The organism is Streptomyces sp. NPDC016459 (assembly GCF_040632845.1).
Lineage (GTDB): Bacteria > Actinomycetota > Actinomycetes > Streptomycetales > Streptomycetaceae > Streptomyces.
This window is the reverse complement of record NZ_JBEYCR010000020.1, coordinates 1-55,553: the sequence shown is the minus strand read 5'-3', so window position 1 is coordinate 55,553 and position 55,553 is coordinate 1. Positions and strand designations below refer to the sequence as shown.

Sequence of the window (55,553 nt, the reverse complement as noted above, 5' to 3'; positions counted from 1 at the left end):
GTGCGACGTTGACGCGGCCCGTACGGAAGCTCGCCGGGCAGCTCGTACGGAAGCTCGCACGGAATCTCGCACGGAACCGAGGAGAGGTGGGCGGATGACAGCCGCCGGGAGAAGGACCACTGCCCAGAGGAAGACGCTCGCAGCCGGCGCCCTCGCCGTCGCCCTGATCACCGGCCTCGCCGGCTGTTCGGGCTCCGACGGCGCCGCCACGGAGGGCACGCAGGGAGGCGCGGGCACCAAGAAGGGGCCGGCCGCCGCCCCGCCGAACACGGTCCGCCTGATCGGCGACGGCTCCACGGCCTTCACCGGAGCCCAGCCCCACCAGCCGGTCTGGCAGCGCCTCAAGCCGGGCGAGACCCCGCCGCAGTTCGTCGTCTTCTCCTGGGACGGCGCCGGCGAGGACAGCCAGAAGCTCTTCTCGCACTTCCGCTCCGTGGGCAGGAAGTACGACGCCACCATGACGTACTTCCTCAGCGGGGTGTACCTGCTGCCGGAGGAGAAGCGGAAGCTGTACGACCCGCCGCAGCACAGCCCCGGGCGCTCCGACATCGGTTTCAACGACACCGAGGGCATCCGCGCCACCGTCCGCGAACTGCGTGCGGCGTGGCAGGAGGGCAACGAGATCGGCACCCACTTCAACGGGCACTTCTGCGGGAAGGAGGGGGGCGTCGGCAACTGGTCGGTCGAGGAGTGGAAGAGCGAGATCAACCAGGCCAAGTCCTTCGTCAAGAACTGGAAGACCAACGCGGGCCTGCGCGCGGAGCAGCCGCTGCCGTTCGACTACGACAAGGAACTCGTCGGCGCCCGCACCCCCTGCCTCGAAGGCCGGAAGAACTTCGTCCGGGCGGCGGCGCAGATGGGCTTCCGTTACGACACGAGCGGTGTGAACGACCAGATCTGGCCCAAGAAGGACCTGGGCCTGTGGGACCTGTCGATGCACCTCGTGCCCGTCCCCGGCCGCGCCTTCCAGACGCTGGCCATGGACTACAACTTCCTCGTCAACCAGTCACCCGGCACCACCCAGGGCGACCCGTCCCAGCACAGGTACTGGGGCGACCAGATGCGGGACGGCCTGGTGGAGGCCTTCGAGCGCTCCTACCGGGGCAACCGGGCGCCGGTCATCATCGGCAACCACTTCGAGTCCTGGAACGGCGGCACGTACATGCGGGCCATCGAGGAGACCATCGCCACGGTGTGCGTGCAGAAGGACGTCAAGTGCGTGTCCTTCCGCCAGCTCGCCGACTGGCTCGACGCCCAGGACCCCGACGTCATCGCCAAGATGCGCACCCTGAAGGTCGGTGAGGCACCGCCGGGCGGCTGGAAGGCCTTCCTCGCCCCCCAGCCGGCGGCCCCCGCGGCCCCGCCCGCTCCCGCTAAGCAGGCTGCACGGCACTGAGGTCCTCGGTCAGCACGAACCCGGGGTCGACCTGCGCCGCGAGGTCGGCCCCGGTCTTGGCGTTGCCCCAGCTCTCCGCGTTGCGCAGGTGGAAGTGGACCATCTGGCGGGTGTAGCGCTCCCAGTCCCGGTCGGCGTACGAGTCGTCCGCCGCGTCCTGGAGGGCCTGGAGGGACATCCGGTTCTCCGCCTCCAGGAGCTCGAAGCGCGGCGGGCGGCCCTTCTCCATCGCGCGGACCCAGTCCGAGTGGCCCACCGTCACGAGCAGGTCGTCGCCGACCTCCGCCCGCAGGAAGTCGAGGTCGTCCTCCCCCTGCACCTTGTTGCCGACGACCTTGAGCGCGACGCCGAAGTCCCGGGCGTACTCCTTGTACTGGCGGTAGACCGAGACGCCCTTGCGGGTCGGCTCGGCGACCAGGAACGTCATGTCGAAGCGGGTGAAGAGGCCGGAGGCGAACGAGTCCGAGCCCGCCGTCATGTCGACGACCACGTACTCGTCGACGCCGTCGACCATGTGGTTGAGGCAGAGCTCCACCGCGCCGACCTTCGAGTGGTAGCAGGAGACCCCGAGGTCCGACTCCGTGAAGGAGCCGGTCGCCATCAGACGGATCTCGCCGTCGTCGAGCATGACCGGCCGGGCGCAGGCCTCGTACACCGGGTTCTCCTCGCGGACCCGCAGCAGCCGCGAACCCTCCCCGGGCGGCGTCGTCTTGATCATCGTGTCGGCGGAGACGATCCGCTGGTTGCTGCCCCGCAGGTACTCCTTGATGAGCGGCAGATGCGCCCCCATCGCGGGGAGCGCGGCGGCCTCCGGTTCGGGCAGGCCGAGCGCGACCCCCAGGTGCTGGTTGATGTCGGCGTCGACGGCGACGACCGGGGCTTCGTTGGCGGCGAGGTGGCGGATGAAGAGCGAGGACAGCGTGGTCTTGCCGCTGCCGCCCTTCCCCACGAAAGCGATCTTCATGTTCACCTAGCGTAGTGGCATGAGCGCTCCTCGTGGTCAAGGTGCGTGAAGAAGACCACTCCATCGTGGGGCGGACCCCGGGGGCGCGTAGCCTCCCTACTTATGAGTACGCACGCCTCTGACCCCTTGGCCGCCCTCGGCTCCCTGCCGGGCGTCGCCGACGCGGTGGACTCCGTACGCAAGGCCGTCGACCGGGTCTACGGCCACCGCGTGATGCGCCGCCGCAGCAACGAGATCTCGTCCGAGGCGGCCCTGCGCGGCGCCCGCGGCTCGGCCGCCCTGTCCGGCGCCGACTGGGCCCTGGAAGAGGTCCGACGGCGCACCGACTTCGGGGCCGACCCCGAGGCCCGCACGGTCGGAGCGGCCCTGAGGCTCGGCGCCGAGGCGGGACAGCTGCTCTCCATCTGGCGCCAGTCGCCGCTGCGGGTGCTCGCCCGGCTCCACCTGGTCGCCGCGGGCGAGCCGGGCGCATCGGTGGGGCGGCCCCGGCTGGACGGCGAGGCGGTCGACGAGCCGCTGATCGCGGCTCCGGCGCCGTCCCCCGCCGAGGTCGCGGGCCGACTCGACGGCCTCGCGGAGCTGATCGTCGCGGGCGGCGAGGCCCCGGCGCTGGTGACGGCGGCCGTGGTGCACGGTGAACTGCTCGCGCTGCGGCCGTTCACCTCTTGCAACGGTCTGGTGGCGCGGGCGGCCGAGCGGATCGTCCTCGTCGGCAGCGGTCTCGACCCCAAGGCGATCTGTCCGGCTGAGGTCGGCCACGCCGAACAGGGCCGGGACGCGTACCTGGCCGCGTTCGAGGGCTACCTGTCGGGGACCGCGGACGGCGTCGGCGGCTGGATCGCGCACTGCGGCCGCTCGGTCGAGCTGGGAGTCCGGGAGTCGACCGCCGTCTGCGAGGCGCTCCAGCGCGGCGCGGCCTGACAGAGCCCGTCCGAGCGAAGGTGTCCTGGGGGTCGTCTGGGCGCAGGAGCGATCCCGAGGGCAGGTCTGGGCGAAGAGTCGCCCCGCGGGCCAGGCTGGGCGAAAGGGCGGCTTCGCGAGGACCGGCTGGGCGAAGGGTTGCGGCGGTACCAAGTTCTGGTACCGCCGCTGGCACGTCCACCCAGTTACCAAGCGTCCTCGATATGTGCCCATCAGGCCGGGAACTTTGCCCGTGGCCTGGTGCGGCTGGCCCGTAATCGACGGGTCGACGTCGCGTGGGTGCCCGGTTTCCGTGCTAGGTCCGTGGGGCCTTCATGCTCAACAGGTGATCCTATCGGATGTCCTTGGTCTCGCGGGCCTGATTCCTTTCTACTCCTCTCGGAGTAGAAGCGAAAGTGCTGGCTCCACTTCTCTGCTCACTGCTCAAATTCGGGCAAAGTCATCCGCCACCCGATGAGCGAGGGCGGCCTGTCGACGCCGGGACGCGTACCAGACGAGTCCCGCGCCCACGGCGGCCGCACCGACGGCCGCTGCCGCGACGAGCGTGGGCCGTGGCGGCATCCGGAACTCGGGCAGTCGCTGCTTGAGCCGTACCGGCTTCTCGAAGGCGAGAACCGGCCAGGCGCGGGCCGCTGCCTCACGGCGCAGCGTCCGGTCGGGATTGACCGCGTACGGGTGACCGACGGCCTCCAGCATGGGGATGTCGGTCCCTGAGTCGCTGTAGGCGTAGCAGCGCGAGAGGTCGTAGCCCTCCGACTCCGCCAGCTCCCGCACCGCGTCGGCCTTGGTCGGCCCGTAGGCGTAGTACTCCACCTCGCCGGTGAAGCAGCCGTCCTCGCCGACCACCATCCGGGTGGCCACGACCCGGTCGGCCCCGAGCATCTCGCCGATCGGTTCGACCACCTCGGCGCCGGAGGTCGAGACGATCACGACGTCGCGGCCGGCGGCGTGATGCTCCTCGATGAGGGACGCCGCCTCGTCGTAGATGATCGGGTCGATCAGGTCGTGAAGGGTCTCGGCGACGAGCTCCTTCACCTGGGCCACGTTCCAGCCTTTGCAGAGCGCGGAAAGATATTCGCGCATCCGCTCCATCTGGTCGTGATCGGCTCCACCCGCCAGGAAGACGAACTGGATGTAGGCCGTCCGCAGGGCGGCGCGGCGGCTGATCAGTCCGCCACGGTAGAAGGACTTGCTGAAGGTGAGCGTCGAGGACTTCGCAATGACCGTCTTGTCCAGGTCAAAGAAGGCGGCTGTGCGCGGCAAGGAGTGGTTTTCCACAAGGCTGAGCATAGGTGCCCGCCATTCGGCGTACGCTGGGGCGCGTGGGTTTGCCTGAGAAGGCTCTCGGGTACACCATGGAAGTCACGGATCGTTCGCGACCGTGCTAACCCGGCCCGGCTCCTCCCCCCCCGAGTCGGCCGGAAAGACGACCCCCGCTCTCCCCCCCGGCGGGGGTCGTCGCATGTCCGGAGCCGTTTCGGCGCTGTATGACATCGTCTGCTCCCTTCCTTCCGGCCATCGGCCGCGATACGGTCCCCGCCCGAGCGGACCCTCGATTCATCACTCACAGTAATCGGCGAGCTGCGTTCCGGGTAGTCCCTGGGCGGGTGACGAAGTTATTCACAGGCCTTCGGATATCCCCAGTTTTTCGGGGAGATCCCCAAGATTCTCGGCACGGCCCCACGGTGATTCCTGTCGCGAAGTTCGCGAACGGCAGGAATCACGAGAGGGCGTGGGTCATGGAGACCACCAGGACTTCCGGCGCCGGACGGAGGGCGCGGACTTCGCCGCCGAGCGGGACGGAGGCGTCCGCCGCCGACGAGCCGCGTCGGACGGGGCCGCTGATCGTCACGGAGGACCTCGGGTTGCTCGACGACCTCCTCCGGCTGTGCGCCGCCGCGGGGGTCGAGCCCGAGGTGCACCACAGGGTGCCTGAGCGGCGGACGAGCTGGACCGATCCACCGCTCGTCCTGATCGGCGACGACGCCGCGGCCCGCTGCCGGGGAGCGGCGCGCCGCCCGGGGACCGTCCTCGTCGGCCACGACCGGGACGACCCGGCAGTGTGGCGGCTGGCCGTCGAGATCGGGGCGGAGTGCGTGCTGCGGCTGCCGGAAGCCGAAGGCGTCCTCGTCGACCGCATCGCCGACGCGGCCGAGGGCGTGGGACGGCAGGCGCTGACCGTGGGCGTCGTCGGCGGGCGCGGCGGCGCGGGCGCCTCCACCCTGGCCTGCGGGCTCGCGCTCGCCGCCGCCCGGACCGGACGACGGACCCTGCTCGTCGACGGCGACCCGCTCGGTGGGGGACTCGACGTGTTGCTCGGCGGCGAGCGCGAGGAGGGCAGACGATGGCCCGACTTCACCGCGTCCAAGGGCCGCCTCGCCGGCGGCGCCCTGGAGGAGTCCCTGCCGTCCGTGCGGGGGGTCCGGGTGCTCAGCTGGGGCAGGGAGCCCGCGGTGCCGGTGCCGCCCGAAGCCGTCCGGTCCGTGCTCGCCGCGGCCCGCCGCCGTGGTGGGGTCGTGGTGGTCGACCTGCCGCGCGGCGCCGACGAGGCGGCCACCGAGGCCCTCGCTCAGCTCGACCTCGGACTCATCGTCGTGCCCGGCGAGTTGCGGGCCGTCGCGGCGGCCCACCGGGTGGCTTCGACGCTCTCCATGAGCGTGCGCGACCTCCGGGCCGTGGTCCGTGGTCCGTACGCCGCGGGGCTCGACGAGCGATGGGTCGCCGACGCGCTGCGGCTGCCGCTCGCCGGTGAACTCCCCTACGACCCGGGGATCGTGGCCGACCAGGACGCGGGCCTGCCGCCGGGCGCCGAGCCACGCGGTCCGCTCGGCCGGTTCTGCGACGCCTTCTGGGCGTGCGCCCTCGGCCCCGGCGGTGCGGCATGACCGGAGAGGGAGGCGTGGGACTGCTCGACGCGGTACGGCAGCGCCTCGCGGCCAGCGGGTCCGAGCCCACGCCGGCCCGGGTCGCGGCGGCACTGCGGGCCCAGGGACGGCTGCTCGGTGACGCGGAAGTCCTGGGCGTGGCGGAGGAATTGCGGTGCGAGCTGATCGGCACCGGCCCTCTCGAACCGCTGCTCGCCGACCCGGCCGTCACCGACGTCCTGGTCTCGGCGCCCGACCGGGTGTGGGTGGACCGCGGCGCCGGACTCGAGCGGGCTCCGGTGTCCTTTCCCGACGCCGCGGCGGTGCGCAGGCTCGCCCAGCGGCTCGCGGCGGTGGCCGGACGCCGGCTCGACGACGCCCGGCCCTGGGTGGACGCGCGGCTGCCCGACGGCACCCGGATGCACGCCGTACTCCCGCCGGTGGCGGTCGGCTCGACGTGCCTGTCGCTACGGGTGGTGCGGCCGCGCGCCTTCACCCTGGAGGAGCTGGCGGCGGCGGGCACCGTTCCGCCGGGCGGCGCGTCGATCCTGCGCGCCCTGATCGACGCCCGGGTGTCGTACCTGGTCAGCGGTGGCACGGGGACAGGGAAGACGACGCTGCTCGCCTCCCTGCTCGGACTGGTGGGGGAGCGGGAGCGGATCGTGCTCGCGGAGGACTCCGCGGAGCTGAGGCCTGACCACCCGCATGTGGTGCGTCTTGAGGCGCGGCCGGCGAACCAGGAGGGCGCCGGACTCGTGACCCTCCGGGACCTGGTTCGTCAGGCGCTGCGGATGCGGCCCGACCGGCTGGTCGTCGGTGAGGTCCGGGGCGGCGAGGCCGTGGATCTCCTCGCTGCCCTCAACACGGGCCATGAAGGCGGCTCGGGAACGGTCCATGCCAACACCGCGGCGGACGTGCCGGCCCGGCTCGAAGCCCTGGGGACGGCCGCGGGGCTCGACCGGGCCGCTCTGCACAGCCAGTTGGGAGCCGGTCTGTCGGTCGTGCTGCACCTGGCCCGGGACCGGCTCGGGCGGCGGCGGATCGCGGAGGTGCACGTCCTGGAGCGGGACAGGGACGGCCTCGTGCGGACGGTTCCGGCGCTGCGGTGGGGCGCGTCCGGGTTCGAGCGGGACCGGGGCTGGGAGCGGCTGCGGTCGCTGATCGGAGGGGGAGCGTGATGACGACCGAACCGGTGGCGGTAAGGGTGCTGGCCCAGGGGATGGCGGCGCTCTGCGTGGGTCTCGCCCTGTGGGGGGTGATCGCGCGGCGACGCTGTGTGAACAGGGCGACGGCCGTTCTCTTACGGGGCGGACCTGGTGCGCCCGACGCTCCGGGCGGTCCCGGGGTGGCGGGGCGGGCGTTGGTCGCGCGCTGGTGGACGGTGGCCCGCGGACGGCGTGCGTGGCTGTGCCTGCCTGTGGCGGGGATCCTCGCGCTGCTCGGCGAGTCACCGCTGCCGCTCGTGGCGGGGGCGGTCGCGGTGCCGCTGGTGGGGCGGCGGCTGCGGGCGGCCGAGCGCCGCAAGGGACGTGAGGCGCGGGCCGAGCGAGTGGCAGCGCTGTGCGGGGCGGTCGTCGGAGAGCTGAGGGCCGGATGGCAGCCCGCGCATGCCCTGGCCTTCGCGGCCCGGGAGACGGGCGCGCTGGGGGGTGAGGAGGCGGCGGTGCTCGCGGCGGCCCGCTTCGGCGGGGACGTGCCGGACGCCCTGCGGAAGGCCGCGGGACAGGACGGCGCCGAGGGCCTCGCGGGCATGGCGGCCTGCTGGCAGGTGGCCGTGAACGGTGGCGCGGGCCTGGCCGCCGGCCTCGACCGGCTCGAAACCGCTCTGCGGGACCACCACGAGCAGCGGGAGCGGCTGCGGGCCGAACTGGCGGGCGCCTGGGCCACGGTGGCGGTGCTCGCGCTGCTTCCGGTGGCTGGAATCGCCCTGGGTGCCGCGCTCGGTGCCGAGCCGCTGCGGGTGCTGCTGCACACACCGGCGGGCCTGGGCTGCCTCGTCGTGGGCGGGGCTCTCGAAGCCGTCGGCCTGTGGTGGGCCGCGCGGGTCGTACGAGGAGGGGAGCGGGCGTGATCGGGGCGTTCCACCCGGCGGGGGCCGTGGTCCTGGCGTTGATCTGCTGCGCGCAGGTCGCGCGGGAGGTGATCGGCGAGCGCCGGGCGAGAGGGATGCGACGACGTTTGGAAAGCCTCCTTGAGGCGCCGGAACCACGGCCCCTGAAGGGGCGGCCGGGGCTGCCGGTGTGGGTGGTGCGGTGGGGAGCGTCGCTCGTGGCGGTCGGCCTCGGCTGGGAGTTGTTCGGGGGGTTCGGCGGCCTGTTCGCGGGCGTCCTGGTCATGGCCGGGCTCAGGCGGGAAGCGGCGAGGAGAGCCTCACCGCAGGTCGACGACGAGGAGACGACACGCCATCTTCCGCTCGCCGCCGATCTGTTGGCGGCCTGCGCCTCGGCGGGAGCGGGGCCCGGGGAGGCGGCGGAGGCCGTCGGCCGGTCCCTCGGCGGCCCGCTGGGCGAGCGGCTGACCCGTACGGCGGCCGAGCTGCGGCTCGGCGGCGAACCGGCCGAGGTGTGGCGGAGGTTCGGCGCGATAGCGGGCGCCGCGGGGCTGGCCCGCTGCATGGAACGGGCCGGTTCCTCGGGAGCGCCCGCGGCGGAGGCAGTCGCGCGGCACGCGGCGGCGTTGCGGTCGGCCCGCGCCCGTGCGGCGGAGGCCAGGGCGCGCCGCGCGCAGGTGCTGATCAGCGCCCCCGTGGGGCTCTGCTTCCTGCCCGCCTTCCTGGCGGTGGGGGTGGCCCCGGTGGTCATCGGACTCGCGACGGGGCTCCTGGACGGATGAACGGCGAGGCCGGAGTGACACACGACGACACACGACACACGACGAGACACGACGAGACGACGATTCGAGGAGGTCGGCATGGCAGGCAGGGCGACGGTGTGCGGTTGGTGGCGGACGCGAAGGGCGGCCGCCCGTGGCGACGAGGGGATGACGACGTCCGAGTACGCGGTGGGAACGATCGCGGCGGCGGGGTTCGCCGCGGTCCTGTACAAGATCGTGACCAGTGGGGCGGTCTCCGGCGCGTTGGAGTCGGTGATCGGGAAGGCCCTCGATGCGCCGTTCTGACCGGGGGTTCGTGACCGTGGAGGCGGCGATGGTGTTGCCCGTCCTCGCGCTGTTCACGGTGACGCTGCTCTGGGCGCTGGCGGCCGCCGCCGCGCAGATCCGCTGCGTGGACGCGGCACGGGCCGGGGCACGAGCCGCGGCCCGCTCCGAGCCCGCACCCGCCGCCGAGGCGGCCGCACGGTCCGCCGCGCCCGAGGGCGCCCGGGTGTCGGTGACGCGGTCGGGGGAGCTGTGGCGGGTGACGGTGGAGGCCGCCGCCCCTGGCCCCGGGGGCATGGGGCTCACCCTGAGAGCGGACGCGGCGGCCCTCGCCGAGGACGCGACACTCGCCGGTGTGGCGACCGGCACGGCGGCGACCAGCGGCGCGGCGACCAGCGGCGCGGCAACCCGGGGCGCGGCGACTGGGGGTGCGGAGACCAGCGGAGCGGCAACCGGAGGCGGGGGGACCGGCGGCGGTGCGGAGTCAGGAGGCGGCCCGGTGTCAGAGGGCCCGGCGACCGGCGCTGCGGCCATCGGCGGCGCGGGGTCCGGGGGCCCGCCGTGACTGCCGAAGCTGCCGGGAGCCGCTGCGGGCGCCGGGTTCGTGGCGGGGTCCGCGGCCGGGTCCGGCACCTGGGTCGGCGCCTTGGCCGGGTCCGGCACTTGGGTCGGCGCCTTGGCCGGGTCCGGCACTTGGGTCGGCGCCTTGGCCGGGGCTGGCGCCGGGTCCGGGGTCGGGCCGCAGTGCCGGGCCCGGGTCCGCGGGACCGGCGCACCGGCTCCCGGTCCGACCGGGGTGCGGCGACCGTGTGGGTGGCGTTCGCGGCCTGTGCGCTCTGCGTGGTGTTCGGGGTCGTGCTCGCGCTGGGGCAGGCCGTGGCGGCCCGGCACCGGGCCGGTGGGGCCGCAGACCTGGCCGCCCTCGCCGCCGCCGACCGTGCCCTGTGGGGCGAGGCGGAGGCGTGCGCCGTCGCCTCCCGGGTGGCCGCGGCGCAGCGCGCCGAGGTGGTGCGGTGCGCGGTGCGGGGGGACATCGCGGAGGTGACCGCCCGCGTCGCCTCCGGTCCCTACCAACCCGAGATCAGGTCGCGGGCGGGGCCCCCGGGCCCTCAGGGCCCCCCGGGGCTTCCCGCAGGATCTCCGTGAGGAGGCGTACCGCGCCCCGCTTGTGGAGCGGATCGTTGCCGTTGCCGCACTTCGGGGACTGGATGCAGGACGGGCAGCCCGCCTCGCACTCGCAGGAGGCGATGGCCTCCCTGGTGGCCGTCAGCCAGGCGCGGGCCGTGTGGAAGGCCCGCTCGGCGAAGCCCGCGCCGCCGGGATGGCCGTCGTACACGAAGACGGTGGGCAGCAGGGTGTCCGGGTGGAGCGGTACGGAGACACCGCCGATGTCCCACCGGTCACAGGTGGCGAACAGCGGCAGCATGCCGATGGAGGCGTGCTCGGCGGCGTGCAGGGCGCCGCCGAGGATCTCCGGGCTGATCCGGGCGGCGTCGAGCTGGTCCTCGGTGACCGTCCACCAGACGGCCCGGGTGCGCAGGGTGCGGGGCGGCAGATCGAGCTTGGTCTCGCCGAGCACCTCGCCCGTGATCAGGCGGCGGCGCAGGAAGGAGACGACCTGGTTGGTGACCTCGACGGAGCCGAAGCAGAGGCGGCCGGCTCCCCAGGGGATCTCGGTCTCGGTGTCGAGGACGGTGATGGAGGTGGTGTCGCGGGCGGTGGTGGAGTACGGCGGGACGGCCTCCTCCACGAGGGCCACGGAGTCCTCGAGGTCGAGCTCCCGCACCAGATAGGTGCGGCCCTGGTGGAGGTGGACGGCGCCCTCGTGGACGGCGGTGTGGGAGGCGGCCTCGTCCACGGTGCCGAGCAGTCGTCCGGTGCCGGCCTCGACGATCCGGACGGGGCTGCCGCCGCCGCCCCGGATGTCGGTGAGGTCGGCGGCCCGCTCGCGCCGGGTCCAGTACCAGCCGGCGGAGCGGCGGCGCAGCAGACCGGCGCCCTCGAGCTGCGGCAGCAGTCCGGGGACGGCCGGGCCGAAGAGGGCCAGGTCCGGCTCGGTCAGCGGGAGTTCGGCCGCGGCGGCGCACAGATGGGGGGCGAGGACGTAGGGGTTGTCGGGGTCGAGGACGGTCGACTCGACCGGCTGGTCGAAGATCGCCTCCGGGTGGTGGACCAGGAAGGTGTCCAGCGGGTCGTCACGGGCGATCAGGATTGCGAGGGAGCCCTCGCCCCCGCGGCCGGCCCGGCCCGCCTGCTGCCACAGGGACGCCCGGGTGCCCGGATACCCGGCGATCAGGACCGCGTCCAGGCCCGAGACGTCCACGCCCAGCTCGAGAGCGGTCGTGGCGGCCAGACCGAGGAGCTCCCCGGAGTGCAGGGCCCGCTCCAGGGCGCGGCGCTCCTCGGGCAGGTAGCCGCCGCGATAGGCGGCGACACGCCGGGCGAGGGAGCGGTCGGTCTCGGCGAGCCGTTCCTGGGCGATCACCGAGATCAGCTCGGCGCCGCGCCGGGAGCGGACGAAGGCGACCGAGCGGACGCCCTGCCGGGTCAGGTCCGTCAGCAGGTCCGCGGTCTCGGCGGTGGCGGTACGGCGCACGGGAGCGCCGCGTTCGCCGTGCAGCTCGGTCAGCGGCGGCTCCCACAGGGCGAAGACCAGCTCACCACGGGGCGAGGCGTCGTCGGAGACCTCGGTGACCGGGAGGCCCGTGAGGCGGCCGGCGGCCAGGGCGGGCTCGGCGGAGGTGGCGGAGGCGAGGAGGAAGACCGGCTCGGAGCCGTACCGGGCGCAGATCCGGCGCAGTCGCCGCAGCACCTGGGCGACGTGGGAGCCGAAGACGCCCCGGTAGGTGTGGCACTCGTCGATCACGACGTAGCGCAGGGAGCGCAGGAAGGAGGACCACCGGGGGTGGGACGGGAGGATGCCCCGGTGCAGCATGTCGGGGTTGGTCAGCACGTAGTTCGCGTACTGCCGGACCCATTCCCGTTCCTCGACGGGGGTGTCGCCGTCGTAGACGGCGGGGCGGATCCGGGTGCCGAGGGGGGCGGCCAGCTCCCGCACGGCCCGCCGCTGGTCGGCGGCGAGGGCCTTGGTGGGCGAGAGGTACAGGGCGGTGGCGCCGCGCCCGTTGGGGGCCTCGGCGCCGTCCAGGAGGGTGCTGAGGACCGGGGCGAGGTAGGCCAGCGACTTGCCCGAGGCGGTGCCGGTGGCGATCACCACGGACTCGCCGTCCAGGGCGTGCTCGGCGGCCTGCGCCTGATGCGCCCAGGGGTGCGTGATTCCGGCCGCCTCGATCGCCGCGATCACCTCCGCACGGATGCGGTGCGGCCAGACTGCATGACGGCCCTCCCGGGCGGGCATGTGCTCCGTATGAGTGATGCGCGCGGCCCGGCTCTCGCCCGAGGAGAGCCGGTCGAGGACCATGCCGGGGGAGGGTCGGTTGCCCATGTCCCCGGCTGGACGACTGGGGTGGTGTTTCTTGGCCATCGGCACCGAGTGTGTCACTGCCATGACGGACAATGCTTCCAAGGCGTCGTGCATGGCTGCTGGTAAGTGATTGAATGCCATCGCGGCTGACGATCAGTTCTCTGACTCCGTCCGGGAGACCCCGGGGAACGATCGTTCGATAGCAAGGTGCTGGAGGATCCGTGGACCTGTCCCTGTCGACTCGCAATGTGTCCGGCGCTGGTGGCGACCGTACGGTCGTCGAGGTCGGTGGCGAGATTGATGTGTATACCGCGCCCAAGCTGCGCGAGCAGTTGGTCGAGTTGGTGAACGACGGCAGCTACCACCTGGTCGTCGACATGGAGGGCGTGGACTTCCTCGACTCCACCGGCCTCGGTGTGCTCGTCGGTGGCCTGAAGCGCGTCCGTGCCCATGAGGGCTCGCTGCGTCTCGTCTGCAACCAGGAGCGCATTCTCAAGATTTTCCGGATCACGGGTCTCACCAAGGTGTTCCCGATCCACACCTCGGTCGACGAGGCCGTCAACGCCGTCGACTGAGCCCAGGGGGTTCGCATGGCCACCGTTGAACTCCGTTTCAGCGCTCAGCCCGAGCACGTCCGCACGGCCCGCCTGGTGGCGGCCGCGGTGGCGCGCCGGGCCGGTGTCGACGAGGCGGTCCTCGACGAGGTGCGCCTCGCCGTGGGTGAGGCCTGTACCCGCGCGGTCGGGCTGCACCGCAGCAACGACGTCACGACGCCCATCCGGGTCGTGCTGACCGAGGAGGAGAAGTCGTTCTCCATCGAGGTCGGCGACGAGGTGCCCGGTGCGGGGGTGGCGGCGGCCGATGCCGCCGGTGTCCCCGGCGCGCGGTCCTCGGCCCCGGCCGAGGACTTCGACGACGCCGACGGTGAGGACGAGATGGGCCTCGCGGTGATCCGCGGGCTCGTCGACGACGTCGAGGTGAGCGCCGGCGCAGACGGCGGCACGATCCGGATGACCTGGCCGGTGAGTTCGGCGGACGTCCTGTCCTGACCCGTACGCGGCGCACGGCGACGTGAAGCTCTACGAGAAGAGGCCCTGCCCGCAGGGCCTCTTCTCGTTGCGCCTCCGCCTCCGCCTCCGCGGCCCCCCGCACTCGCACTGCCGCCCGTACCCGCGCCGCCGCCCCCGTACCGCCTGCGCTCCGGATTGGTGCATCCGCGCGGGTGAGCCTTCGGCATCCCCGTATGTGCCGTTTCCTCTCCCTATGATCCGTCTCCATGTACGCCACTTCTCTCGCCGCGGCGGTGCTCACGAGCGGGAACCGGACGATCGTGATCGTCGTGGGCGCCGTCGCCCTGGCCGCGCTGGTCGTCGCCCGGATCCTCGTCCGCCAGGTGCTCAGAGCGGGTGAGGGCACCGAGAAGATGAGGGAGATCGCCGCGGCCGTGCAGGAGGGGGCCAACGCCTACCTCGCGCGGCAGCTGCGGACCCTCGCCGTCTTCGCGGCCGCCGTGTTCTTCCTGCTGATGCTGCTGCCCGCGGACAACTGGTCGCAGCGCGCGGGACGCTCCCTGTTCTTCCTGGTCGGAGCGCTCTTCTCGGCGCTCACCGGGTACATCGGCATGCGGCTCGCCGTACGGGCCAACGTAAGGGTCGCCGCGGCGGCCAGGGAGGCCACCCCGGGGCCGGGCGAACCGGAGAGGGGTCTGACGGAGGTCGCGCACCGGGCCATGCGGATCGCGTTCCGTACCGGCGGTGTCGTCGGCATGTGCACGGTCGGCCTGGGACTCCTCGGTGTCGCCTGTGTCGTCCTCGTCTACGCCGCCGACGCGCCCAAGGTCCTGGAAGGATTCGGCCTCGGTGCCGCGCTCATCGCCATGTTCATGCGAGTGGGCGGCGGCATCTTCACCAAGGCCGCCGACGTCGGCGCCGACCTCGTCGGCAAGGTCGAGCAGGGAATCCCGGAGGACGACCCGCGCAACGCGGCCACGATCGCCGACAACGTGGGCGACAACGTCGGGGACTGCGCGGGCATGGCCGCCGACCTCTTCGAGTCGTACGCCGTGACCCTCGTCGCCGCGCTCATCCTCGGCAAGGCGGCCTTCGGCGACCACGGGCTCGCGTTCCCCCTGATCGTGCCGGCGATCGGCGTGGTCACCGCGGTCATCGGCATCTTCGCGGTCTCCCCGCGGCGCACCGACCGCGGCGGGATGACCGCGATCAACCGCGGCTTCCTCGTCTCGGCGGTCATCTCCCTCGTCGGGGTCGCCGTCGCCGCCTTCGCGTACCTGCCGTCCTCGTACGCCGAGCTCCGGGGTGTCACCGAGCCGGGCATCGGCGACCACGCCGGCGACCCCCGGGTCCTCGCCCTGGTCGCCGTCGCCCTCGGCATCGTCCTCGCGGCCCTCATCCAGCAGCTCACCGGCTACTTCACGGAGACGAGCCGGCGGCCGGTCCGGGACATCGGGAAGTCCTCGCTCACCGGTCCCGCGACCGTCGTCCTGGCGGGTGTGGCCCTCGGCATGGAGTCCGCCGTCTACACGGCCCTCCTGATCGGGCTCACCGTGTACGGGGCGTTCCTCCTCGGCGGGGGCTCGATCATGCTGGCGCTGTTCGCGGTCGCCCTCGCCGGTACCGGCCTCCTGACCACCGTCGGGGTGATCGTCGCCATGGATACCTTCGGCCCGGTCGCCGACAACGCCCAGGGCATCGCGGAGATGTCCGGGGACGTCCAGGGCTCCGGAGCCCGCGTCCTCACCGATCTGGACGCGGTCGGCAACACGACGAAGGCCATCACCAAGGGCATCGCCATCGCCACCGCCGTCCTCGCGGCCGCGGCGCTGTTCGGCTCGTACCGGGACGCCATCGCGACCTCGGTCGCCGAGGTCGGCGCGAGAGCGGGCGAGTTGACACTCTCGATGGACATCTCGCAGCCCAACAACCTCTTCGGGCTGATCCTCGGCTCGGCGGTCGTCTTCCTCTTCTCGGGGCTCGCGATCAGCGCCGTCTCCCGGTCGGCGGGTGCGGTGGTGTACGAGGTGCGGCGGCAGTTCCGCGAGCATCCCGGGATCATGAACTACACGGAGAAACCGGAGTACGGACGGGTCGTCGACATCTGCACCAAGGACGCGCTGCGGGAACTCGCCACGCCCGGGCTGCTCGCCGTGATGGCCCCGATCGCCGTCGGCTTCGCGCTCGGCGTCGGCGCCCTCGGCGCGTACCTCGCCGGAGCGATCGGCACGGGCGCGCTGATGGCGGTCTTCCTCGCCAACTCCGGTGGTGCCTGGGACAACGCGAAGAAGCTGGTCGAGGACGGGAACCACGGCGGCAAGGGCAGCGAGGCGCACGAGGCGACCGTCATCGGGGACACGGTCGGAGATCCGTTCAAGGACACCGCGGGCCCGGCGATCAACCCCCTCCTGAAGGTGATGAACCTGGTGGCGCTGCTCATCGCCCCGGCGGTCGTCCGGTTCAGCTACGGGGGTGACGCCAGTGCCGGGCTGCGGGCGGCGGTCGCCGGGGTCGCGCTGCTCGTGGTCATCGCCGCGGTGAGCGTCTCCAAGAGGCGCTCGGTGAGCGTGTCCTGACGCGCGTTCTCCTGACGTGCCGTCCGTCGATCCTTACGGCCGGTCGTCGGCCGGCTCTTCTGACGTGTTATCCGTCTCATGGCCGCGCGTTTCCGAGGGGAGTGAGAGGTGTCTCCCTTGGTTCAAAAGGCTGCAATCCGGGGTGAATCGGTCGTACGATAGGTGGAAGTAGCCCGTTCGGCGTGTATGTTCCGGGGCCGAGAGCCTTGGAAGGGACCGATCCGGTGAACAAGAAGCTTGCGGCCGCACTGTCCGGCGGCGCGGTACTGGTGCTCGCGCTGTCCGGTTGCAGCGACGACGAGGGCGACAAGGTGGGCGACTGGGCGAAGACGTTCTGCGACCAGGCGAAGCCCCAGATCCAGAAGCGGGCCGACGCCCACCAGATCATCATTTCGACGGCCGCGGACAGCAAGCCCGCCGAGATCCAGGCCGCCGACTCGAAGGCGTTCCAGGACATCGCCAACGCCGACCGGGCGCTGGCCAAGGCCGTCGAGAGCGCCGGGGCCCCGCCCGTCGAGAACGGCCAGAAGATCCAGCAGGACGCGATCAAGGAGCTCAACGCCACCGCGGTGGCGTACGAGGGACTCAAGAAGCAGGTCGACGCGCTGGACCCGACGAACCAGCAGAAGTTCGCGGACGGCCTCCAGGGCGTCGCCGACGGTCTGACGAAGATCGAGAAGATGGACCAGAACGCCCTGTCCAAGCTGGAGGACGGCGAGCTGGGCCAGGCGATGGCCAAGCAGCCCGGCTGCCAGAAGCCCACGGCCTCGGTCCCGCCGAAGGCCTCCGGTTCCCCCTCCCCGCAGCCCGGCTCCACCTCCTCGGACTCGGACTCGGACTCGGACAAGGGGTCGGACACCGCGCCCACGGGCAAGCCCTCCGCCAAGCCGAGCCAGAAGGCCCCGGCGACCAAGCGCGCGGAGTAGCGGCGCGGAACAAGGTCGGGGCGCGGACGGGGCCGTCAGCCCGGTTCGCGCCCTGCTGTCGCTCCACCGGCGCCCGCCCCGCCGTCACCGGCGTCCCCCCGCACCACGCCCGCGCACCGTCACCAGGCCCGCGCACCGTCACCAGGCCCGCGCGCCGTCACCACGCCCGCGCACCGTCACCACGCCCCCCGCCGTCATCACCACGTCGGCCCGGCACATGACGGCGGGCGCCGTAGTCGCGGTGGGCGGACCCACGGCGTGGGCGGGGCAGCGGTGTCGTCGATCCGGCGCCGTCGACGGGTCGGCCGCCCCGATGTCGGTGGCGGCGGTCACAATGGAGCGGTGAGTACGACCAGCCTGCCTCCCCGCCTCCCGGTGCCCGCGCACGCCACCCGTCTGCGCGAGGCCCTGCTCGCCGCCGACTTCACCGCCGACGGGCTGCTCGACCTGCTCGGCGCCCCGGCCTACGCGGCCCTCGCCCGCAGCGAGACCGTGCCCGCCCTGCGCGCCACCCGCGGCGACTCCCCGTTGGAGATCCTCGTCCGGCTCTTCCTGCTCCAGGAGGCCGTCGCGTACGACCGGGCCGCCGCCACGCTCCCGATCGAAGAGGCCCTCGCCGACGGCTGGGTGGTCCGTGAGGACGACACCGTGTCCGCGACGGTCGACATCCGGCCGTACGGCGGGCCGGACGGCGAGGACTGGTTCATCGTCTCCGACCTCGGCTGCGCCGTCGGCGGGGCCGGGGGCATCGGCACGAAGGAGGAGGGTGTCGTCCTCGGCGTCGGCGGGGCGTCCACGACGCTCGCCGGCATCACGGTCCGTACGCCGGTCTCCTCCGCGCTCGACCTCGGCACCGGATCCGGCATCCAGGCGCTGCACGCCGCCCAGCACGCCACCCGGGTCACCGCGACCGACCTCAACCCGCGCGCCCTGGACTTCACCCGGCTGACGCTCGCTCTCTCCGGGGCCCAGGAGGCCGAGTTGGTCCCGGGCTCGCTGTTCGAGCCGGTCGGAAGCGACACGTACGACCTGATCGTCTCGAACCCGCCGTTCGTGATCTCCCCCGGCGCCCGGCTCACCTACCGGGACGGCGGGATGGGCGGTGACGACCTGTGCCGGACGCTCGTGCAGGAGGCGGGCGAGCGGCTCAACGACGGCGGATACGCCCAGTTCCTCGCCAACTGGCAGCATGTCGAGGGCGAGGAGTGGCAGGAGCGGCTGCGGTCCTGGGTGCCGCGCGGCTGCGACGCCTGGATCGTGCAGCGGGAGGTCCAGGACGTCGCCCAGTACGCGGAGCTGTGGCTGCGGGACAGCGGCGACCACCGCGGTGACCCGGACGCGTACCGGCTGGCGTACGAGGCGTGGCTCGACGAGTTCGAGGCCCGCAAGACCCGCGCGGTGGGCTTCGGCTGGATCACGGTCCGGCGGAACGAGGCCGTGGCCTCGGGGTCCGTCGAGCCGTCGATCGTCATCGAGGAGTGGCCGCACCCCGTCGAGCAGCCCCTCGGGCCCACCGTCCTCGCCCACTTCGAGCGTCAGGACTACCTGCGCGGTCACGACGACGCCGCCCTCCTCGCCGACCGGTTCACGCTCGCGCCCGAGGTGGTGCAGGAGCAGGTCGGGCTGCCGGGAGCCGAGGACCCCGAGCACGTCGTGCTCCGGCAGAACAGGGGCATGCGCCGCGCCACCAAGGTGGACCACGTCGGCGCCGGGTTCGCCGGGGTGTGCGACGGCACGCTCAGCGCGGGCCGCATCCTCGACGCGATCGGTCAGCTGATGGGCGAGGACCCGGTGATACTGCGGGACCGCACCCCGCAGGCGATCCGGCTGCTCGTGGAGGAGGGCTTCCTGCTTCCCGCGGACTGAACCCGGGCCGGGGGCGGGCAGCCGCGTTCCGTTTCCGGGCGCGGCTCGGCTCCTCGGCCTCGGCGGGTTGGCCCCCTGACGGGGCCCTGCCGGTCCGGGCCGCCCCGCCCCGTACGCCGGACTTCTGCTGGTGACGCCACCTGCCCGGGTTCTCCGCCCCGCCTGCCCGGACGGAGAGCCGGGCGTCGCCATCAGCCACGGCCCCCGCGTCGGGAACGCCGCCATGCGGCTTCCGCCTCCCGCGACGAAGCGTTTCATCGCCTCGCGAGAACCCCGCTCACCGCCCCGCGAGAACCCCGCGAGGAGGCGTCGGGCGGATCACTACCGGCCATCTTCGTGAAACCGTACGGGACGCTCCGCGTCGTTCACCCGGAATTCGCACCTTCGACGCCCGGAGGTGTCAGCCTCGGCACCGGGAGACGAACACCGCACAGGGACGGAACGGGGTACGGCATGGAGAGCGGGCCGGCGATTTTCGCGGGGACGGCGTTCACGCTGTTCGGAGGCGCGCTGCTGCTGTGGACCACCGTGCGGACGCTGCACCGTGAGCCCGTCGCGTACGGGGTCGCCCCCCGTGCCGCCGTCGCGCTGACGAGCCTCTTCGGCGCCGGCTTCCTCGTCCTCGGCGTCTGGTGCTTCGCCAGGCTCTGATCTTCTCCCGGACCGCTCACGGACCTTCGTGATCTTTCACCGGCAGCCTCCGGCTCCGACGCCCCGCCCCGCCCGACCGGGAGTCCGGGCGGCAGGAATGCCAGGACTCGGGTTACCGTTCGAGTGGCCGTTGCGGGCTTTCGCCGTTTGACACGGGGGCGGGTTGTACCGTCACACTCCGCAGCGACGGGAGCGTCACCGTCCGTGCCGCTGCCGTGCGTGCCAGAGCTACGTGCCAGAGAGTGCCGATCCGGAGAGAAGAGCGAAGTTGTCCCCGACCAGCGAGACCGCACACGGCGGCCGCCGACTCGTCATCGTCGAGTCGCCTGCCAAGGCGAAGACGATCAAGGGCTACCTCGGCCCCGGCTACGTGGTCGAGGCGAGCGTCGGGCACATCCGTGACCTTCCCAGCGGCGCCGCCGAGGTGCCCGAGAAGTACACCGGAGAGGTGCGCCGCCTCGGGGTCGACGTCGAGCATGACTTCCAGCCCATCTATGTCGTCAACGCTGACAAGAAGGCGCAGGTCAGGAAGCTCAAGGAGCTGCTCGCCGAGTCCGACGAGCTCTACCTCGCCACCGATGAGGACCGCGAGGGCGAAGCCATCGCGTGGCACCTCCAGGAAGTCCTGAAGCCCAAGGTCCCGGTCCACCGGATGGTCTTCCACGAGATCACCAAGGACGCGATCCGCGAGGCCGTCGCCAACCCGCGCGAGCTGAACCAGCGCATGGTCGACGCCCAGGAGACCCGCCGTATCCTCGACCGGCTCTACGGCTACGAGGTCTCGCCGGTCCTGTGGAAGAAGGTCATGCCGCGGCTGTCCGCCGGCCGCGTGCAGTCCGTCGCCACCCGGCTCGTCGTCGAGCGGGAGCGCGAGCGCATCGCCTTCCGCTCCGCCGAGTACTGGGACCTCACCGGCACCTTCGGCACCGGCCGCACCGGTGACGCGTCCGACCCGTCCCAGCTGGTCGCACGCCTCGCGGCGGTCGACGGCAAGCGGGTAGCGCAGGGCCGTGACTTCGGCGCCGACGGGCGGCTGAAGAGCGACGCCGTGCTGCACCTGGACGAGGCGAACGCCCGGACCCTGGCCGCCGCGCTCACCGACACCGCGTTCGCGGTGCGCTCGGTCGAGTCGAAGCCGTACCGCCGCTCCCCGTACGCTCCCTTCCGCACCACCACCCTCCAGCAGGAGGCGAGCCGCAAGCTGGGCTTCGGCGCGAAGGCGACCATGCAGGTGGCGCAGAAGCTGTACGAGAACGGCTTCATCACCTACATGCGTACGGACTCCACGATCCTGTCCGACACCGCCGTCTCGGCGGCGCGGGCGCAGGTCACGCAGCTGTACGGCGCCGACTACCTGCCGGAGAAGCCGCGTGTCTACGCGGGCAAGGTCAAGAACGCCCAGGAGGCGCACGAGGCGATTCGACCGTCGGGTGATCGTTTCCGCACCCCGGCGGAGACCGGCCTCACCGGCGACCAGTTCCGCCTCTACGAGCTGATCTGGAAGCGGACCGTCGCCTCCCAGATGAAGGACGCGACCGGGAACTCCGTCACCGTCAAGATCGGCGGCCGGGCGTCCGACGGCCGTGACGCCGAATTCAGCGCGTCCGGCAAGACGATCACCTTCCACGGCTTCATGAAGGCCTACGTCGAAGGCGCCGACGACCCGAACGCGGAGCTCGACGACCGGGAGCGGCGCCTGCCGCAGGTCGCCGAGGGCGACGCGCTGACCGCCGACGGGATCACCGTCGACGGCCACGCGACCAAGCCGCCGGCCCGCTACACCGAGGCCTCGCTGGTCAAGGAGCTGGAGGAGCGCGAGATCGGCCGCCCGTCGACGTACGCGTCGATCATCGGCACGATCCTCGACCGCGGCTACGTCTTCAAGAAGGGCACGGCGCTCGTGCCGTCCTTCCTGAGCTTCGCCGTCGTCAACCTCCTGGAGAAGCACTTCGGGCGGCTCGTCGACTACGACTTCACGGCCAGGATGGAGGACGACCTCGACCGCATCGCCCGCGGCGAGGCCAAGTCCGTGCCGTGGCTGAAGCGCTTCTACTTCGGTGCCACCCAGGGCGGTAAGGCCGCCTCCGGCGGTGCCGCCGACGCCGGGAACGGCGACGGCGACCACCTCGGCGGCCTCAAGGAACTCGTCACCGACCTCGGGGCGATCGACGCCCGCGAGATCTCCTCCTTCCCCGTCGGCAACGACATCGTGCTGCGCGTCGGCCGCTACGGCCCCTACGTCGAGCGCGGCGAGAAGGAGGCCGAGGGCCACCAGCGTGCCGACGTCCCCGAGGACCTCGCGCCCGACGAGCTGACCGTCGAGCTCGCCGAGGAGCTGCTCGCCAAGCCGAGCGGCGACTTCGAGCTGGGCGCCGACCCGGTCAGCGGCAACCAGATCGTCGCGAAGGACGGCCGCTACGGCCCGTACGTCACGGAGATCCTGCCCGAGGGCACCCCGAAGACCGGCAAGAACGCGGTGAAGCCGCGCACGGCCTCCCTCTTCAAGTCGATGACCCTCGACACCGTCACCCTGGACGACGCGCTCCGGCTGATGTCCCTGCCGCGGGTCGTCGGCGCCGACGCCGAGGGCGTCGAGATCACCGCGCAGAACGGCCGCTACGGCCCGTACCTGAAGAAGGGCACGGACTCGCGGTCGCTCACCGACGAGGAGCAGCTCTTCACGATCACCCTCGAAGAGGCGCTCGCGATCTACGCCCAGCCGAAGCAGCGGGGCCGGGCCGCGGCCAAGCCGCCGCTGAAGGAGCTGGGCACCGACCCGGTCAGCGAGAAGCCCGTGGTCGTCAAGGACGGGCGTTTCGGCCCGTACGTGACGGACGGCGAGACCAACGCCACCCTGCGGACCGACGACAGCGTGGAGACGATCACGCCGGAGCGCGGTTACGAACTGCTCGCGGAGAAGCGCGCCAAGGGACCGGCGAAGAAGACCGCCAAGAAGGCCCCGGCGAAGAAGACGACCACCGCGAAGAAGGCGGCCACGAAGACGGCGGCGAAGAAGACCACCGCCACCAAGACGACGGCCGCGAAGACGACGGCCGCCAAGAAGACCGCCGCGAAGAAGACGACCGCCGCGAAGAAGACGACCGCCGCCAAGAAGACGGCGGCGGCGAAGCCGGAGTAGGCGCACGAGCGGCGGACGCGGCTCGCACGAGCGGCGGACGCGGCTCGCACGAGCGGCGGGGGCGGCTCGTGAGAGGGCGGGGGCGGGGGTGAGCACCCCCGCCCCCGCCTTCGTCACAGGCTCGTCCTGATGTTCGGGCGCGGGCCGCGGGGAGCAAGACCGTCCGGATAGGGTGGACGGATGACGCGAGCAGAGCAGCCAGACCGCCTCGGCGATTCCGACGCCGCACTCGTCGCGGATTCCAGGGAGCGTGCCGTACGCGCCCTGTTGCGCCATCAGCCACTGCGCAGACTGTGGAGCGCCCACGTCGCGGGCAGTACGGGAGACGCCCTCGCCCTCCTGGTCCTCGTCCTCCTCGGCCTCCAGGCCGCCGTGACCGAGGGCGCGTTCGGCGGGGGCGAGCGGGGCGCCGCCTTCGCCGTGGCCGCCGTCGTCGGCGTGCGCCTGCTGGCCTCGGTCCTCTTCGGGGCAGTCCTCCTCGGCCCGCTGACCGCGCTCACCGGGCCGGGCGGCGCGCTCGACCGGCGCTGGACCATGCTCGGCGCCGACGGCGTCCGGATCGCGCTGCTCGTCATCGCACCCCTGTGGATCGACTGGACCCCCGGCAGCGCCCTCTGGTACCTCCTCGGCACCGTCTTCGTCACCGGCGCCGCCGAGCGGCTCTGGACGATCAGCCGCGAGGGCGCCGCTCCGGCGCTGCTGCCCGCCCCGCCGATCGAGGGCGGCGCCGTACGACCGCTGCCCGACCACCTCGCCGCGCTGCGGCGGCTCTCCCAGCGCACCGGCTTCCTCGCCGTCCCGGCCGCCGCCGCCGTGCTGCTCGTCGCCACACTCGTCGGCAACGCGCTCGGCGCCGGCATCGACTGGTTCTCGCTCCACCAGGCCGCCCTCGGCTCGTACGTCGCCGCCGGGCTCTTCGCCGCCTCCGTCACCGTCCTGTACGCGATGGCGCTGCCCGGCGGGGAGACGCCCCGGCCCCGTTCGCCCCTGGAGGGCCTGCGTCGCCCGGCCGCCGAGAAGGGCCGTACGGGTGCGCTCAAGCCCCTGGTCCTGACCTGCGCCACGGTCGCCGGCGCCATCGCCGCGGCCGCGTCCGTCGCCGTCCTCCACGCGTACGACCTGGGCGGCGGCCCCGTCACGTACGCCCTTCTGATCCTGGTGCTCAGTGGCGCCACCGCCGTCGGCATCCGCACCGCGGGCTCCGTCCTGCCCATGCTCTCCCGGCGCCGACTGCTCGCGCTCGTGACCGCCGTCACCGGCGTCGCCCTGATCGCGATGGGCCTGGTGCCGGACACGGCGACCGTGCTGTTCCTCGCCGTCCTCGCCGGATACGCCGCCGGTGTCGCCGCGAACACCGGCCACGTCCTCGTCGACCAGGAGACCGAGGAGCCCCGCAGGGCCCGGATGACCGAGCACCTCCAGGCCTCCGCCCGCGTCGGCATGGGCATCGGCGCGCTCGCCGCGCCGCTGCTCGCCGCCGCGATCGGCCCGCACCGCCTCGCCGCCGGCGATCTCGTCCTCGCCCACGGCGGCGCGGCCTTCACCCTCGCCCTCGTCGGCGCCCTGCTGCTGCCCGTCGCCGCGCTCGTCCTCGCGAAGACCGACGACCGGGCGGGCGTCCCGCTCCGTCGCGACCTGCGGGACGCGCTGCGCGGCTCCGATCCGGCGCAGGCGCCCTCCCCGACCGGCTTCTTCATCGCCCTGGAGGGCGGCGACGGCGCCGGCAAGTCCACCCAGGTCGAGGCGCTCGCCGAGTGGATCAGGGCCAAGGGCCACGAGGTCGTCGTCACCCGCGAGCCCGGCGCCACCCCGATCGGCAAGCGGCTCCGCTCGATCCTCCTCGACGTGTCGTCGGCGGGGCTGTCGAACCGCGCCGAGGCCCTGCTGTACGCGGCCGACCGCGCCGAGCACGTCGACTCCCTGGTCCGGCCCGCCCTGGAGCGGGGCGCGATCGTCCTCTCCGACCGGTACATCGACTCGTCCGTCGCCTACCAGGGCGCGGGCCGTGACCTGTCCCCGACCGAGATCTCCCGCATCTCGCGCTGGGCGACGGACGGCCTCGTACCCCATCTGACCGTGGTCCTCGACGTCTCGCCCGAGACCGCCCGGGAACGCTTCACCGAGGCGCCCGACCGTCTGGAGTCGGAGCCGCCGGAGTTCCACGCGCGCGTACGGGCCGGATTCCTCGCCCTCGCCGCCGCCGACCCCGGCCGCTACCTCGTGGTCGACGCCGGGCAGGAGCCCGAGGCCGTCACCACCGTCGTACGCCACCGGCTCGACCGGATGCTGCCGCTCTCCGAGGCCGAGGTGAAGGCCGTCGAGGAGGCCCGCCGGAAGGCCGAGGAGGAAGCGCGCAGGAAGGCGGAGGAGGAAGCGGCACGCAAGGCCGAGGAGGAGCGCCTGGAGCGCGAGCGCCAGGCGCAGCTCGCCAGGCTCCGCGCCGAGGAGGAGGAGCGCAAGCGGCGCGAGGAGGAAGAGGCGCGCCGCCTGGAGGCCGAACGGCAGGCCGAGGAGGCCCGGCGGAAGGCCGAGGAGGCCCGTCTCGCCGCCGAGGAGGAGCGGAAGCGGCTCGCGGCCGAGGAGAAGGCCCGCAAGGAGGAGCAGGAACGACTCCGCAAGGAGGCCGAGGAAGAGGCCCGGCTGCGGGCCGAGGCCGAGGAACGCCGCCTGGAGAAGCAGCGCAAGGCGGAGGAGGCCCTGCTCCGGGCCGAGGAGGCCCGCCGGACGGCCGAGGCCGCCGCCGCCGCGAAGGCGGCGGAGGAGGCAGCGGCGAAGGCCGCCGCGGAGAAGGCAGCGGCCGAGGCCGCCGCCAAGGCCGCGGCGGAGCGCGCGGCGGCCGAGCGGGACGCGGCGGAAAAGGCCGCGGCTCAGCGGGCCGAGGTGGAGAAGGCCGCCAGGGAACGGGCCGCGGCCGAGAAGAAGGCGGCCGAGAAGGCGGCTGCGGCGAAGGCCGCGGCGGAGGAGAAGGCGGCGGCCGAGCGGGACGCGGCGAGGAAGGCCGCGGAGACGGCGGCGGCCGAGCGCGCCGCCGAGCAGGCCGCCCGCGCCGCGCGCGCCGCCGAGGTGTCCGCGAACGAGGTCACCGTGGCGACCCCGATCGTGAGGATGGACGCACCCGCGGACCGTGCGCCGGACCCGAGGGTGGACGGCACGTCGGACCCGCGGGCCGACGGGGTGTCCGACCCGCGCGTGGACCGTGCGTCGGACCCGAGGGCGGATCGTGTCTCGGACCGGGGCGCGGGCCGTTCGCCGGCCCCGCGCGCGGGCCGGGCGCGGGGAGCGGCGGCGGACGCGGCGGCCGTCTCGCCCGACGAGGTCACCGTGGCCACCCCGATCGTGGAGATCGCGAAGCCGGAGGCCGAGACGGCCGCTCTGCCCCGTGTCCGGGAGACCCGCGGCGCCGACGAGACCGCGGTCCTGCGTCCCGTACGGGACGCGGAGGAGACCGCGGTGCTCCCGCCCGTAAGGGACGCCGAGGAGACCGCCGTCCTCCCACCCGTGCGGGACGCCGAGGACTCCGCGGTGTCCCCGCCCGTGCGGGACGCGGAGGAGACCGCGGTGCTCCCGCCCGTACGGAACCCCCGGGGGGCCGATCCCGTCGACCGGGTGCCGCAGGGCATCTTCCGGGACGCGCGGGAGGAGCCGCAGGGCTCCAACGACCGGACCCGTGAGCTGCCCCAGCTCGACGAGAACGGCCGGCCGCGCCGCTCCGACTGGGCCGAGGACACCCCGCTGGACGATCTGCCGACCCTGGCGGACGAGCTGTTCGGCCCGCACGACGACGAGGGCGACGGCCCCCGGCACCGCTGAGTCCACCGTTGAGTCCGGCGCTGATTCCCGGTGGGGGTGGAGCTCGCTCCACCCCCACCCCCGCAGCCAGCCCCATGCCGTCGTGACCTGAGCTTTCGGCAACGCCTACGTCCACACCTTCGCCGACCGCACCGGCGCCGCCCACGTCACGGCGGCCGTCAGCACGGGCGTCGCGGTGCTCGGCTCCTCGGTCGGGCTCCGGCTCGCCCGCACCCGCGCGCGTGGTGAGGCCCGGGAGCGCCGCAGGCACGAACTCCGGCGGGGCGTGTCAGAGGGCTGCCCCACAATGGAGGACGTACCTGAGGAGGGGCAGACATGTCCGTATGGGACGACCTGGTCGGACAGACACGGGTCGAGGAGCAGCTCGCCGCCGCCGCGCGGGACGCCGACGCGCGCGTGACCGCCCATGCCGCAGGAGAGCCCGACCCCGAGGCGTCGAGGATGACCCATGCCTGGCTCTTCACCGGTCCGCCGGGATCGGGCCGGGCGACGGCGGCGCGGGCGTTCGCCGCCGCGCTGCAGTGCGTGAGCCCCGACCGGGCGCTCGGCGGGGCACCGGGCTGTGGATTCTGCGACGGCTGCCACACCACCCTCGTCGGCACCCACGCGGACGTGGAGATCATCCGCACGGACCTGCTGTCCATCGGCGTGAAGGAGACCCGCGAGCTCGTCCGCCGCGCGCAGCTCTCCCCGGCCGGCGGGCGCTGGCAGGTCATCGTCCTTGAGGACGCCGACCGGCTCACCGAGGGCGCGGGCAACGTCCTCCTGAAGGCCGTGGAGGAACCCGCCCCGCGCACGGTCTGGCTGCTCTGCGCACCCTCCCTCGAAGACGTGCTGCCCACGATCCGCTCCCGCTGCCGGCACCTGACCCTGCGCACCCCGCCCGTGGAGGCGGTCGCGGACGTGCTCGTGCGGCGCGACGGCATCGAGCCGGAGATGGCGCAGGCCGTGGCCCGTGCCACCCAGGGACACATCGACCGGGCCCGGCGGCTCGCGACGGACGAGCGGGCCCGCGCGCGCCGGTCCGTCGTCCTCAAGCTGCCGCTGCGCGTCGACGACATCGGCGGCTGCCTCAGGGCGGCCCAGGAGCTGGTGGACGCGGCGGCGGAGGACGCGAAGCAGGCCGCGGAGGAGGTCGACGTCAAGGAGACCGACGAGCTGAAGACGGCGCTCGGCGCGTCCCAGGGCGGACGGATGCCGCGCGGCACGGCCGGCGCGATGAAGGAGCTGGAGGAGCGGCAGAAGCGGCGCAGGACGCGTACGCAGCGCGACAGCCTGGACCTCGCGCTCACCGACCTGACCGGCTTCTACCGCGATGTCCTCGCCCTCCAGCTGCGCTCGCGTTCGGCCCTCGCGAACACGGACGTGCGGGACGCGATCGAGCGGATCGCCCGCGCCACCACTCCCGAGCGCACCCTCCGCCGTATCGAGGCCGTCCTGGCGTGCCGCCAGGCCCTCGACCGGAACGTGGCACCGCTGCTCGCGGTGGAGGCGATGACGATGGAGCTGCGCGGCTGATCTGCGGGGCGGGCGGGGGCTGACGGGGCCGGCCGACCGGACGGGTAGGTGAGGGCTGACCGGGCGGGCAGTTGGGGGAGAGGGCACGATTGGACACGGTACGTACCGGTCCGGATACGCTCCGGGGATGGACTCCAGGCGTTTGCTCCGTACGTCCGCCACGGCCCTCGCGGCCGCCGGGCTGATCCTCTCCGGCTGCACGGGCGGCAGCGACGCGGCGCCGTCCCGCACCACGGCGGCCCGCCCGGCCGCCCCCTCCTCCCCGCCGGAGGCCCTGAAGGCGTTCTACTCCCAGAAGCTGATGTGGCGTGACTGCGGAGTCGCCGGTTTCCAGTGCGCGACCCTGCGCGCGCCCCTCGACTACGCGAAGCCGGACGGGCCCTCGGTGAAGCTGGCCGTCTCCCGGGTCCGGGCGACCGGCCCGGGCAAGCGGCTCGGTTCGCTCCTGGTCAACCCGGGCGGCCCCGGCGGCTCCGCCGTCGGCTACCTCCAGGGGTACGCGGGCATCGGGTACCCCGCACCCGTCCGGGCCCGCTACGACATGGTGGCCGTCGACCCCCGCGGAGTGGCCCGCAGCGAGCCGGTCGAGTGTCTGACGGGCCCGCGGATGGACACGTACACGCAGGTCGACCAGACCCCCGACGACCGTGCGGAGACGGACGCGCTCAGCGCCGCCTTCAAGGACTTCGCGGCCGGCTGCGAGAAGCGCTCGGGGAAGATCCTGCCGCACGTCTCCACCGTCGAGACGGCCCGGGACATGGACATCCTGCGGGCGGTGCTCGGTGACGCGAAGCTCAGCTATGTGGGGGCGTCGTACGGCACGTTCCTCGGCGCCACCTACGCCGAGCTCTTCCCCGACCGGGTCGGGCGCCTCGTCCTAGACGGGGCCATGGACCCCTCGCTGCCCGCGATCGACCTGAACCGCGACCAGACGGCGGGCTTCGAGACCTCGTTCCGGGCGTTCGCCGCCGACTGCGTCCGGACGCCGGACTGCCCCCTGGGCACCGGGTCGGTCGAGGCGGCGGGCGAGGCGCTGAAGAAGTTCTTCCGCGACGTGGACGCCGAGCCCGTGCCCACCGGCGAGAGCCGCCCGCTCGGCGAGTCCCTGGCCACCACGGGCGTGATCGCGGCGATGTACGACGAGGGTGCCTGGCCCCAGCTGCGCGAGGCCCTCACCCGGGCGATGGGCGGCGAGGGCTCCGGCCTCCTGGCCCTGGCCGACAGCTACTACGAGCGCGAGGCGGACGGCACGTACGCCAACCTCATGTTCGCCAACGCCGCCGTGAACTGCCTGGACCTGCCGCCGGCCTACAAGGGCCCCGCCGACGTCGAGAAGGCCGTCCCGTCCTTCGAGAAGGCCTCCCCGATCTTCGGCAAGGGCCTCGCCTGGGCGGCCCTCAACTGCACCTCCTGGCCGACCCCGGCCTCCGGCCGCCCCCACCGCATCACCGCCGAGGGCGCCGCCCCGATCCTGGTCGTCGGCACCACCCGCGACCCGGCCACTCCGTACAAGTGGGCCCGGTCCCTGGCCGACCAGCTCTCCTCCGGCACCCTCCTCACCTACGAGGGCGACGGCCACACGGCGTACGGCCGGGGCAGCGACTGCGTCGACACGGCGATCAACACCTACCTCCTGGAAGGCACCCCTCCGCAAGACGGAAAGCGCTGCTCGCAGGCATGATCCAAGGGTGGTCGGAGCACCCCGGGAAACTGTGTAGACTTGGCGGCGCTGCTGCACCCAACATGGGTCTGCACGGCACGCCGCCTTAGCTCAGTTGGCCAGAGCAACGCACTCGTAATGCGTAGGTCTCGGGTTCGAATCCCGAAGGCGGCTCGGAATTACCCCAGGACTCACTCGCCGTGACCTGGGGTTTTTTCATGTCCGGAGAGTGCCGTGGGGCGAGCCAGCCGCCAGGCGGTCCAGGCGCCTGCCGTGACGGTGCCGGTCTGTGACAGGCCGGCCTCCGGAGCGGCCTCCGCGATCTCGCCGGGGTCCGCGTGGCCGGGCTTGCCGGGATTCGGGGTCAGGACCCAGATGTGGCCGTCGGCGGACAGCGGGTCGGCCGCCTCCGTCAGGATGTCGACGAGGTCGCCGTCCCCCTCCCGGAACCACAGGAGCGCGACATCGACCGGGCCCTCGTGGTCGTAACGGACAAGGCTCCGGCCGATGGTCTCCTCGACCGACTTCCGCAGGCTGTCGTCGACATCGTCATCCTCCCCGAGCTCCTGCACCACCATGCCGTTGGAGAACCCCAACCGGACGCCGTAGTCGCTTTCTTCCCGCGGCTCTTCCCGCGTCTCCTCCTGCTCGGAAGCCGATGTCATCGTGTCCTTCTTCTCTGTCGCGACGCCCACGCGTACCTCGCTCACCGAGCACTCTGCCGGAACCCGGGACGCGGGAGCCAGACCGCCTACAAGCAGGCAGGGGTGGCGGGTGCGGCGTGGGTCGGCGTAGAACCTTCGAAGATCTTGACGCCGGTCGAGGGAACAGCGAACCAGGGGGAAGTGTGAGCAGTACGGTCACGTCCGACGGCGGGGAGGAGCTCGTCGTCACCGAGCGGACCCGGTTGCGGCGGATGCGGGAGAAGGGGAGTCATCGGCGGGCCGATCTGGAGGCCGTGCTCGGGGCGGGGTTCCTCTGTCATCTCGGGGTCGTCGTCGACGGCACGCCGATGGTCGTGCCCACCGCGTACGGGGTGGACGGCGGGCAGTTGTACCTGCACGGTTCGGTCGCCAGCCGCAGTCTCGTCCAGGCACCCGACGCCCCCGTCTGCGTCACGGTCACCCATGTCGACGGGCTCGTCCTCGCCCGTTCCGTCTTCGAGCACGGCGTCAACTACCGCTGCGCGATGATCTACGGCGTTCCGCGCATCGTCACCGACCCGGACGAGAAACTGCGCGGTCTCCGGGCGCTCACCGAGCAGGGTTCCCCGGGACAGTGGGAGTACGTACGGCAGCCCAGCCGCAAGGAGCTGGCCGCGACCGCGGTCATCGCGCTCGACCTGACAGAGGCCTCGGTCAAGACCCGCAGCGGCCCGCCCGACGACGGTGACTCCGAGGACGCGGCGCTCGGTCTGTGGGCGGGGGTGCTGCCGGTCGTGACCACCTTCGGCGAGCCGGTCACCGACCCCGTCCTTCCCCCGGACTCCGTGCCGCCCGCCCACGTGGCCTCGCGCGCGGGGCGCCTGCTGGGAGAGTGAACCCCGGCTCAGACGGCTTCCGGCATCTCCTCCGCGTCCCGCAGCCGGTGTCTGGCGCGGCCCGCCAGGCGACGGGCGGCGACGGGGGCGTGCTCCAGTACCGGGGCGATCCTCTCGTACGGGACCTGGAACTCGTCGTGGAGGACGAACGCCAGCCGTTCCGGGGGTGTCAGGCCGTCCACGGCCACCGCGGGGGGTGCGGTCCCGGGGGCGGCCGGATCGGCATGGGCGTGTTCATGTGTCTCTCGGGCGCGGAGACGGGCCAGGCATGCCGCGGCCACGGCGATGGTCGGATCCTCCGACCATCGCCGTGTCCTCCTCGCGTCCGCGACCGCATCGTCGGCCTCCGGGAACGTGCCGAGCAGGCGGTACGCCACCGCCCGGAGGCGCGCCTCCGGAGCGGCGGGGGTGGGAGTGCCTGTGTGGGTGCCTGTGTCATCCACGGGTTTGACCTTCGAGGGGTTCGGTACGGGCGCGGACGCGCTCGCGTCTTCGGTCAGTCGCCGTGGCCGGTGCCTCCGCTGCCGAAGCCTCCGCTGGAGATCCCGCCCCACTTGCGCTTCTCCTCGCTCGGCGGCTCGGGCGAGGTCTCCGTGCCCGACGTGCCCGCGTTCTTGAGCTGGTACGGCATGAGCCGGTGCTCGCCGTCGTTCTGCGGCATCTCTACCGGCCTGCGGTATTCGGACATCTCACCGGGCAGCCGGTCCGTCTCCGGCCGGCGCGGGTGTTCGTCCGGCTTGGGTGTACGGGACTCGCGGTCTCGGACCCGGAACCCGAGCCAGACCGCCCCGATCAGTACGAAGACGACGACGAGTCCGGCGAGGAACTGTCCGAGGCCTGACTGCCAGACTCCCGCGGCCAGGGTCTGGGCTGCGCTGAGAGTGTTCATACAAGGGGATTACCCGATTCCGCTTCTTTGGATGCGTCCGCCGGGAGACGTCGGAAAAATCTCGGACGCGTGCTGAAACATTTCCGCGCCCCCGTCGCGTCAATGAGGTGTACGGCGACCACACCACGTGACCACGAGGGAATGGAGGGGTATGAGAAAGTCCCGCGCGGACGAGTTCATGGAGTTCGCCTCCGCACGCTCGGGTCAGCTGTTCCGCTCGGCGTGCCTGCTGACCAGCGGGGACACGCACCTCGCCGAGGACCTCACCCAGGAGACACTGGGCCGGATGTACGCCCTGTGGGGCCGCGTCGCCCGGATCGGCAACCCCGCCGCGTACGCCCAGACCGTGCTCGTCCGCACGTTTCTCAGCCACCAGCGGCGCCGCTCGGCGACCGAGCGCCCGCTCGGCGAACTGCCCGACCGCGCCCCCGACACCGGCGAGGATCCAGCGCTCCGGATCGCGCTGCTCGACGCGCTCGCCGGACTCGCACCGAAGGACCGTGCGGTCGTGGTGCTGCGGTACTGGGAGGACCGCAGCATCGAGGAGACCGCCGACGCCCTGCACGTCAGCTCCGCCGCGGTACGCACCCGTTCCGTACGAGCGCTCGGGAAGCTGCGGCAGCGGCTCGGGGGCAGCATCGCCGAGTTCGCCGCCCGCTGATCGCGGACGCGCCCGCGCTTGCGACCGCGCCTGCGCCCGCGCCGCGTCTGCACCTTCCGCACCGGCCGTCGGCGAGCGACGCACCCGCATCGTCCGTACCTCCCGCGCCACTTGCATTACCTGCATTACCTGCATCGCATGCACCAACCGCACCATGTGCACCACTCGCCCCACGTTCACCCACGTGCACCACCCCCTGGCCTTCCACCAACCGGAGACGGTGAATTCGACATGCCCCAGAACGCAGACCCCCAGCACGAGGGATTCGAGGAGGAGCTCGGCGCGGTCCTGCGCCGCACCGGTGACGGCTTCGCCGTGGACGACCGGCGCGAGCTGGTCGCGGGCGGCCTCCAGCGTGGTCGTCGCCGCCTGCTCCGCCGCCGCCTCGCGGTGACCGGCGGCGCCCTCGCCCTCGCCGCCATCGGCATCGGCATCGGCGGGGTGTACGGCGGCTCCCTGCTCTCGCCGACCGGCGCGCCGGAGCGCGTCTCCGTGGCGGGCGCCCCCACGGGTGCCAAGCCGACCGCCCGCGCCACGGACTCCGCCGAGACCGCGCCGAACGAGCCGAACCAGGGGCAGATCCCGGTCAAGCGCCTCGCGGCCGTCCTCCAGGCCAACACCCCGCCCGGCACGTGGGAGATCGACGACCTGGACGGCAAGGGCCAGTCCGTCCGAGGCGTCTACGACGACGGCAGGGGCAAGGCGGCCGTCTCCGTCGGCCTCTACCGTGCCGGCCCTACCGGCGAGGCGGGGGAGGACCAGGTGACGTGCCCCTCGAAGGCTCACGTCCCCTTCGACGACTGCTCCAGCGAGCGGCTGCCGAACGGCTCCCGGCTGATGGTCTTCCAGGGGTACGAGTACCCCGACAAGCGCGAGGAGACCAAGCAGTGGCGGGCGGTCCTGCTCACCAAGGACGGCTTCCTCATCGACGCAAGCGAGTACAACGCGCCCGCGGAGAAGGGCGCCGCGATCAGCCGGGAGAACCCGCCCTTCAGCCCCGCCCAGCTGAAGGCCCTCGTCACCGCCGACGCCTGGCAGGTGTTCCTCCAGCGGATCCCCGCCCTGCCCGAGACCAAGAGGCCGCCCGCCGCCGACCGGCCGCCGGGCGAACCGAGCGGCCCCGCCGTCCAGAGCACCCTGCTCCGCCTCCTGCCCAAGGGCCTCAAGGTCTCCGACAAGAGCGCGGACTCCGGCTACGGTTTCGCCGTCGTCGACGACGGCGAGGGCAAGAGCCTCGTCCAGATCAACATCCAGCCGAACATGGGGGACGTGGCCGGGGGCCTCTTCGGCAGCGGGGACGTCACCACCCTCCCCGACGGCCGCCTGGTCAAGCTCACCCAGCAGCCGGGTGAGAAGGGCGGCTCGGGCGTCGTGTGGTGGACCGTGGACACCATCACGCCGGACGGCTTCCGGGTCGTCGTCTCGGCCTTCAACACCGGCGCCCAGCACGAGGACGCCACGCGCGCCGAGCCCGCTCTGACCATGGAGCAGCTGAAGACGATCGCGCTCAGCACCGACTGGCTGCAGCTGCAGGAGCCGCCGAAGTAGGCGAGCGGGGGGATGGGCGGCGATACGGGGGGCGGGGGGCGATCGGGGGCCTGCCCCCCCCGTGCTGCGGGGTGGGGGGGCGATCGAGGGCCTGCCCCCGTGCTGCGGGGGCGGGAGGGCCCTGTCCCGCCGTGCTGCGGGGGGCGGGAGGGCCTGCCTTCCCGTACTGAGGGGGCCGGTCGGGGGCCTGCCCCGCCCGGTACTGAGGGGGCGGGCCGGTCGGGCCTGCCCCCCCCGGTACCGAGGGGGCCGGTCGGGGCCCTGCCCCCGTACTGCCGTGCCGGGGCCCCGTTCCCCCTGCCGCCGCGACTACTTGGCGTCCGCGTACCGCTCGACCGTGGTCGTCGTGAACGGGAACCGTACCGGGGTCTCACCGAAGGCGATCCGCCCCGCCTCGTCCCCGGCCGCGCGGATCGCCTCCGTGACCGCCTCCGCCTCCTCCGCCGGACAGTGCACGATCACCTCGTCGTGCTGGAAGAACACCAGCTCCGCCCGCATCCCCGCCAAGGACCGCCGCAGCGCCGCCAGCATCAACAGCGCCCAGTCGGCCGCGCTGCCCTGCACCACGAAGTTACGGGTGAACCGGCCCCGCGCCCGCGCGTTCCCCGACGCGTACCCGGGGACGAACTCGCCCTCCGCCGCGACCGGTTCACCGCCCTCCTGCGGCAGGCCGGCCTCCTCGTCGTCGCCCGCGCCCACCGCCCGGGGGCTGGTCCTGCCCAGCCAGGTCCGCACGAGCCGGCCCTCCTCGCCCGCCTTCGCCGCATCGTCGACATAGGCCACCGCGCGCGGGAAACGGCGCCGCAGCGCCGCCAGGTTCTTCAGGCCGTCGCCGCTGGTCTGCCCGTAGATCGCGCCCAGGAGCGCGATCTTGGCGTGATCGCGGTCGCCGGAGAACGCCCGGTCCGACAGGCGCGTGTACAGGTCGTCGGGGTGCCCCGCCACCTCCATCAGACCCCGGTCCCGCGAGATCGCGGCGAGCACCCGCGGCTCCATCTGGTCGGCGTCGGCCACCACCAGGCGCCAGCCCCGGTCCGCGACCACCGCCCGCCGGATCACCTTCGGGATCTGCAGCGCCCCGCCGCCGTTCGTCGTCCAGCGTCCGCTGACCGTGCCCCCCGGCAGGTACTCCGGCCGGAAACGTCCGTCGCGGACCCAGTCCTGGAGCCACGACCAGCCGTGCGCCGTCCAGATCCGGTACAGCTTCTTGTACGCGATCAGGGGCTCCACCGCCGGGTGGTCGATCTCCTCCAGCTCCCAACGGCGGGTCGACCGTAGCCGGACACCGGCCTGCGCGAAGGCCTTCACCACGTCGGCGGGCAGATCCGGCCGGACCCGGCGGCCGAACGCCGCGGACACCTCGTCCGCCAGCTCGGCGAGCCGGCGCGGCTCACCTCCGCCCGCGTACCGCTCGCCCAACAGCTCGTGCAGCAGGTCGCGGTGCACATCCGCACGCCACGGCAGACCCGCCCGGTGCATCTCGGCCGCCACCAGCATCCCCGCCGACTCGGCGGCCGTGAGCAGCCGCATCCTGCCCGGGTGCTCCGCCCGGTCGTGACGGCGCAGCTGCTCCGCGTACACCGCGAGGAGGCCGTCGAACGGAACGGAGACCACCGGGCGCGGCTCGAACAGGGAGTCCTGCGAGCCCGGCTCGGCGCCGCGCTGGGGCGGATCGGGGGGCACCGGCGCGTTCCGCAGGCGCGCCCAGGCCGCCGCCGCGGAACGGGGTTCGCCTAGGCGTCCCTCGTGGCCCAGGAGCAGCTGCTCGGCGTCCTCCATGTCGTAGCACCGCTCGACCCGGACGCCGGCGGCGAGCAGCCGGGGATACACCTCGGCCGTCGACCGCCACACCCAGCGGGCCACCTCGGGCCGCGCCCGCACGGCCGCCACCAGGTCCGGCTCGCGCCGCACCTCGCCTGCGGGCAGCCCGTCCGGGCCGAGGGCCACGAGCAGCGCGCCGTCGCCTTCGGCCTCGGGCGCGAGTGCCCACCTGTCGGTCATGGGTGCGAGTCTGGCACCCGGCACTGACACCCCGGGTGAGGCAAGCCGGACGACCGAGCGCCGGGCCTGGGCGGCGGTGCCCGCCGGGACGCCCGACCGACTGCGGGCGCCCGTCCGGGGCTCCGCGCCCCCGTGGGAGGTCTCGCCCACCGCCCCCCCGCCCACGCCCCTCGCTACGCCGCCGCGTGGAAGAGGGCGGCCGCTTCGCCTCGGGAGTCGACCGAGAGTTTGTTGAGGATGTTCGCGACGTGGAACTTCACCGTGGATTCGCTGATGTGCAGCTCCTCGGCGATCCGGCGGTTGCGGTGGCCGAGGGCCAGGTGGTGCAGGACCTCCACCTCTCGGTCGCCGAGGCCGGAGAGGGGGTGTGCCGCTTCGACCGGGGCCGCCGGTGCCGCCAGGGGGATCACGGCCGTGACCGTCGTGCCCCAGCCGGGGACGGCGTCCATGTCGAGCCGCCCGCCGAGCACGTCGAGCCGGTCCCGGATCGTGCCGGCGCCCAGGGCGCAGGGGGCGAGCGCGCCCGCGCCGTCGTCACGTACGGACGCCCGCAGCTCGTGTTCGGTCAGTTGCCAGCCGACGTGGATCCGGCGCACCGAGTCCTGTTCGAGGATGATCAGGAGCAGGGACCGTACGATCGCCCGCGCGCTGTGCGCCACGTCCGCCGCCAGTGACCGGTCCGAGTCCGGCGCCCCCAGGTCGAGCCGGACGTGGCTGTGCCGCAGCATCGGCCGCAGCTCGGCGGCGAGCCGCTCGAAGGCGGCCTGGGCGGGTTCCTCCGCGAGCGCCCGGTCCCGCCGCTGTTCGGCCCGCATCTCGATCAGCGCCGACGCGGCCAGGTCGGTCGCGGTCGTCCGGGCCGTCGTGTCGTCCAGGGCCCGGCTACGCAACACGCCGAGGACGCCGGACAGCGCCGCCGTGTGCGAGGCCGTCAGTTCCGCGATGACCCGGGCCCGGGTGTCGGCCGCCGCCCGCGAACGGGCGAGGGCTCCCGGCAGCGCCTCCGTCGCGAACCGGTCGAAGTGCCCCGACACCAGGTCCCACAGGGCCTGCGCCACGGTGAGCGCGGCCGAGTCCACGGGGACGGCGTCGTCCTCCCGTACGAGCACGAGCACCGCCCCGCGCACGGTCGCGTGGCTCGTGACGGCGACGACCTGCCGCTGCCGACCACCGAGCGTCGCCGTGCCCTGCCAGGGGCTCCCGGGCACGCCCGCCGCGAGCAGCGGCGCCAGGTCGGCTGCCGTCAGCAGCTCCGTGCCACCGAGTGTCTTGAAGGGCGAGTGGGCGCAGTGGGTGGAGAGTTCGGCCGCGTCCACGTGCGGGACGAAGGGGGCGAGGGCCGCCGAGACCTCGGGGAGGATCTGCCCGAGAGGCTGCCGGATGATCTCGTACGCCGTGGTCAGCGTGAGCGCGTCCATGCGGTCGAGCGTACGCGGGGAGGGTCGGTTCGCGGCCGGTCTTTCGGCCAGGTGGCACTGGCCGTTGGGAGGGCGGGGTGCGGCTCCTGGAGGCCGCAGGCTTGGGCTCGTCGAAGAGCGGGAACCGCGAACGAGCAGCTGTGGAGGCTGAGATGGAAGCCATCGTGTACGAGGAGTTCGGCGGTCCCGAGGTGCTGCGCCACGCGACCGGCGTCACCGTACCGGAGCCCGGTCCCGGCGAGGTCCGCGTCAGGGTCGCGGCCGTCGGGCTCAACCCGCTGGACTGGAAGCGCCGGCACGGCTGGGTGGAGGAGTTCTACCCGACGACCTTCCCGGCAGTCCCCGGCCTGGAGTTCGCCGGCACCGTCGACAAGCTCGGCGAGGGCGTCACCGACCTGGCCGTCGGCGACGAGGTCCTCGGCTGGACGAAGACCGGCGCCTACGCCCAGTACGCCATCGCCGACCTCGTCGTGCCCAAGCCCGCCGGGCTCTCCTGGGCGTCCGCCGCGAGCCTCCCGGTGGCGGCGGAGACCGCACAGCGCGTCCTGGACCTGATCGGCGTCCGGCCCGGGGAGACGCTGTTCCTGCACGGTGCGGCGGGCGTCGTCGGTTCCGTGGGCGTGCAGCTCGCCGTCGCGGCCGGGGTCACGGTGATCGGCAGCGCGTCCGAGTCCAACCACGCCTACCTGCGCGAACTCGGCGCGATACCCGTGACATACGGCGACGGTCTGGCCGACCGGGTCCGGGCCGCCGCGCCCGACGGCGTCGACGCCGTCTTCGACGCGGTGGGCCACGGGGTCCTGCCGGTCGCGATCGAGCTCCTCGGCGGGAAGGACGCGGCGAAGGAGCGGATCGCGACGATCGCGGACCTCGACGCCGAGGAGCACGGCATCGTCTTCACGGGGGTCATGGGCGACCCGGACGCGGTACGGGCCGGACTCACGGCCCACGCGCGCGCGGCGGCGGCGGGGACCCTCGCGGTCCGGCTCGCCGACACGCTCCCCCTGAAGGAGGCGGCGCGAGCCCAGGAGTTGAGTCAGTCGGGGCATGTACGGGGCAAGTTGGTCCTGATCCCGTAGGGGAGATCGGGGTGGGCGCCGGATTCGCGCCGGGTTCGCCCCGGGTTCGCTTCGGGAGCGATCCGGATCTGCTCCGGGTGGGATCCGGGTCCGCTCCGGGTCCGCTCCGGGTGGGATCCGGGTGCGGGAGGGGGGCGGGGTGGGCCGGGGTGGGAAGATCCCTGACCTGACCTGACCTGACCTGCTGACCTGACCTGACTTGACCTGCGAGTGCTGGATCCGACCGTGGAAGGCGACGACGATGTACGCGATATCCCTGGGTGACGACGGCGCGGAGCTGCGTCCGCTCGAACCGTGGCAGGCCGACGAGTTCCTGGCGCACATGGACCGGGGCCGGGAGTTCATCGGCGCCCGCAACGGCCTTCCTGACGTCGTCACGGACCTGGAGTCCAGCCGCGCCTTCCTCCGGCTGTACGCGGAGAAGACGGCCACCGACTCGGGGCGCATCCACGGCATCTGGTCCGACGGCACCCTCGTCGGCGCGGTGATCCTGCGGAGGCTGGACCCGGGCGCCGGCACGGCCGAGGCGGGCTGCTGGCTGGAGCCGGCGGCCGTCGGCAAGGGCCTGGTGACCCGCGCGGCGCGGGCGCTCGTCGACTGGGCGATCGAGGTGCGGGGGATCCACCGGGTGGAGTGGGTGGTGTCATCCGACAACGAGCCGAGCATCGCGGTGGCCCGACGGCTCGGCATGAGCAGGGACGCGGTCCTGAGGGAGAGCCTCTCCTACCGGGGGCGACTCCACGACGAGGAGGTCTGGTCGGTCCTCGCCCCGGAGTGGAGAGCGGCGAAGTCCGCGTCCATGGCGGCGGGAGGGGGAACGGCGGGGAGCTGAGCCGGAGGCCAGGTGTCCTGCGGCGGGGGGACGACCGGACCTGAACCGCACCGGGGGCGTGCGCCGGGCGGGGGACGGGGGCGCGCGTGGACGGGGGTCAGGCGCGCCCCGAACCGGGTCCGCGGGGCGGGTGATCCCGGGCCTCGCGCGTTGGGGCGGTGACGCCACCGCCGACACGAACCCCGCCGCCGCCCTCCCAGGCCACGCGCGGGTGGGGCGGTGGCCCGGCTCCGACCCCGGCCACCGCCCCGTCCGTCCACCTTCGCCGTTCAGCGCGTCAGGCGCCACGCGGGGAGGGCCGACGCGGCGACCGCGACCGTCGCGCACACGCCCGCCGCCGTGCCGACCGTGGCCCACGGCAGGGCCAGGGCCACCGGGGCCGAGAGGGCGGCCAGGCCCGCTCCCAGGGTGCCCAGGACGAGGGCGGTCACCGCGAGGCCGAGGACGGTGCCGATCGCGACGGCGAGCGTCGCCTCGCCCGTCACCACCCGCAGGATCTGGGCCCGGGTGGCCCCGGCGAGCCGCAGCGAGGACAGTTCCCCGCCGCGTACGGAGGTCGCCATGAGCAGGGTGTTGGCCAGGCCGATCACCGTGTAGACGAGGGCGATGCCGAGGACGAGGAGCATGCCGAGCCGTTTCTGCGGGGAGTCGCCCGCCCCGTGCTCGGCTCCGGCCCACGCGTCGGCGGTCCTGACGGTGCCGCCGCCGGCCTCGAGGGCCCGGACGGTGGCCGCCCCTCCGCCGCGTGCCTCGATCCGGTCGGGGGCGTAGCCGGGGGCGTTCGCGCGGGTGACGTACGGGCCGTTGTCGCCGGTGCCCGGGGCGAGGACGGCCACCACCCGCAGCCGTACCGGGCCGCTCCCGTCCGCGCGCCAGACCTCGACGGTCTCGCCCACCCGGCGCCGTTCGAACTCCTCGTTCACCACGATCGACCGGTCGTCGAGGTCCCGCAGATCACCGGCGGCCACGGGCAGCCGCGCCAGTTCGGCGAAGGCCGCCGGGTCGCCGACCGCCCGCGCCCCGTACCTGACGACGGCCTCGGCCCCGTCCCGTACGAACACGGAGGTGGCCCCCGTGGCGGACACGACCGCCCCGGGCGGTGCCGCCACGGGCCGTAGGTTCGCGCCGGTCACGACGTACTCGGCGGCCGTCTGCTCCCGTGCCTCCACCCCCTTCGTCCGCGTGATGCTCGTCGCCGAGCCGAAGAGCGTCCCGGCGAGCGCCACGGTCACGAGGACGGGAGCGGCGACGGCGGCGGTACGGCGTACGGAGGCCGCGCTGTTCTCCCGTACCAGCGTCCCCACCGCGCCCCGCAGCCGCAGCAGCCGGGCCACCGGCCGGACGAACAGCGGGGAGAGCAGGGCGACACCGGTGATCAGGAGCATCGGAAGGGTCGTGTACGTCTTCCGCTTGAGCAGCGCGGAGGGGTCCGTGAGGCACGTCCAGGCGAGGAGCCCCAGGCCCGAGAGCAGCAGTCCCGTGCCGAGCAGGGCGCGGCCGAGCGGCAGGGCGCCGGCGTCGACGTCCGACTCGCGGAGCGCGGCCGTCGGCCCGATCCTCCCGGCGCGCCGGGACGCGGCGACGGCCCCGGCGACGGCGACCGTCAGGCCCGTCCAGAAGGCGATGTGGAAGGGCCAGACGGGCCCGCCGACCGTGAACCACCCGGGTGCGAGGCCGCCGTCGACGAGGGTCCGTGCCAGCAGGGGCGCGCCCAGGGCGCCGAGCGTGCAACCGGCCCCCGAGGCGAGGACGCCCAGCGCCGTGGCCTCGGCGAGGAGGAGCCGCCTGATCTGTCCGGGGGTGGCCCCGGCTGTCCTGAGCAGCCCGAACTCGCGGCGGCGCAGTGCCACGGCGAAGGCGAACGTGGAGGCGACGACGAAGACGGAGACGAAGGCGGTGACGCCGCCGGAGGTGCCGAGGAGGGCGTTGAGGCCGACGAGCGCGTCGGCGTCCCGCTCGGGTCCGGGGTCGGCCTGCCGCCGCTCGCCGCCGGTGAGGACGCGGGCGCGGTCGCCGACGAGAGCGCGGACCTCGGCGGCTGGGGCGTCGACCCCGACGGCGTCGGGCCGGCCGGAGGCGGCGGCGGACTCTGACCCGGACTCCGACCCGGACCCGGACTCCGACCCGGACCCGGACTCCGACCCGGACCCGGACTCCGACCCGGACCCGGACCCGGGCTCGGGCTTGGGCTCGGGCAAGGTGACGGTCCACCGGGCGCGGAGTTCGCGCAGCAGTTCTCTGTCCACAGGCTGTGGACGGTCGAGGCGATGTGTCACGGAACCGGTCCCGGGCCCGCGCCGGACGCCGAGCGTCAGCCGGTCCTGACCCTGCACGACGACGGGCGAGGAGGCGAACCGCTGGGGAGAACGCTCGGGCGGGTCGAACGTGGCGGAGAGGCCGAGCCCCATGGTCGCGAGCAGCCCGACACCGAGGGCGAGGGCGACGAACCCACCGACGAAGGAGGCCCACCGGGCCCGGAGCCCGGACAGGACGACGGTCAGCACGAGGGCCTCCCGGGGGTGGCGGCGTGGTCGGTGGGGGCGCAACCCGCCTCGACCCGTACCACCGTCTCCGTCTCCAGAGCCGTCATCCGCGCCGTGACCGTCTGAACCGTCGGGGCCCGCAGTTCCCCCGCCACGCGTCCGTCCACCAGGAAGACCACCCGGTCCGCGCGGGCCGCCGCCACCGGGTCGTGGGTGACCATGACGAACGTCTGCCCGTCCCGGTCGACCAGCTCCCGCAGCATGTCGAGCACCTCGCGGCTCGTCGTCGAGTCGAGCGCACCGGTCGGCTCGTCGCCGAAGAGGACGGCCGGGCGGGTGATCAACGCGCGCGCGAGGGCGACCCGTTGCTGCTGGCCACCGGAGAGCTCCCCGGGCCGGTGCCGTTCCCGCCCCGCGAGCCCGACGCGGGCCAGCGCCTCCCGTACCTCGGTGCGGGACGGGCGGCTGCCCGCGAGCCGGAGGGGGAGGGCCACGTTCTGCGCGGCCGTCAGGGAGGGCAGCAGGTTGAAGGACTGGAAGACGAAACCGATCCGGTCCCGCCGCAGCAGGGTCAGGCGCCGCTCGCTCAGCCCTTGGAGGGCGGTGCCGCCGACCTCCACCCGCCCGGCGGTGGGCCGGTCGAGCCCGGCCGCGCACTGGAGCAGCGTGGACTTGCCGGAGCCGGAAGGGCCCATGACGGCGGTGAAGGTCCCGGCGTGGAAGTCGAGGTCGACGCCGTCGAGGGCGCGGACGTCCCGGTGGTGCCGGGTGAGTCCCCGCAGCCGTACGGCAGGGGCGGCCGCATCGGCAGGGGCGGGGTCAGTGGGGGTGGCGGTGGTCGTCGGCGTCATGGCTCAAGCGAACCGTTTCCGCCGCCACCGATCACGACCACTGGCGGGCGTCCCGGAGGTATGCCTGGCCCTACCCCTCGCGTACCGCCTGCACGAACACGTCGAGCGCGTCGAGGGGTTCGCGACCGCCGAGCAGCGTCCGCAGGTCGCTCTCGACCCCCGTACCGTCCAGGAAGCCGTGGGCGATCGCCGAGTACGTGCTCGCCAGCATCGGCACCTGGAAGGGCGCGGCCCCGGAGGCGGCGACGGCGGTGCGGGCGTCCGCGAGCGTGCCCGGGGCGTACGTGGCGCCCAGGGCCGTCGCGAGGTCGGCGCCGCCGAGGGGGCGCTCGCCGACGAGTTCGTACACCCGGTTCCGGTGGGAGGCCGGGTCCGTCGCCACGGAGACGGCGATGTCGGCGAGGTCCGCGCGGGCGACGGCGGCGAGGCGGCCGTCGCCGAGGGGGCCGGTGATCCGGTTGTCGGCGTCGGGTGCGGCGATCCAGGTGAGGAGCTCGGCGTAGAGGCCGTTGCGGAGGATCGTCCAGTCGAGGGCGGTGGAGTGCCGCAGCCGCCGCTCGGTCCAGCGGTGCGCGAGCGCGTACGTGAGGTGGTCGCCGTCGCCGGAGAGGCTCGTGTACACGACGTGCCGGACGCCCGCCCGCTCGGCGGCCGAGATCGCGGCCTCGTGCCGGGTGACGACCGTGTCGTCCTCGCCGTGACCGGCGGATATCAGCAGCAGCGTGTCCACCCAGGCGAAGGCCTCCGGCAGGGTCTCGGGCGCGTCGAAGTCGAGGCGCCGGGTGCCGGGCAGCCCCGCGCGCGTACCGAGGACGACGTCGTCCCGGCCGTCGAGCCGTTCCGCGACGAGCGAGCCGAGAGCGCCGGATACACCGGTGACGAGCAGCATGTTCTCCCCCAGGGGTCGAGATGGCTGAGACCATCGTGGGGGGACGGGGAAGATCGCGTAAGGAGGCACATCGATGTCCGAGGGGCACACGGAGGTAACCGCCGAACCCTTGGTGAGCTGCGCGGAGGAGTGCGGGGTACGGGACGTCCAGGACCGACTCGGCGACAAGTGGACCGTGCACGTGGTCGTCGAACTCGCGCCGGGGCCGCGCCGGTTCAGGGAACTCCAGCGGCTGGTCACCGGAGTCTCGCAGCGGATGCTGACCCTGACCCTGCGCCGCCTCGAACGGGACGGCCTCGTCTCGCGGACGGTCTACCCGACGACGCCGCCGCAGGTGGAGTACGCGCTGACGGAGACCGGCCACAGCATGACCCACCTGATCAAGCAGCTCGTCGACTGGTCGCTCGACCACCGGGCGGTGATCGCCCGGTCACGGGAGGAGTGGGACGTGAGGGACACGAGGGCCGCCGGGGGCGTGCGGGCCCCCAACGACACCAGCGGTTCCCACGGCTCCAGCGGCACCCGTATCGACGCGAAGGGCTCGGCGTGAGTTCCGGCACCGGCACCACCGTCGACAAGGCCTTCGAGGCGCTGTACGCGCGCGATGACGGGTCGCTCGACACGGCTGCGTCGCTGCTGGCCGCCGACCGGTCCGCCGACGCGGAACTGGCACGCCGTGGCGAGGAGTTCGTACGGACGCTGTGGACGCGGGGCTGGCAGCCGGCGGACCTGGTCCGCATCGCCCGCCGGGACCTGGCGGACGAGCACCTCCGGGTCCTCACCGGGCTGATCCGGTCCGAGACCGAGCGGTACGGGACGCTGCCGCGCCGCTGGCGGGCTCAGCTCGACGAGCTGGACGCCACCCCCGGCCGGCCGACGGACCGCTTCTCGTACGCGACGACCGTCCTGGAGCTGTACCGGCTCCTGGTCCGGCTGCCGCGCCTGGACGCGGTCGGGCCGGTTCCCGGGGAGGCGCTGCCGCCTGAGGCGGCCGGGGAGCCCCGGATGCTCTCGCGGATCAGGGCGTTGCTCGCGAAGGCGGAGGCGACGGGGTACCCGGAGGAGGCGGAGGCGCTGACCGCCAAGGCGCAGGAGCTGATGGCGCGGCACAGCCTGGACGAGGCGACGCTCGCGGCGGGCGCGCCGTCACCGGAGACACCGGGGGCGATCAGGATCGGGGTGGAGGCGCCGTACGAGCAGGCGAAGGCGATCCTGCTCGACGCGGTGGCGTCGGCGAACCACTGCCGGGCGGTGTGGAACGAGGCGTACGCCTTCTCGACGGTGATCGGCTTCGAGGGGGACCTCGATCCGGTGGAGCTGCTGTACACGTCGCTGCTCGTGCAGGGGACGGCGGCGATGACCCGGGCGGAGGCGGAGCAGCGGGCCGGCGGGCGCAAGCGCACGAAGTCGTTCCGGCAGTCGTTCCTGCTGGCGTACGCGAACCGGTTGGGCGCCCGTCTCTCCGCGACGTCCCGCCGGGTGGCGGCCGAGGCTCCGACGCTCCTCCCGGCCCTCGCTTCCCGCGACCTCGCGGTCACGGCCCGCACGGACGAACTCTTCCCGGAGACGCGGACGACCCGGGTCCGGGCGGCCTGGGACGAGGCGGGCTGGACACACGGCGAAACGGCGGCGGACAGAGCGGGCCTGCACCCGGGACGCCGGGGCGTGGGGGGCTGAGCGGAGCCCCCGGGGCTGAGCGGGGCGTACGGGCCGCGGGGTGTACGGGGGCTGAGCGGCGCGTGCAGGTTGGCAGGGCGTCCCCCCGAGCGGGGGGGCATGGGGGGACGCCCGCCCCCTGGTGGTACGGGCCGAAATGGCCGCTTATGACCCGATCGTGGATACCCTCGGGCCATGAGTTGGCTCCGGGCCCCGAAGGAGACCGCGGCGCCCCTCCCCTGCCGGCCGCCGCGACCCTCGCCGAGTCCCTGCGCCGGGCGACGGAACGGGGCGCGAGGGAGGTACGGGAGCGCGGGGAACCGCGCGGGGACGACCTGCGCGAGACGCTGGACGCCTGGTCGGCCGACCCGCCGGACCGCTTCCTGCTGCACAAGAGTGCCGCGCTGCTCCTGGAGGCCCTCGACGAGGTCACGACGCCCCTGATGGCCTCCACGCGGGCGCGTTGAGCCCCGGTGCGTCCACCGATCCGGCCCGAGACGGTCGGCAGCCGCCGGGCACTCCGCCTCCGCCCCGCGATGCCCGGCTCACCACGATCAGGCCCTCACCACGAAGCCTTCCGTACGCCCGGCAGGAACCCGGCGTGCGCCTGCCCCCTGACCCGGATCCTGGAGAGGCCGAACTTCCGCAGATGCCCGCGGGGCCGGCCGTCCACGGCGTCCCGGTTGCGGACGCGGGTGGCGCTGGCGTCCCGCGGCTGCCGGGCCAGTTCGCGTACCGCCGCCTCGCGCTCGTCGGCTGGTGTGCCGGGGCGGCGGATGGTCTCCTTCAGCTCGGCCCGCCGCTGGGCGTACCGCGCCACGACCGTCTTCCGGCGCTCGTTGCGTGCGATCTTGCTGCGCTTGGCCATCAGACCTTCACCCCGCGTGCCCGGATGCGGGCCACGGCGGCCTCGACGCCGATCGTGTCGACGGTCTTGATCGCGCGGGCGCTGAGAGTGAGCCGGACGTACCGGCCCTCACCGGGCAGCCAGTAGCGCTTCTGCTGGATGTTGGGGTCGAAGCGGCGTGAGGTGCGCCGGTGGGAGTGCGAGATCCGGTTGCCGAATCCGGGGCGCGCTCCGGTCAGCTGGCAGTGGGCGGACACGGGTGACCTGCCTCTCCGGGAGAGTATTGGAAATGGGAACCGTTTTCATTTACTCTACACATCATGGCACGCAACGAACTCCGTCCCGTCATCAAGCTCCGGTCCACCGCCGGCACCGGCTTCACCTACGTCACCCGCAAGAACCGCCGCAACGACCCCGACCGTCTGACCCTGCGCAAGTTCGACCCGATCGCCCGGCGGCACGTCGACTTCCGGGAGGAGCGCTGAGCGCCCCGGGCCGGGTGGTCGCCACCGGGAAAGCCTGACGTCGTGCGGCGGTCGATTCCGGCATACTCGCTGGTGGCACGCTGAGTCGCGTAGCCGCTACGCCACCCCCCGTGCACGTGCATCTGCTCATGCAGGGGCATATGAACACAGCTATGATCCGAGGAAGTTGACACGTGCATCAAGCAACTCGGGGAGCTACCAGTGCATCATGCGCATCGCGCGTACAACGGCATGGCGGCCACGGAGCTGCGAGGCGTCGTGTGGCAGAAGAGCCGGCACAGCAACTCCCAGGGATCCTGCGTGGAGTTCGCCAAACTGCCGGGGGGAAACGTCGCCGTACGCAACTCGCGCCACCCCGAGGGTCCCGCGCTCGTCTACACGCCCGCGGAGATACAGGCGCTCCTGCTGGGCGTGAAGGACGGGGAGTTCGACCACCTGGTGTGAGGCCGGCGACGGCCACGCACAGGAGAAGGGCCCCGGCACGCGCCGGGGCCCTTCTCGTACGTACCGTGTCCCTGCGCCGGCCCGTGGGAGCTACTCCCGCGTCCCCGCGCCGGCCCGTGGGGGCTACTCCGGACCGACCCGGAACAGCGCCCACACCACCTTGCCCCGCAGCGTGCCGGCGAGCGGGTGCCACCCCCAGCTGTCGCTGAACGAGTCCACCAGGAACAGCCCGCGGCCCGACTCGGCGGCGAAGTCCTCCTCGCCGTCGCGCGCCTCCGGGCTCTCCTGGCTCGGGTCGCGCACGGCGCACACCAGGCGTGAGGACCAGCGCATCAGGTGCAGCCGAACCGGTGGGTTCTGGCCTTCGTCCTGGGACGCGTCGGCGGGTACCGCGTGGCGGAGCGCGTTGGTGACGAGCTCGGAGACGACCAGGGCCACGTCGTCGAAGCGCTCGGACAGCTCCCAGCGGTCCAGGGTCGCGCTGGTGAACTTCCGGGCCCCCCGCACGGCTTCGTACCGCGCGGGCAGCGCGCAGGATGCGGAGGTGGAGACGGCGCCGGGATCGATCGGCGGAAGGCCCTGCCGTAACGGCTCGAGCACGGTCGATCCATTGGTCCCCATGCGAGGCACTCCCGGGAATCGCGACTGTGGTGCGACAACACGACAACACGAACGAGTACGCGGCTGCGCGGGCCCCATGGTTCCGAATGCGCCCACTGGATGCAAGGGCAGATGCACGTGCACGCGCCGGACCTGTCCGTTCACGTGCTGAATCTGGGGATAAGTCTTCCACTCGTTGAGGGGAACTTTCCGCGAAGTGGGTGCGGAGTGCCCGCGACTGCCCGGATCTCGCCGTCTTTCCGTAATCGCCTGTGTACGCGCTGAAGCGTTTGGTGGCAGAATCCGGGGCTCGACGGGGGCTCGACACCGTAAGGGGAGGCTGGGAGCCGTGACCGCAGGCGAATCGGGCGGGGCGAGCGGGAGTGTGGTGCGGCGCATCCTGCTGGGCTCACAGCTGAGGCGGTTGCGCGAGTCGCGCGGGATCACCCGCGAGGCGGCCGGCTATTCCATCCGCGCGTCCGAATCCAAGATCAGCCGCATGGAGTTGGGACGGGTGAGCTTCAAGGCCAGGGACGTCGAGGATCTGCTCACGCTGTACGGGGTCGGTGACGAGGCCGAGCGCGGCGCGCTCCTCGGGCTCGCCCGCGAGGCCAACGTGGCCGGCTGGTGGCACAGCTTCGGCGACGTCCTGCCCGGATGGTTCCAGACGTACATCGGTCTGGAGGGCGCCGCCTCCCACATCCGCGCCTACGAAGTGCAGTTCGTCCACGGCCTGCTGCAGACCGAGGCGTACGCCCAGGCCGTCGTCACCCGGGGCATGCCGGGCGCCTCGGCCGCCGAGATCGACCGACGGGTCGCCCTGCGCCTCGAACGGCAGAAGGTCCTCGTCTCCGAGCGCGCCCCGCAGTTCCACGCGGTCCTCGACGAGGCCGCCCTGCGCCGGCCCTACGGCGACCGGTCCGTCATGCGGGGCCAGTTGAGGCACCTCATCGAGGTCTCCGAGCACCCGGGCGTCACCCTCCAGATCATGCCCTTCAGCTTCGGCGGCCACGCCGGCGAGAGCGGCGCCTTCACGATGCTGCGCTTCCCCGAGTCCGACCTCTCCGACATCGTCTACCTGGAGCAACTCACCAGCGCCCTCTACCTCGACAAGGCCGAGGAGGTCGCCCAGTACCAGCGGGTGATGGAGCGACTCCAGGCGGACGGGCCGGATCCGGCCGAAAGTCGTGATCTTCTCCGGGGGCTCCTTCAACTCTCCTGACACATCAGTACGATGACGTGACATCAGTTCCGACGTCACTTCTGTCATCCGTGCAGAGGTCGAGCGGGTAGAGGGGTCTCGTTCCATGTCGCACTTCACCGACCTGGCCCACCAGTACATCGACGGCGAGTGGAAGCCCGGCAGCGGCTCCTGGGACATCATCGACTTCAACCCCTACACGGGGGAGAAGCTCGCGTCGATCACCGTGGCCACCGCCGGCGAGGTCGACCGCGCCTACCGGGCCGCCGAGCGCGCCCAGGCCGCGTGGGCCGAGACCAACCCGTACACGCGCCGGCTCGTCTTCGAGCGCGCCCTCAGGATCGTCGAGGACCGCGAGGAGGAGATCGCCGGGACGATCATCGCCGAGCTCGGCGGCACCCGACTCAAGGCCGCCTTCGAGCTGCACCTCGCCAAGGAGTTCCTGCGCGAGGCGGTGCAGCTGGCGCTGCGCCCCGAGGGCCGCATCCTGCCGTCCCCGGTCGACGGCAAGGAGAACCGCGTCTACCGCCTCCCGGTCGGCGTCGTCGGCGTCATCTCGCCCTTCAACTTCCCCTTCCTCCTCTCGATCAAGTCGGTCGCGCCCGCGCTCGCGCTCGGCAACGCGGTCGTCCTCAAGCCGCACCAGAACACCCCGATCTGCGGCGGCACCCTCGTCGCCAAGGTCCTGGAGGAGGCCGGCCTGCCCGCCGGCCTGCTGAACGTCGTCGTCACCGACATCGCCGAGATCGGCGACGCGCTCCTGACCCATCCGATCCCGAAGGTCATCTCCTTCACCGGCTCCGACAAGGTCGGCCGCCACGTCGCCACGGTCTGCGCGCAGAACTTCAAGCACGCCGTCCTCGAACTCGGCGGCAACAGCGCCCTGATCGTCCTCGACGACGCCGACGTCGACTACGCCGTGGACGCGGCCGTCTTCAGCCGCTTCGTGCACCAGGGCCAGGTCTGCATGGCGGCCAACCGCATCCTGGTGGACCGCACCCTGGAGCAGGAGTTCACCGAGAAGTTCGTCGCGAAGGTGAAGACCCTGCGCGTCGGCGACCCGGCCGACCCCGCCACCCACATCGGTCCGCTCATCAACTCCCAGCAGGCGGAGGCCGTCTCCTCGCTCGTCGACCAGACGGTGGCGGCCGGCGCGACGGCGCTGCTGCACGGCACGGTGGACGGCAATCTCGTCTCCCCGTCCGTCCTCACCGGCTTCGCCCCCGACGCCCCGGTCCTCGGCCAGGAGATCTTCGGTCCGGTCGCCCTGATCGTCCCGTTCGACGGCGAGGAGGAGGCCGTACGGATCGCCAACGACACCCCGTACGGGCTCAGCGGCGCCGTCCACACCGGGGACGTCGAGCGGGGCGTACGGATCGCCAAGCGCATCCACACCGGCATGATCCACATCAACGACGGCACGGTGCACGACGAGCCGATCGTGCCCTTCGGCGGCGAGAAGCATTCGGGTGTCGGCCGGCTCAACGGCGAGGCGATGGTCGAGAGCTTCACCACCCAGAAGTGGATCTCGATCCAGCACGGCCGGAGTCAGTTCCCCTTCTGATCCCCCTTGCGGACCGTGGATGTCCGCAAGCCTCCGTAGCGTGGTCGGTGTCGAGAAGGTCCACGGACACCGACACCGATACGGACGTACGGAAGGCGGACACCATGGTGGCTCTTGTTCCCACGGATACCCACGGCGACGAGCGCGGCGCGCTCCTCAACTTCATCGAGGCCCAGCGCGCCGCGATCCGCCGCTCCCTCCTCGGGCTCACCGAGGAGCAGGCGGCGAGTCACCCCAGCGCCAGCGAGCTCAGCCTTTCCGGCCTGCTCAAGCACGTCGCCGAGGTCGAGCTGAGCTGGCTCCGGCTGGCCCAGCAGGCGCCGAACGAGAGGCAGCGCACCCAGGAGACCTGGGGCGACGGCTTCCGGCTCATGGGCGGGGAGACGATCCAGGAGATCGTCGACTTCTGGGCGGGCGTGGCGAAGGAGACCGAGGAGTTCGTCCGGTCCGTGCCCAGCCTGGACGACACCTTTCCCCTCCCCGTGGCGCCCTGGTTTCCCGAGGACGGGCGGGTCTCGATCCGCTGGATGCTGCTCCACCTGGTCCAGGAGGCGGCCCGGCACGCCGGGCACGCGGACATCATCCGGGAGTCCCTGGACGGCAAGGGCTCCTTCGAACTCATCGCGGCGGAGCAGGGCCGGGGCTGAGTCCCGGCCGCCCCGCGCGCGTACCCTGGTCAAAATTGACTAGGAGGTACGTGGGATGTCGGCGATCCGTCTTCTCGTCCTGGGCGCGGTGAAGCAGCACGGCCGCGCCCACGGCTACCAGGTGCGCAACGACCTGGAGTTCTGGGGCGCGCACGAGTGGTCCCATGCCAAGCCCGGCTCGATCTACCACGCGCTGAAGCAGATGGCGAAGCAGGGGCTGCTTCACGCGCACGAGGTGGCGCCGAGCGCCGTCGGCGGGCCGCCGCGCGTCGAGTACGAGCTGACGGACCGCGGTACGGAGGAGTACTTCGCGCTGCTGCGCGAGGCGCTGACCACGTACGACCAGAAGATGGACGTCCTGTCGGCGGGCATCGGCTTCATCGTGGACCTGCCCCGGGAGGAGGCGGCGGAGCTGCTGCGGCGGCGGGTGCGGGCGCTCGACGAGTGGCGGGCGGCCGTCACCGAGTACTACACGCCGGAGGGCGGCCCCGGTCAGCTCGGCCACATCGGCGAGATCATGCACATGTGGGTCCACTCGGCCGACGCCGGCAAGGAGTGGACGCTCGGCCTGATCGAGCGGATCGAGGGCGGGGCGTACGTCTTCGCGGGTGAGGGGGAGCCCTTCGTGGGCGTGCTGGCCGAGGGGCAGGAGAACCCCTTCGCTTGACCCCTTCCCGGCCTGAGCGGGAACGCGGCGGCGACGGTACTAATCAAGTTTGACTAAATCGCGATAAGGGCATAACTTCCTCCGTCGGCGGCGAGTGGTCAAATTTGACTACGAATATTTCTGGAGGAATCGACATGACGGCGGACGCGATCCTCGTGGAAGGCGCACGCAAGCGGTACGGCGAGAAGGACGCCCTGGCCGGCCTCGACCTGACCGTCGGGCGCGGCACCGTCCACGGTCTGCTCGGCCCCAACGGCGCGGGCAAGACCACGACGGTACGGATCCTGGCCACCCTCCTGCGCCACGACGAGGGCCTGGTGCGGGTGGCGGGGCACGACGTACGCACCGAGGCCCGGGAGGTACGGCGGCGGATCGGGCTGCTCGGGCAGCACGCGGCCCTCGACGAGGAGCTGGGCGGCCGGCAGAACCTGGAGATGTTCGGCAGGCTCCACCACCTGGGCGCGCGCCGCGCCGGGGCACGGGCCGACGAGCTCCTGGAGCGCTTCGGCCTCACCGACACCGGCCGCAAGCCGGTCAAGCAGTTCAGCGGCGGCATGCGGCGGCGGCTCGACCTGGCCGCCTCGCTGATCACGGAGCCCGAGGTGCTGTTCCTCGACGAACCGACGACCGGACTCGATCCACGGGGCCGCGGCGAGGTCTGGGAGTCGGTGCGCTCCCTGGTCGGCGGGGGCACCACGGTGCTCCTCACCACGCAGTACCTGGAGGAGGCCGATCGGCTCGCCGACCGGATCTCGGTCGTGGACCAGGGCCGTGTCGTGGCGGACGGCACGGTCGACGAGCTCAAGACCCGGGTCGGCATGGACCGCATCGACGTGGTCGTACGGGACGGGGCGCGACTCGACGAGGCGGCGGCCCTGCTGCCCGCCGCGCGATCCGAGGTGACCGTCGACGCGGACCGGCGGCGGCTCAGCGTGCCGGTCGCGGACCGGATGGCCTCGCTCGCCGAGACGGTGAGGGCGCTCGGGGCGGCGGGGATCGAGGCGGAGGACATCGCGCTGCGGCGGCCGACGCTGGACGAGGTCTTCCTGCACCTGACATCGCGCGAGGCGGCCCCCGGTGCGGGCCGCGAGAGGGAGGTGGCGGCATGAGCGCGGCGTACGTGATGAGCGACTGCTGGACGCTGACCCGCCGGGAACTGGCGCACTGGGCGCGGCAGCCGGTGCAGGTCCTGGTGGGGCTCGTGTTCCCGGTGATGATGCTGCTGATGTTCGGCTATCTGATCGGCGGCGGGCGGGGCGTCGACGGCGACTACGTCGACTTCCTGGTGCCCGGGATGCTCACCCTGACCATGGTGTTCGGCCTCGAAGGCACCATGACGGCGGTGACGCAGGACCTGAACAAGGGCGTGATCGACCGGTTCCGTTCGATGCCGATGAGCGACGGAGCGGTACTCGTGGGGCGGGCCGCCGCCGACATGCTCCAGTCGACGGTGGGACTGCTCGTGATGGTCGGTGTCGGGTACGCGATCGGCTGGCGCGCCGACGGCGGCCTCGGGAGCACCCTGGGGGCCCTCGGACTGCTGCTTCTGCTGCGTTTCGCGATGCTGTGGATCGGGATCTTCCTCGCCCTGGTCGCGGGGCGCGCGGAGCTGGTGCAGGCGGTGCAGATCCTGGTCTGGCCCGTCGGCTTCCTCTCCAACGCCTTCGCGTCGCCGGACTCGATGCCGGGCTGGCTCGGCACGTTCGTGGAGTGGAACCCGATGTCGGCGACGGCGACGGCGGTCCGTGACCTCTTCGGCAACCCGGGCGGCGAGCCGGGGCACATCCTGGCGGCCGTGGTGTGGCCGTTGGCGCTGCTCGCGGTCTTCTTCCCCCTCGCGGTACGGAAGTTCGGAAGGCTCGGGAGGTAGCGGGTCTGGTCGGGCGGTGACGGCTCGGGGGCGCGGGCTCGGGGGGTAGCGGCTCGGGAAGTGCCTGCGCGGAAGGGGGAACCCGGGGGGGGTGAGCGGTGTATTCAAAGCAGCGGTTCACCGCGAACTGCCCGAAGGAGGACGGGGGACGAGCGATGCGCAGGCTCGGAGGAGCGGCCGGCGCCGTCGTGGCGCTGGTGGTGGTGTCGGCGGTACTGACGGGGTGTACGGGGGCGGGGGCGGGAGCGGTATCGGGGTCGGGGGCAGGGGTGGCACCGGGAGCGGGAGCGGGAGCGGCAGCCGGGTCGGGAGCTTCCGCGTCCTCGGGGCCGGGAGCGTCGGTGGCGGACGGCGCCCCGGGGAGCCCGGCCTCCCGGAACAAGGGGGCGTACGGCTCCCCGCCACGGATACCGTCCGCGCCGGGGCTGCCCGGCTGGGCGCACAGTCCGGGATTCGCGCGGGACGGCAGCGGGTTCGCGCTGCTCGCCGAGTGCGTGGGCGTCACCGCTGACCCGGAGAGCGGCTTCTGCCGGCAGCACGTCGCCGTGCGGGACGCCGGGGCGGGCCGATGGGTGCTGCGACGGTCCCCGCTGCCCCGGATACACGGGACCGACGGCGTTTCGGCGGACCTGCTGGCCCTCGGGCCCGGCCGGGCACTGATCACGGACGGGGGCGGCGACCGGCCGGAGAAGGCCTGGTTCACCCGGGACGGGGGCCGGAGCTGGCGCGCCGTCGACCGGCGGACGGTCGGGCGCGTCCCGGAGATACCGGCGGACGCGGTGCTCACCACCGACTGCGCCGCACCGGTCGGGGCCGGTCCCGACGAGTGCGCGCGGAAGCGACTGGTGGTGATCTCCCCGGAGGACGGCCGACGCAGGACGCTCGTCCGGGAGCCGCTCCTCGGGGCGCAACCGGGACCCGCGGCGCAACCGGAGCCCGACGGTTCCTGGTGGGTCTCGGGGGTGGACCCGCTCTCCGGGCGGCCGGCGGTCGCCGTCTCCCGGGACGGGGGCCGGAGCTGGACGGTGAGCCGGCTGCCGAGCACGGCGACGACGCCGGGGCGGGGGATCGCGGTCGTGGTCGGGCGGGACGCCGTGTACGCGGCGGAGCTGGGCGAGTTGACGGGCGGCAAGCCCGCCAAGAACCCGCTGCGGGCCCTGCACCGCTCCCTGGACGGAGGCAGGACATGGCAGCGGACGTGGACGACGGGACCGGAGGCGGAGCCCCGTTCGCTCCTCGGGGTGCCGGTGCCGGGCCCCGGCGCCCGGGTCGAGATCGCCGGGGAGCGCGGCGGGTACGTGAGCCTGGACGGCGGGCGTCGCTTCACCCTCCTCGACACGGGTACGTCCTTCGTCCGCCGCACCCCGTTGGGTCTGCTGCGCGAGGGCTCGCACTGCGGGTACGAGCTGACGGCGGACGGGGTGCGGTGGTCGGAGGTGCGGCTGGCCTGCGAGGGGAACGAGAGCTAGAGCCTGTCTCTTTGACTTCACGGTGATCGGGCCACGTGCGAGGGTGGTGGCCATGCCGCAGCTTGGTCGCCGTCTCCGATCCCTCAGATTC

General features: G+C 73.1%; 51 protein-coding genes and 1 tRNA gene. 37 read left to right on the top strand and 15 right to left on the bottom strand.

Going from position 1 to position 55,553, the window contains the following annotated elements; translation table 11 throughout:
- Positions 1 to 94 precede the first annotated feature (94 nt).
- A complete protein-coding gene (locus ABZ567_RS29620) occupies positions 95 to 1,396 on the top strand; it encodes a hypothetical protein (RefSeq protein ID WP_360795629.1) in 1,302 nt (433 codons plus the stop codon).
- Here the strand turns inward: ABZ567_RS29620 and ABZ567_RS29615 are convergent.
- Positions 1,374 to 2,360 (bottom strand): ATP-binding protein, encoded by a 987-nt coding sequence (locus ABZ567_RS29615; RefSeq protein ID WP_360795627.1) that lies wholly within the window; start codon positions 2,358 to 2,360, stop codon positions 1,374 to 1,376. The genes ABZ567_RS29620 and ABZ567_RS29615 overlap by 23 nt on opposite strands.
- A 102-nt stretch (positions 2,361 to 2,462) precedes the next feature.
- On the opposite strand from ABZ567_RS29615, the gene ABZ567_RS29610 reads away from it, so the two are divergent.
- Positions 2,463 to 3,281, top strand: a complete 819-nt coding sequence (locus ABZ567_RS29610) for an oxidoreductase (protein ID WP_360795624.1) — start codon at positions 2,463 to 2,465, stop codon at positions 3,279 to 3,281.
- Between the two features lie 423 nt (positions 3,282 to 3,704).
- Here the strand turns inward: ABZ567_RS29610 and ABZ567_RS29605 are convergent, their stop codons facing one another.
- Positions 3,705 to 4,571, bottom strand: coding sequence for an HAD-IB family hydrolase (locus ABZ567_RS29605; protein ID WP_360795621.1), 867 nt, complete (start codon positions 4,569 to 4,571; stop codon positions 3,705 to 3,707).
- A 449-nt stretch (positions 4,572 to 5,020) separates the two neighbouring features.
- Here ABZ567_RS29605 and ssd point away from each other — a divergent pair, with 449 nt between their 5' ends.
- The 7 genes from ssd to ABZ567_RS29570 all read left to right on the top strand — a co-directional run bounded on the left by ssd (position 5,021) and on the right by ABZ567_RS29570 (position 10,387).
- On the top strand, positions 5,021 to 6,166 hold the full coding sequence (gene ssd, locus ABZ567_RS29600; RefSeq protein ID WP_360795618.1) for a septum site-determining protein Ssd: 1,146 nt from the start codon (positions 5,021 to 5,023) through the stop codon (positions 6,164 to 6,166).
- Positions 6,163 to 7,323: a TadA family conjugal transfer-associated ATPase gene (locus ABZ567_RS29595; RefSeq protein ID WP_360795615.1), complete on the top strand. Its 1,161-nt coding sequence runs from the start codon at positions 6,163 to 6,165 to the stop codon at positions 7,321 to 7,323. The genes ssd and ABZ567_RS29595 overlap by 4 nt, the downstream gene beginning before the upstream one ends.
- Positions 7,323 to 8,216: a type II secretion system F family protein gene (locus tag ABZ567_RS29590; protein ID WP_360795612.1), complete on the top strand. Its 894-nt coding sequence runs from the start codon at positions 7,323 to 7,325 to the stop codon at positions 8,214 to 8,216. Before ABZ567_RS29595 ends, ABZ567_RS29590 begins: the two co-directional genes overlap by 1 nt.
- A complete protein-coding gene (locus tag ABZ567_RS29585) occupies positions 8,213 to 8,977 on the top strand; it encodes a type II secretion system F family protein (RefSeq protein ID WP_360795609.1) in 765 nt (254 codons plus the stop codon). The genes ABZ567_RS29590 and ABZ567_RS29585 overlap by 4 nt, the downstream gene beginning before the upstream one ends.
- A gap of 78 nt (positions 8,978 to 9,055) precedes the next feature.
- On the top strand, positions 9,056 to 9,262 hold the full coding sequence (locus ABZ567_RS29580) for a DUF4244 domain-containing protein (protein ID WP_360795606.1): 207 nt from the start codon (positions 9,056 to 9,058) through the stop codon (positions 9,260 to 9,262).
- Positions 9,249 to 9,806 (top strand): TadE family type IV pilus minor pilin, encoded by a 558-nt coding sequence (locus tag ABZ567_RS29575; protein WP_360795603.1) that lies wholly within the window; start codon positions 9,249 to 9,251, stop codon positions 9,804 to 9,806. Before ABZ567_RS29580 ends, ABZ567_RS29575 begins: the two co-directional genes overlap by 14 nt.
- A gap of 242 nt (positions 9,807 to 10,048) precedes the next feature.
- Positions 10,049 to 10,387, top strand: coding sequence for an Rv3654c family TadE-like protein (locus ABZ567_RS29570; protein ID WP_360795600.1), 339 nt, complete (start codon positions 10,049 to 10,051; stop codon positions 10,385 to 10,387).
- Here ABZ567_RS29570 and ABZ567_RS29565 read toward each other — a convergent pair.
- The gene (locus tag ABZ567_RS29565) at positions 10,323 to 12,806 is read right to left on the bottom strand and encodes a DEAD/DEAH box helicase (protein WP_360795597.1); all 2,484 of its coding nucleotides are present in this window, start codon (positions 12,804 to 12,806) and stop codon (positions 10,323 to 10,325) included. The two genes, ABZ567_RS29570 and ABZ567_RS29565, sit on opposite strands and share 65 nt — an antisense overlap.
- Before the next feature lie 80 nt (positions 12,807 to 12,886).
- On the opposite strand from ABZ567_RS29565, the gene ABZ567_RS29560 reads away from it, so the two are divergent.
- From ABZ567_RS29560 to ABZ567_RS29545, 4 genes are all read left to right on the top strand, one after another.
- Positions 12,887 to 13,240 carry an STAS domain-containing protein gene (locus tag ABZ567_RS29560; RefSeq protein ID WP_015034520.1) on the top strand — a complete coding sequence of 118 codons (354 nt, stop codon included), beginning with the start codon at positions 12,887 to 12,889 and terminating at the stop codon, positions 13,238 to 13,240.
- A 15-nt stretch (positions 13,241 to 13,255) separates the two neighbouring features.
- Entirely contained in the window at positions 13,256 to 13,714 is a 459-nt protein-coding gene (locus tag ABZ567_RS29555) for an ATP-binding protein (protein WP_360795594.1), read from the top strand.
- Positions 13,715 to 13,941: 227 nt separating this feature from the next.
- The gene (locus tag ABZ567_RS29550; RefSeq protein WP_360795591.1) at positions 13,942 to 16,251 is read left to right on the top strand and encodes a sodium-translocating pyrophosphatase; all 2,310 of its coding nucleotides are present in this window, start codon (positions 13,942 to 13,944) and stop codon (positions 16,249 to 16,251) included.
- 224 nt (positions 16,252 to 16,475) lie between these two features.
- A complete protein-coding gene (locus ABZ567_RS29545; RefSeq protein ID WP_360795588.1) occupies positions 16,476 to 17,177 on the top strand; it encodes a small secreted protein in 702 nt (233 codons plus the stop codon).
- A gap of 138 nt (positions 17,178 to 17,315) precedes the next feature.
- Here ABZ567_RS29545 and ABZ567_RS29540 read toward each other — a convergent pair whose 3' ends face one another.
- Positions 17,316 to 17,510 carry a hypothetical protein gene (locus ABZ567_RS29540; RefSeq protein WP_360795585.1) on the bottom strand — a complete coding sequence of 65 codons (195 nt, stop codon included), beginning with the start codon at positions 17,508 to 17,510 and terminating at the stop codon, positions 17,316 to 17,318.
- 9 nt (positions 17,511 to 17,519) lie between these two features.
- Here ABZ567_RS29540 and ABZ567_RS29535 point away from each other — a divergent pair, with 9 nt between their 5' ends.
- The 7 genes from ABZ567_RS29535 (at position 17,520) to ABZ567_RS29505 (ending at position 29,995) form a co-directional block, all read left to right on the top strand.
- A complete protein-coding gene (locus tag ABZ567_RS29535) occupies positions 17,520 to 19,043 on the top strand; it encodes a class I SAM-dependent methyltransferase (protein ID WP_360795582.1) in 1,524 nt (507 codons plus the stop codon).
- 453 nt (positions 19,044 to 19,496) lie between these two features.
- On the top strand, positions 19,497 to 19,694 hold the full coding sequence (locus ABZ567_RS29530) for a hypothetical protein (protein ID WP_360795579.1): 198 nt from the start codon (positions 19,497 to 19,499) through the stop codon (positions 19,692 to 19,694).
- A gap of 268 nt (positions 19,695 to 19,962) precedes the next feature.
- A complete protein-coding gene (topA, locus tag ABZ567_RS29525) occupies positions 19,963 to 22,833 on the top strand; it encodes a type I DNA topoisomerase (protein WP_360795576.1) in 2,871 nt (956 codons plus the stop codon).
- A 180-nt stretch (positions 22,834 to 23,013) separates the two neighbouring features.
- Positions 23,014 to 26,643 carry a dTMP kinase gene (tmk, locus tag ABZ567_RS29520; RefSeq protein WP_360795574.1) on the top strand — a complete coding sequence of 1,210 codons (3,630 nt, stop codon included), beginning with the start codon at positions 23,014 to 23,016 and terminating at the stop codon, positions 26,641 to 26,643.
- Positions 26,644 to 26,958: 315 nt separating this feature from the next.
- On the top strand, positions 26,959 to 28,161 hold the full coding sequence (locus ABZ567_RS29515; protein WP_360795571.1) for a DNA polymerase III subunit delta': 1,203 nt from the start codon (positions 26,959 to 26,961) through the stop codon (positions 28,159 to 28,161).
- Positions 28,162 to 28,288: 127 nt separating this feature from the next.
- Positions 28,289 to 29,842: an alpha/beta hydrolase gene (locus tag ABZ567_RS29510; RefSeq protein WP_360795568.1), complete on the top strand. Its 1,554-nt coding sequence runs from the start codon at positions 28,289 to 28,291 to the stop codon at positions 29,840 to 29,842.
- 79 nt (positions 29,843 to 29,921) lie between these two features.
- Positions 29,922 to 29,995: transfer RNA gene (locus ABZ567_RS29505), tRNA-Thr, on the top strand.
- 17 nt (positions 29,996 to 30,012) lie between these two features.
- Here ABZ567_RS29505 and ABZ567_RS29500 read toward each other — a convergent pair.
- On the bottom strand, positions 30,013 to 30,486 hold the full coding sequence (locus ABZ567_RS29500; protein ID WP_360795565.1) for a DUF3052 domain-containing protein: 474 nt from the start codon (positions 30,484 to 30,486) through the stop codon (positions 30,013 to 30,015).
- Positions 30,487 to 30,737: 251 nt separating this feature from the next.
- On the opposite strand from ABZ567_RS29500, the gene ABZ567_RS29495 reads away from it, so the two are divergent.
- Positions 30,738 to 31,361: a pyridoxamine 5'-phosphate oxidase family protein gene (locus ABZ567_RS29495; protein WP_360795678.1), complete on the top strand. Its 624-nt coding sequence runs from the start codon at positions 30,738 to 30,740 to the stop codon at positions 31,359 to 31,361.
- Between the two features lie 8 nt (positions 31,362 to 31,369).
- Here the strand turns inward: ABZ567_RS29495 and ABZ567_RS29490 are convergent, their stop codons facing one another.
- Complete coding sequence (locus ABZ567_RS29490) at positions 31,370 to 31,804, bottom strand: hypothetical protein (protein ID WP_360795562.1); 435 nt, start codon at positions 31,802 to 31,804, stop codon at positions 31,370 to 31,372.
- Between the two features lie 53 nt (positions 31,805 to 31,857).
- Complete coding sequence (locus tag ABZ567_RS29485) at positions 31,858 to 32,250, bottom strand: DUF6479 family protein (RefSeq protein WP_360795560.1); 393 nt, start codon at positions 32,248 to 32,250, stop codon at positions 31,858 to 31,860.
- A 151-nt stretch (positions 32,251 to 32,401) separates the two neighbouring features.
- Between ABZ567_RS29485 and ABZ567_RS29480 the strand changes: the two genes are divergently transcribed.
- Together ABZ567_RS29480 and ABZ567_RS29475 are read left to right on the top strand one after the other, a co-directional pair.
- Entirely contained in the window at positions 32,402 to 32,911 is a 510-nt protein-coding gene (locus ABZ567_RS29480) for a SigE family RNA polymerase sigma factor (RefSeq protein ID WP_360795557.1), read from the top strand.
- A gap of 231 nt (positions 32,912 to 33,142) precedes the next feature.
- On the top strand, positions 33,143 to 34,459 hold the full coding sequence (locus tag ABZ567_RS29475) for a hypothetical protein (RefSeq protein WP_360795554.1): 1,317 nt from the start codon (positions 33,143 to 33,145) through the stop codon (positions 34,457 to 34,459).
- Positions 34,460 to 34,768: 309 nt separating this feature from the next.
- Here ABZ567_RS29475 and ABZ567_RS29470 read toward each other — a convergent pair whose 3' ends face one another.
- Together ABZ567_RS29470 and ABZ567_RS29465 are read right to left on the bottom strand one after the other, a co-directional pair.
- Positions 34,769 to 36,460, bottom strand: coding sequence for a bifunctional 3'-5' exonuclease/DNA polymerase (locus ABZ567_RS29470; protein WP_360795551.1), 1,692 nt, complete (start codon positions 36,458 to 36,460; stop codon positions 34,769 to 34,771).
- 173 nt (positions 36,461 to 36,633) lie between these two features.
- On the bottom strand, positions 36,634 to 37,878 hold the full coding sequence (locus ABZ567_RS29465; protein ID WP_360795549.1) for a LuxR C-terminal-related transcriptional regulator: 1,245 nt from the start codon (positions 37,876 to 37,878) through the stop codon (positions 36,634 to 36,636).
- 152 nt (positions 37,879 to 38,030) lie between these two features.
- On the opposite strand from ABZ567_RS29465, the gene ABZ567_RS29460 reads away from it, so the two are divergent.
- Both ABZ567_RS29460 and ABZ567_RS29455 read left to right on the top strand, forming a co-directional pair.
- A complete protein-coding gene (locus ABZ567_RS29460; RefSeq protein ID WP_360795546.1) occupies positions 38,031 to 38,957 on the top strand; it encodes an NADP-dependent oxidoreductase in 927 nt (308 codons plus the stop codon).
- Between the two features lie 241 nt (positions 38,958 to 39,198).
- Complete coding sequence (locus ABZ567_RS29455; protein WP_360795543.1) at positions 39,199 to 39,789, top strand: GNAT family protein; 591 nt, start codon at positions 39,199 to 39,201, stop codon at positions 39,787 to 39,789.
- Positions 39,790 to 40,058: 269 nt separating this feature from the next.
- Here ABZ567_RS29455 and ABZ567_RS29450 read toward each other — a convergent pair whose 3' ends face one another.
- The 3 genes from ABZ567_RS29450 to ABZ567_RS29440 form a co-directional block, all read right to left on the bottom strand.
- The gene (locus ABZ567_RS29450; protein ID WP_360795540.1) at positions 40,059 to 42,293 is read right to left on the bottom strand and encodes an FtsX-like permease family protein; all 2,235 of its coding nucleotides are present in this window, start codon (positions 42,291 to 42,293) and stop codon (positions 40,059 to 40,061) included.
- The gene (locus ABZ567_RS29445) at positions 42,287 to 43,123 is read right to left on the bottom strand and encodes an ABC transporter ATP-binding protein (protein ID WP_360795537.1); all 837 of its coding nucleotides are present in this window, start codon (positions 43,121 to 43,123) and stop codon (positions 42,287 to 42,289) included. Before ABZ567_RS29445 ends, ABZ567_RS29450 begins: the two co-directional genes overlap by 7 nt.
- Positions 43,124 to 43,193: 70 nt before the next feature.
- The gene (locus tag ABZ567_RS29440; RefSeq protein WP_360795534.1) at positions 43,194 to 44,012 is read right to left on the bottom strand and encodes an NAD(P)H-binding protein; all 819 of its coding nucleotides are present in this window, start codon (positions 44,010 to 44,012) and stop codon (positions 43,194 to 43,196) included.
- 73 nt (positions 44,013 to 44,085) lie between these two features.
- Between ABZ567_RS29440 and ABZ567_RS29435 the strand changes: the two genes are divergently transcribed.
- The 3 genes from ABZ567_RS29435 to ABZ567_RS29425 all read left to right on the top strand — a co-directional run bounded on the left by ABZ567_RS29435 (position 44,086) and on the right by ABZ567_RS29425 (position 46,135).
- Complete coding sequence (locus tag ABZ567_RS29435) at positions 44,086 to 44,562, top strand: helix-turn-helix domain-containing protein (RefSeq protein ID WP_360795531.1); 477 nt, start codon at positions 44,086 to 44,088, stop codon at positions 44,560 to 44,562.
- Positions 44,559 to 45,689 (top strand): DUF2786 domain-containing protein, encoded by a 1,131-nt coding sequence (locus tag ABZ567_RS29430; protein ID WP_360795528.1) that lies wholly within the window; start codon positions 44,559 to 44,561, stop codon positions 45,687 to 45,689. The genes ABZ567_RS29435 and ABZ567_RS29430 overlap by 4 nt, the downstream gene beginning before the upstream one ends.
- A 179-nt stretch (positions 45,690 to 45,868) precedes the next feature.
- Positions 45,869 to 46,135 carry a hypothetical protein gene (locus ABZ567_RS29425; protein ID WP_360795525.1) on the top strand — a complete coding sequence of 89 codons (267 nt, stop codon included), beginning with the start codon at positions 45,869 to 45,871 and terminating at the stop codon, positions 46,133 to 46,135.
- Between the two features lie 95 nt (positions 46,136 to 46,230).
- Here ABZ567_RS29425 and rpsN read toward each other — a convergent pair whose 3' ends face one another.
- Both rpsN and rpmB read right to left on the bottom strand, forming a co-directional pair.
- Positions 46,231 to 46,536, bottom strand: a complete 306-nt coding sequence (gene rpsN, locus ABZ567_RS29420) for a 30S ribosomal protein S14 (protein ID WP_360795522.1) — start codon at positions 46,534 to 46,536, stop codon at positions 46,231 to 46,233.
- Positions 46,536 to 46,772: a 50S ribosomal protein L28 gene (gene rpmB / locus ABZ567_RS29415; RefSeq protein WP_360795519.1), complete on the bottom strand. Its 237-nt coding sequence runs from the start codon at positions 46,770 to 46,772 to the stop codon at positions 46,536 to 46,538. Before rpmB ends, rpsN begins: the two co-directional genes overlap by 1 nt.
- A 63-nt stretch (positions 46,773 to 46,835) precedes the next feature.
- Here rpmB and rpmG point away from each other — a divergent pair, with 63 nt between their 5' ends.
- Together rpmG and ABZ567_RS29405 are read left to right on the top strand one after the other, a co-directional pair.
- Positions 46,836 to 47,000 carry a 50S ribosomal protein L33 gene (rpmG, locus tag ABZ567_RS29410; RefSeq protein WP_073810990.1) on the top strand — a complete coding sequence of 55 codons (165 nt, stop codon included), beginning with the start codon at positions 46,836 to 46,838 and terminating at the stop codon, positions 46,998 to 47,000.
- 231 nt (positions 47,001 to 47,231) lie between these two features.
- Entirely contained in the window at positions 47,232 to 47,444 is a 213-nt protein-coding gene (locus ABZ567_RS29405) for a DUF397 domain-containing protein (protein WP_360795675.1), read from the top strand.
- A gap of 123 nt (positions 47,445 to 47,567) precedes the next feature.
- Here ABZ567_RS29405 and ABZ567_RS29400 read toward each other — a convergent pair whose 3' ends face one another.
- On the bottom strand, positions 47,568 to 48,065 hold the full coding sequence (locus ABZ567_RS29400; RefSeq protein ID WP_360795515.1) for an ATP-binding protein: 498 nt from the start codon (positions 48,063 to 48,065) through the stop codon (positions 47,568 to 47,570).
- A gap of 328 nt (positions 48,066 to 48,393) precedes the next feature.
- On the opposite strand from ABZ567_RS29400, the gene ABZ567_RS29395 reads away from it, so the two are divergent.
- The 7 genes from ABZ567_RS29395 (at position 48,394) to ABZ567_RS29365 (ending at position 55,462) form a co-directional block, all read left to right on the top strand.
- Positions 48,394 to 49,266 carry a helix-turn-helix transcriptional regulator gene (locus ABZ567_RS29395; RefSeq protein ID WP_360795512.1) on the top strand — a complete coding sequence of 291 codons (873 nt, stop codon included), beginning with the start codon at positions 48,394 to 48,396 and terminating at the stop codon, positions 49,264 to 49,266.
- Between the two features lie 85 nt (positions 49,267 to 49,351).
- The gene (locus ABZ567_RS29390; protein ID WP_360795509.1) at positions 49,352 to 50,809 is read left to right on the top strand and encodes an aldehyde dehydrogenase family protein; all 1,458 of its coding nucleotides are present in this window, start codon (positions 49,352 to 49,354) and stop codon (positions 50,807 to 50,809) included.
- Between the two features lie 104 nt (positions 50,810 to 50,913).
- A complete protein-coding gene (locus ABZ567_RS29385) occupies positions 50,914 to 51,456 on the top strand; it encodes a DinB family protein (protein WP_360795506.1) in 543 nt (180 codons plus the stop codon).
- A 55-nt stretch (positions 51,457 to 51,511) separates the two neighbouring features.
- On the top strand, positions 51,512 to 52,123 hold the full coding sequence (locus tag ABZ567_RS29380) for a PadR family transcriptional regulator (protein WP_360795503.1): 612 nt from the start codon (positions 51,512 to 51,514) through the stop codon (positions 52,121 to 52,123).
- 134 nt (positions 52,124 to 52,257) lie between these two features.
- On the top strand, positions 52,258 to 53,232 hold the full coding sequence (locus ABZ567_RS29375) for an ATP-binding cassette domain-containing protein (RefSeq protein WP_360795500.1): 975 nt from the start codon (positions 52,258 to 52,260) through the stop codon (positions 53,230 to 53,232).
- On the top strand, positions 53,229 to 53,993 hold the full coding sequence (locus ABZ567_RS29370) for an ABC transporter permease (RefSeq protein ID WP_360795497.1): 765 nt from the start codon (positions 53,229 to 53,231) through the stop codon (positions 53,991 to 53,993). Before ABZ567_RS29375 ends, ABZ567_RS29370 begins: the two co-directional genes overlap by 4 nt.
- Before the next feature lie 341 nt (positions 53,994 to 54,334).
- Positions 54,335 to 55,462: an exo-alpha-sialidase gene (locus tag ABZ567_RS29365; protein ID WP_360795494.1), complete on the top strand. Its 1,128-nt coding sequence runs from the start codon at positions 54,335 to 54,337 to the stop codon at positions 55,460 to 55,462.
- Positions 55,463 to 55,553 lie beyond the last annotated feature (91 nt).

What these genes read in the sequence shown, in the direction of transcription:
- ABZ567_RS29620 (WP_360795629.1), top strand. Translation starts at nt 95, where the DNA reads ATGACAGCCGCCGGGAGAAGGACCACTGCCCAGAGGAAGACGCTCGCA.
- ABZ567_RS29615 (WP_360795627.1), bottom strand. Translation starts at nt 2,360, where the DNA reads ATGAAGATCGCTTTCGTGGGGAAGGGCGGCAGCGGCAAGACCACGCTG.
- ABZ567_RS29610 (WP_360795624.1), top strand. Translation starts at nt 2,463, where the DNA reads ATGAGTACGCACGCCTCTGACCCCTTGGCCGCCCTCGGCTCCCTGCCG.
- ABZ567_RS29605 (WP_360795621.1), bottom strand. Translation starts at nt 4,571, where the DNA reads ATGCTCAGCCTTGTGGAAAACCACTCCTTGCCGCGCACAGCCGCCTTC.
- ssd (WP_360795618.1), top strand. Translation starts at nt 5,021, where the DNA reads ATGGAGACCACCAGGACTTCCGGCGCCGGACGGAGGGCGCGGACTTCG.
- ABZ567_RS29595 (WP_360795615.1), top strand. Translation starts at nt 6,163, where the DNA reads ATGACCGGAGAGGGAGGCGTGGGACTGCTCGACGCGGTACGGCAGCGC.
- ABZ567_RS29590 (WP_360795612.1), top strand. Translation starts at nt 7,323, where the DNA reads ATGACGACCGAACCGGTGGCGGTAAGGGTGCTGGCCCAGGGGATGGCG.
- ABZ567_RS29580 (WP_360795606.1), top strand. Translation starts at nt 9,056, where the DNA reads ATGGCAGGCAGGGCGACGGTGTGCGGTTGGTGGCGGACGCGAAGGGCG.
- ABZ567_RS29575 (WP_360795603.1), top strand. Translation starts at nt 9,249, where the DNA reads ATGCGCCGTTCTGACCGGGGGTTCGTGACCGTGGAGGCGGCGATGGTG.
- ABZ567_RS29565 (WP_360795597.1), bottom strand. Translation starts at nt 12,806, where the DNA reads ATGGCATTCAATCACTTACCAGCAGCCATGCACGACGCCTTGGAAGCA.
- ABZ567_RS29555 (WP_360795594.1), top strand. Translation starts at nt 13,256, where the DNA reads ATGGCCACCGTTGAACTCCGTTTCAGCGCTCAGCCCGAGCACGTCCGC.
- ABZ567_RS29550 (WP_360795591.1), top strand. Translation starts at nt 13,942, where the DNA reads ATGTACGCCACTTCTCTCGCCGCGGCGGTGCTCACGAGCGGGAACCGG.
- ABZ567_RS29530 (WP_360795579.1), top strand. Translation starts at nt 19,497, where the DNA reads ATGGAGAGCGGGCCGGCGATTTTCGCGGGGACGGCGTTCACGCTGTTC.
- tmk (WP_360795574.1), top strand. Translation starts at nt 23,014, where the DNA reads ATGACGCGAGCAGAGCAGCCAGACCGCCTCGGCGATTCCGACGCCGCA.
- ABZ567_RS29515 (WP_360795571.1), top strand. Translation starts at nt 26,959, where the DNA reads ATGTCCGTATGGGACGACCTGGTCGGACAGACACGGGTCGAGGAGCAG.
- ABZ567_RS29510 (WP_360795568.1), top strand. Translation starts at nt 28,289, where the DNA reads ATGGACTCCAGGCGTTTGCTCCGTACGTCCGCCACGGCCCTCGCGGCC.
- ABZ567_RS29500 (WP_360795565.1), bottom strand. Translation starts at nt 30,486, where the DNA reads ATGACATCGGCTTCCGAGCAGGAGGAGACGCGGGAAGAGCCGCGGGAA.
- ABZ567_RS29495 (WP_360795678.1), top strand. Translation starts at nt 30,738, where the DNA reads ATGCGGGAGAAGGGGAGTCATCGGCGGGCCGATCTGGAGGCCGTGCTC.
- ABZ567_RS29485 (WP_360795560.1), bottom strand. Translation starts at nt 32,250, where the DNA reads ATGAACACTCTCAGCGCAGCCCAGACCCTGGCCGCGGGAGTCTGGCAG.
- ABZ567_RS29480 (WP_360795557.1), top strand. Translation starts at nt 32,402, where the DNA reads ATGAGAAAGTCCCGCGCGGACGAGTTCATGGAGTTCGCCTCCGCACGC.
- ABZ567_RS29475 (WP_360795554.1), top strand. Translation starts at nt 33,143, where the DNA reads ATGCCCCAGAACGCAGACCCCCAGCACGAGGGATTCGAGGAGGAGCTC.
- ABZ567_RS29470 (WP_360795551.1), bottom strand. Translation starts at nt 36,460, where the DNA reads ATGACCGACAGGTGGGCACTCGCGCCCGAGGCCGAAGGCGACGGCGCG.
- ABZ567_RS29465 (WP_360795549.1), bottom strand. Translation starts at nt 37,878, where the DNA reads ATGGACGCGCTCACGCTGACCACGGCGTACGAGATCATCCGGCAGCCT.
- ABZ567_RS29460 (WP_360795546.1), top strand. Translation starts at nt 38,031, where the DNA reads ATGGAAGCCATCGTGTACGAGGAGTTCGGCGGTCCCGAGGTGCTGCGC.
- ABZ567_RS29455 (WP_360795543.1), top strand. Translation starts at nt 39,199, where the DNA reads ATGTACGCGATATCCCTGGGTGACGACGGCGCGGAGCTGCGTCCGCTC.
- ABZ567_RS29445 (WP_360795537.1), bottom strand. Translation starts at nt 43,123, where the DNA reads ATGACGCCGACGACCACCGCCACCCCCACTGACCCCGCCCCTGCCGAT.
- ABZ567_RS29440 (WP_360795534.1), bottom strand. Translation starts at nt 44,012, where the DNA reads ATGCTGCTCGTCACCGGTGTATCCGGCGCTCTCGGCTCGCTCGTCGCG.
- ABZ567_RS29435 (WP_360795531.1), top strand. Translation starts at nt 44,086, where the DNA reads ATGTCCGAGGGGCACACGGAGGTAACCGCCGAACCCTTGGTGAGCTGC.
- rpsN (WP_360795522.1), bottom strand. Translation starts at nt 46,536, where the DNA reads ATGGCCAAGCGCAGCAAGATCGCACGCAACGAGCGCCGGAAGACGGTC.
- rpmG (WP_073810990.1), top strand. Translation starts at nt 46,836, where the DNA reads ATGGCACGCAACGAACTCCGTCCCGTCATCAAGCTCCGGTCCACCGCC.
- ABZ567_RS29405 (WP_360795675.1), top strand. Translation starts at nt 47,232, where the DNA reads ATGGCGGCCACGGAGCTGCGAGGCGTCGTGTGGCAGAAGAGCCGGCAC.
- ABZ567_RS29400 (WP_360795515.1), bottom strand. Translation starts at nt 48,065, where the DNA reads ATGGGGACCAATGGATCGACCGTGCTCGAGCCGTTACGGCAGGGCCTT.
- ABZ567_RS29390 (WP_360795509.1), top strand. Translation starts at nt 49,352, where the DNA reads ATGTCGCACTTCACCGACCTGGCCCACCAGTACATCGACGGCGAGTGG.
- ABZ567_RS29385 (WP_360795506.1), top strand. Translation starts at nt 50,914, where the DNA reads ATGGTGGCTCTTGTTCCCACGGATACCCACGGCGACGAGCGCGGCGCG.
- ABZ567_RS29380 (WP_360795503.1), top strand. Translation starts at nt 51,512, where the DNA reads ATGTCGGCGATCCGTCTTCTCGTCCTGGGCGCGGTGAAGCAGCACGGC.
- ABZ567_RS29375 (WP_360795500.1), top strand. Translation starts at nt 52,258, where the DNA reads ATGACGGCGGACGCGATCCTCGTGGAAGGCGCACGCAAGCGGTACGGC.
- ABZ567_RS29370 (WP_360795497.1), top strand. Translation starts at nt 53,229, where the DNA reads ATGAGCGCGGCGTACGTGATGAGCGACTGCTGGACGCTGACCCGCCGG.